This is a genomic window from Micromonospora sp. NPDC023966, from assembly GCF_040639095.1.
In the GTDB taxonomy this organism is placed as follows: domain Bacteria; phylum Actinomycetota; class Actinomycetes; order Mycobacteriales; family Micromonosporaceae; genus Micromonospora.
On the sequence record NZ_JBEZZJ010000014.1, the window covers coordinates 1 to 57671 of the forward strand.

A 57671-nucleotide genomic window follows, 5' to 3' on the forward strand; every position below is an offset into this window, starting at 1 on the left:
GAGATCGACACTTCGGAAAAGTCACTTCCCGGACCCGCCACACCCCAGCCTAGAACACCCCTCTTGATCATCACTTGACACAGAGGGGTGCCAGAAGCGGATGTGCCAGTGACAGAACCGGTCCGCCCCTACAAGGCTTCTTCGAGCCAGTCGTCCATGTTGCGGTGCCTGGCGAGCCCGACGGCCTCGAACTCTTCTACGTAGCCTTGCGCCGACACTCCGAGTCTTCGCAGCGTTGGGGAAATCGGGGACAGAGATGCCGACACCGGGGCAGCCGCGGCTGCAGCAACACCCCGGGGCTACCGGCTGGTGCGGTCGGTTGCGGCGCTGAGTCGCCTGGGATCTAGCACCACGATGGCCCCGGGTTCGACGCGGATGGCGCCTGTTTCGGCGAGGACGCGCAGGGCGCGGTTGACGGTGACCCGCGAGAGTCCGATCTCCTCGCCGAGTCCTTGCTGGGCTGCGGGGAGTCTGATCCGGCTACCGTGTTGCCGCCCGGCCTCGAGGATCCAGTCTGCGATCTGAACGACGGGCTGCGGCGTGGCGGTGCGGACCCGGGCCCGCCGGTCATGGTTTACCTGCGCTGACAGGTGGCGCAGTACGTGGTCGCGTAGCGTCGGCACCTCGTCGATGAGTCCGCGCAGGAGGCTTGCGGGCAGGAACCGGATCCGGCAGGGGGTCAACGCGGTCCAAGTGGCGGTGTGCGCCCCGCTGTCGAGCACTGCGGCTTTGTCGATCACGCAGGGCCTGGTCACTGTCGCGAAGCGGACCCTTGAGCCGTCCCTGGTGTCGTAGACGGCGGACAGGGTTCCGTGTTCGAGGACGACGAGGTGTTGGGCCGGGTCGCCGAAGTGGGCAACGACGGCGCCTGCGGGTAGTTCCTGCGGCGGGCACTGATCGGCGAGCCACCCGAGGCGGGCTTTGTCCAGCATTGAGAACAGCGGCACCGCTGCCAGTTGTTCGCTGCCCATGTCGCGTGAGTGTATCTCGCGATACAGCAGGGCGGCCGAGGAGTCGATACCGTCCGATCCCATGATCTGCGTTGAACTGTCTTTCACCGACGCCCCCGCTCGCCTGGCGGCGCGGCCCGCTCACCGGGACCGGTTGCGCGCGCTGCACGAGCAGGGCGAGCTGCTCCTGGCCGGCCCCTGGGAGGACGATTCGGGAGCATTGCTGATCTTCACCGTCGACCCCGCCAGGCTGGATCGGATCATGGTGGAGGACCCGTACTTCACCACTGCCGGCGTTACGGTTGTCTCCCTGCGCCAATGGTGTCCCATCCTGGGCCCAGGTGTGGCGGACGAGCGCTGAATTGGGGATTTCGGTAAATCTGCTGGGAGTGTCAGCAATTGCCCTGGCGGCGGCCTTCGCACAGGGGATCACCGGGTTCGGGTTCGCGCTGGTCGCTGCGCCCTTGCTCGCAGTGGTCGTGGGTCCCCAGGAGTCAGTCGTGGCTCTTTGCCTCATCGCCCTACCGATAACTGCCTGGTCGTCGCTACGTCATCGGCGTGCCGCCAGTCGTGCGGCCGCGATCCGGATGGTGGTGGCTGCCTCGACAACCGCGCCAGTCGGCATCTGGCTGCTGTCAGTGCTGAGCGACCGGGTACTACAGGGACTCGTCGGGGTCGTGGTCCTCAGCCTAACGGTGGCGGTGATCAAGGGGATCCGCGTTGGCCGTCGTGGGCGCCTTCTCGACCTGATCGGAGGTGCCTGTGCCGGAATCCTGTCGACCAGCACGGGGACGAACGGACCTCCGCTGGTGATTGCACTGCAGCTGCAAGACATCTCCGGGTACCGACTGCGAGCGACCCTCGCATGGGTGTTCTTCGCCAGCGGAATCGTCAGCCTCGTCCTGCTCGGTGCCGCCGGATCCGTAACCACGCATTCTTTGATCACCGCTGGCGCGGGCTGGCCTTTCGCCTTAGCCGGCCGTCATTTCGGCGAGCGAGCGGCCGGGCGACTGCCTGCTCGTTGCGCCCAAGGACTCGTGACCATCCTGCTGGTCGCCAGTGCCACAACCGCGATCGTCGCCGCAGCGAAGAGCTGAATGGGCACGCACATCCTCGTCTCGGCTAGTCGGTGCCAAGTGAACATGTGACCAGTTTGACACGTGACCAGATGGTCACCTAGACTGCCGTGGTGACCGACGACCTGGTGTTCAAGGCGCTCGCCGCCCCCACGCGGCGCCGCCTGCTGGACCGGCTTTTCGAGCGTGATGGCCGGACGCTCACCGAGCTGGAGTCGGAGCTGGAGATGACCCGGTTCGGGGTCATGAAGCACCTACAGGTCCTGGAAGAGGCCGGGCTGGTGATCACCCGCCGGTCGGGCAGGGAGAAGCTGCATTTCCTCAACCCGGTACCGATCCAGCTCATTCACGATCGCTGGGTCAGCAAATACACCCAACGCCAGGTGTCGGCACTCACCGAACTCAAACACGACCTTGAGGAGCAGCAATGACCGAGACAAGAAAGACAAGCACCCAGACGACCACGCAGGTCTATCGGGTGTACATCAAAGCCAGCCAACAAGCGGTGTGGGATGCGATCACCCGTCCAGAATGGACCCAGCGGTACGGCTACCGCGTATTGGCCGAGTACGACCTGCGCCCGGGCGGCGCCTACCGGGCGGTGACCAGCGAGGACATGCGCACTGCCGGGGCCGTTGGCGGATTCGAGGTGCCCGATGTGGGCGTCGATGGCGAGGTCATCGAGGCAGACCCGCCGCACAAATTGGTACAGACCTGGCGGATGCTCATGGACCCACAGATCGCGGCGGAGGGCTTCACTCGGCTGACGCACGAGATCGAGGTAACCGCCCCAGGGGTCACTCGGCTCACGGTCATCCACGAACTGGAGGGCGCACCGAAACTGGCCGAGCTTGTCGCCGGACAACACGAGGCCGAGGGCGCAGGCGGGGGCTGGAACTGGGTCCTCAGCGGCCTGAAGAGCCTCCTGGAAACCGATACCCCCCCTGCCGCACTGACCCCGGGAGTCCGCCGTGACCAGCCATGACCCAGCAAGTGCCACCTCGGCACGCCACCCACACCGTTTCGCGGTCCGCAGCCGCGCGCAGACCGTGGCCATATGGAGTCTGCGAGTGATCCTGGCCCTCGGGTTCGGTGCCACCGGACTGATGAAATTTGGCGGCGCGAGTGCCATGGTGACGATGTTCGACCAGATCGGAGTCGGACAGTCGTTGCGGTACTTGATCGGCAGCCTCGAACTCGCGGCGGCGATCGGCGTGCTGATCCCGGTCCTTTCCGGAATCGCCGCACTCGGCCTGACCGCACTCATGATCGGCGCGGCCGTCACCAACATCACGGTTCTCCACACTAACCCCCTCACCCCCTTGGTATTCCTGGTCATCAGCGTCCCGGTTGCCGTCAGCCAATGGCCCCAAACCAGGGCGGCCGCACGGATCATTCACCACCGAAACTGAACGCTCAATCAGGCCGACCGAGCAGGAGTGACCCACTTCGTTCCGTTGTGAATGCGGAGACTGGCGCGGAAATCCGTCGGCAGCACCACCGCCAGAGCGGCCTCCATCGCGTCGATTGCCCGAACCTCGGCCGGCGCGGGGATGCGGTCCCTGGTGGAGTTGTCGCTGGTGGGTGAGCACCGCCGGGGTCACGGCTCGCTGTACGCGGCGTTGAATCGCGGCCGGATAGACATCGAGCGGCTGCGGACAGCGGTGGCGGCGGTGCCCCTGCCGCGGGCCGCGGACGGGCGGATCGTCCTGGCGGTGGACGTGACCTGCTGGCTGCGGCCGGAGGCGCACAGGTACCGGACTCTCGGCACGAGCGGCCTGCGAGTCGCTGACATGATCCTTGGCGCGATGACCTTCGGTGAGCAGGGCGGAGTCGGCGCACCGCCGGCGGAGTGCCGACGGATGCTGGACCTGTACGCCGAGGCCGGCGGCAACGTCATCGACACCGCCATCAACTACCGCGGCGGGGCCAGCGAAGAGATCCTCGGCGAACTCCTGGAGGGCCGGCGCGACTCGTTCGTGCTCGGCACCAAATACACCGTCTCCCGGGACCGCGCCGACCCCAACGCCGGCGGCGGCCACCGCAAGAACCTGCGGGCGTCGCTGGAAACCAGCCTGCGGCGGCTGCGCACCGACTACCTGGACCTGTACTGGGTGCACATGTGGGACCGCAACACCCCCATCGAGGAGACCATGCGCGCACTGGACGACGCGGTCCAGGCCGGCAAGGTCCTGTACGTGGGGATCTCGGATGCCCCCGCCTGGATCGTTGCCCGCGCCAACACTCTCGCCCAGTGGCACGGCTGGAGTCCGTTCATCGGGCTTCAGGTCCCCTACAGCCTGCTGAACCGCGACATCGAACGCGAGCTGCTGCCGATGGCCGAAACCCTCGGGCTCGGCGTCACCGCGTGGAGCCCGTTGGCCGGTGGGGTGTTGTCCGGCAAGTACACCCGCCCCGGCGGGCCCGCCGCCAGTACCCGCCTGACCGCCGAGGCACTGTCGGCACGGGACCATGCCGTCGCCCGAGTCGTCCAGGAGGTCGCGGACGACCTCGGTGCCACCCCCTCGCAGGTCGCGATCGCCTGGAGGATGAACCGCTCCCGGGCCATCCGCCCCATCATCGGCGCGCGCAGCGTCGACCAGCTCCAGGACAATCTCGCCGCCATCGACCTCACCCTCCCGTCCGAAGCGGTCACTCGCCTGGAACAGGCCACCGACTTCACGCTCGGCTTCCCGGCTGACTTCATCGCCCAGACCTGCCCGTGGGTCTTCGGCTCCGCGCTCGTCGAGCCACGGGCCTGACGGCGCCGGTCCACCCTCGGTCGCGGCGGCCCTGACCCGTCAGTGGGCCGACCGGTGCGCCACCTCGGTTGGCGGGCCGGTCGGGCCGGCATCGGCCAGGCAGGCTTCCAGCTGCGCGGCCTCGGCGGCGGCGCCCAGGTCGGTGAAGATGGCCAGGGCCCGCCGCCAGTGCTCCCGGGCCTGCCCGGCGGTGGATGCCGAGCCATGCAGCACATGCCCGATGCCGGCGAGGGCCTCGGCCTCCTTGTGCCGCTCACCGATCTCGCCGGCCAGGACCAACGCCCGGCCGTACTGCTCGAGGGCCGCCGCGGGCTGACCGGCGAGGCGACAGGCCGTACCGATACCGATCAGCGAGGCGGTCTCGATGCCGCGGTTTCCGATCTCCCTGGCCAGGGTGCGGCTCTCCCGGTACCGGTCGACGGCCAGCCGGTGGTCGCCCAGGGCCTGCAGCACCGCGCCGAGGTTGATCAGGGCCGCGGCCTCCATGTTGCGGTGGCCGACCTCGCGCGCCAACTCGAGCGCCTGTTCGCCGTGCCGGCGCGCCTCGTCGTAGCGACCGAGCCCCTCGTAGGTCACCCCCAGGTTGCCCAGTAACGCCGCCTCACCGGCCCGGTCGTGGCGATCGCGGGCCAGCGCGAGCGCGCGGTGGTGCAGCTCGAGGGACCGCTCGCCGTGCCCGAGCTGGCCGTGCACGATGCCCAGGCTGTTCAGGGCACGGAATTCGCCGAAGTGGTGGCCGGCCGCACCGGCGGTCGCCAGGGCCCGGTCGAGATGGTCGATCGCCTCGTCGTAGCGCCCCTGCCGCTCGTACCCGACGGCGAGGTCGATGAGCGCGTCGGCGTAGGCGGCCCGGTCGCCGGCCTCTTCCGCGGCGCGCAGCGCATGGCCGTGCAGCGCCTCCGCGTCCGTGTAGTGCGCCCCCATGTTGAGGTAACGCCACAGGACGGTGGACAACCGGGTGGCGTAGGTGGGCCATCCGTCGTCGGCGGCGTAACCGGCGACGGCTACCAGGTTGCGCCGCTCGGCGTCCAGCCACGCCAGCGCCTCGGCCGCCGTGGTCAACGGGACCACCGGGTCGGTGGGCGCCGCGATCGTCGGCCGGCGGTACCGTTCGTGCGGCGCGACCAGGTCCATCGCCGCCGCGGCGGTGCGCAGGTAGTGCTCGAACACCCGGGTCAGGGCGGCCCGGCGGTCGCTGTCGCTCTCCTCGGTCTCCGCCCGCTCGGCGGCATACGCGCGCAGCAGATCGTGCATCTGGTACCGGCCGGTGCCGATCGGTTCGATGAGGAAACCGCCGAGCAGCGCGTCGAGCAGGCGTCCGGCTTCGGCCAGGCCAACCGCGGCGAGCTGGGCGGCGGCGTACCGGTCGAGGTCGTGGCCCGGGTGCAGCCCGAGCAGCCGCAGCAGCCGGGCGGCCGCGGGCGGCAGGGCATCGTGGGACCAGGACAGTACCGTGCGGACCGCTGCGTGCGGGTCGTCCGCCGGGGACAGCAGATTGAGCCGCTCCGTGCGTTCGGACAACTCCGCGATCAGGTCGGCCAGGGGGACGTCGGGGCGGCGCGCGGCGCGCTCGGCCACCACGCGCAGCGCCAGGGGCAGGCCGGCGCAGAGCCGTACCAGCTCGGCGATCGCCGTGGCGGCGTGGTCGGTTCGGGCCGGGCGGAGGATCTGGCGCAGCAGTTCGGCCGCCTCGGCGCCGGGCAGCCGAGGCAGGGCCAGCCGGTGCGCGCCGTCGCGGGCGACCAGGCCGGCGAGGTCGTTGCGGCTGGTCACCAGGACCAGGCAGCCGGACGTCCCGGGCACCAGCGGGCGGACCTGCTCGGCGGTGCGCGCGTTGTCCAGCACCACCAGCATGCGCCGGCCGGACACCGCCGACCGGTACGCGGCGGCCCGCTCGTCGAGCCTGGCCGGGACCTTCGACGGTTCGGTGCCCAGCGCCCGCAGGAACCCCTCCAGCGCGCTGGCCGCCGGCAGCGGCTCGCCGGGGTCGTAGCCACGGAGGTTGACGTACAGCTGTCCGTCCGGAAACCGGTCGAGCACCCGGTGCGACCAGTGCAGGGCGAGCGCCGTCTTGCCGACCCCGCCGGTGCCGGTGATCGCGGCGATGGTGACGACGGCCGGCCCGTCCGCCGTTTCCAGCAGGGCGTCCAGCTCCGCGAGCGAGTCGTACCGACCGGTGAAGCCGTGCACGGCGGGCGGCAGCTGCGCGGGCCTGCCGACGGCGCCCGGGACCGGCCGGCCGCCGGGACCGGGACCGCCGTCGGGACCGGCGCCGGCGGCGGGTGGGCCGCCCAGTCCCGGGTCCTGCCGCAGCACCGCCGCGTGCAGGGCCTGCAGCTCGGGACTCGGGTCGATGCCCAACGCGTCGGACAGCCCGGCCCGCAGCCGCTGGTAGGCGGCCAGCGCCTCGGACTGACGTCCGCCCCGGTAGAGGGCCAGGATCAGCTGGCCGGTGAACCGTTCCCGGAGCGGGTGCTCGGCGCACAGCGTGGCAAGTTCCGGAACCAGGTCGCCGCCGTGACCGGCGGCCAGGTCCGCGTCGAACAGCTCCTCGTACTCGGTCAACCGGCACTCGGTCAGCCGGGCGGCCTCCGCGACCAGGGTGGGCGTGTCGGGCAGGTCGGCCAGGGCCGCTCCCCGCCACAGCCCGAGGGCCTGGCGTAGCAGCGTCGCGCACGCGGTGAGCTGCCCGGCCTGCCGGGCGGTGCGCGCCTGCGCCACCATGTCGTCGAACCGGTGCAGGTCCAGTTCACCGGGACGGACCACAAGCTCGTAGCCGGACGGGCGGGTCAGCAGCCGGACCTGATCGACGGCTGCGGCGCCGGACGGGGTCAGCACCCGTCGCAAGCGGGACACGTAGCTGTGCACCATCGCCCGGGCGTCCGTGGCCGTGCCGTGCGGCCACAGCTCCGCGATGAGCTGGTCGACCGTCGCCCTGCCCCCGCGCAGCAGCAGCACCGCGAGCAGCGCCCGCATCTGCGGTGTGCCGACCGTGAGTGGCCGCCCATCGTGGCTGATCTCGAACGGCCCGAGCAGCCTGAACTCCACGACCTGGGGCCCTACGTGCCGTCGCCCAGGGACCGTTCAGGTTTCGTGCAGGGGTGGCCCGGAGGATGGATCCCGCTACCGGTCCCGGGTCGATGCCGGCGGATGTGATCGATCATCGCCACTCGCCAACGATAGCAATCCTCGTGTTAGGAGAAGTCGATGGGTGTGTGGCCCTTCCGGATCGCGCTGGTGGCCGGAGCGGCCCTGGCGTTGCTGGGGTCCGGTCTACCGGGTGCGGCCGCTGCCGCGTCGGCGGCGGACCCCGCGGCGAGCAACGCACCGGCCGGCATGCACCAGTTCGTGGTGTCGATCGGCGAGGTGCGGGCGAGCGTACGGACGAACTGGGTACGGCTGGCGACGTACACCTTCACCGACACCAACGAGGTCGTCGAGTCGCACTGGCATTGGAGCCAGCGGGATCGGGTGACCCGGAGTTCGACGGGGGTGACCGCGGCGAACTGCGCGGCACGCAACTGCGTGGTGAAGACGAGCAACGGTTTCCAGAACACGGCAGCGCCGAACACATTGCACGGGACGTACACGGTGGACGGTCCGCTGTTGCGCGTCACCTGGGACGGGACCACGGGTTGGGAGGAGTGGACCGTCAGCGAGCCCATCCCCGGCAAGTTGGCGAGGCTGGCCTACGTGGGCAACTCGTTCGGTGCCACCAACGGGTGGGGGTACGGCAGCAACGCGTCGCTCGGCACCCAGGCCGGCATCGCACAGATCGCGGCGGCGGACTGGAGCGCGATGCTGCACTACTACGACATCTGGCAGACCGACAGCAGTGGTACGCCCTACGTCACCGACGGCGGCGGTGATCCGTTCTGGAACCGGGACTGGAACCCCTGCTCGAGCGGCCGCTGTCTCGGCGGCACCACCACCAAGAACCAGTACTACCTGTCCCGGGCGAACACCACCAGTACCGATCGGCGGGACACCCTCTGGTACTGGCGGACCGCCAACGCCGACGCCCGGGGCGAGTACTGCTATACCGGCAACTCGCACGTCGTGCCGATGATGGAGATCATCGACAGCGACGAGGTGCTGCACGGTTGGGTCGGCGTGGAGGCGTCCATCAACCAGAGCGTGCCGGCCCAGGGCACCAGCGCCGACGACATCGGCTTGTTCCGGATCAGCGACGTCTGACGGCATGGCCCTGTGACACTGGCGACCGCGGCGCCGGCGGTGACCTTCCCGGCCGCGCGCATGGAATTCCGACTGCTGGGTCCGTTGGAGGCGGTGAGCGCCGGCCGGACGCTGCAACTGGGCGGCGCCCGGCTGCCAGCCCTGTTGGCCACGTTGCTGCTGAACGCCAACCAGGCGGTCAGCGGCGAGAACCTGGCCCGGGCGCTGTGGACGCAGCCGCCGCGCGCGGCCGAGTCCAACATCCGGACGTACGTGGCCCGGCTGCGCGGCCAGTTCGGCGCGCCGGGCGAGGGCGAGTCCCGGTTGATCAGTGGGCCCGGCGGGTATCGGCTGCGGGTTCGGTCGGACGAGCTTGACCTCACCCGGTTCACCGAGCTGGTGGCGGAGGGGCGACAGGCGGTCGACCGCGCCGATCGCGCGGTTGCGCTGGACCGGCTGCGCCGGGCGTTGGACCTGTGGCGCGGCGATCCGCTCGCCGGTGTGCATGGCGGACCCCAGCTCGGGGTGGAGGGGGCCCGCCTCGAGGAACGCCGGCTGGACGTCGTCGAGCAGTGGGCGGAGGTGGCACTGGCCGCCGGCCGGGCCGAGGAGGTGGCGACCGAGCTGGCCCGGATCGTGCCCCAGCATCCCCTGCGGGAGCAGCTCTGGGTGCTGCTGATGCTGGCGTACTACCGCAGCGGCCGGCAGGCTGCCGCGCTGGCCGCCTACCGGGACGTGTACCGGTTGCTGGACCAGGAGCTGGGCATCCGGCCGGGTCGGCCGCTGCAACGGCTGCAGCAGCGAATCCTGGCCGCCGACCGGGCCCTCGACCTGCCGCAGCGGCCCGCCCCGGCGGTTGCTGGGGCCGCGCCGCGCCCTCGTCAGCTCCCCGCCGACCTGGCCACCTTCGCCGGTCGCGGCGAGCAGGTGGCGACCCTCGACGCGCTGACCGGGGACCCGGCCGCCGACCGGCCGGCGACGGTGACCGTCGCGCTGATCACCGGTACGGCCGGGGTCGGCAAGACCGCCCTGGCGATGCACTGGGCGCACCGGGTGGTGCACCGGTTCCCGGACGGGCAGTTGTACGCGAACCTGCGCGGCTTCGATCCGACCGAGCCCCCGGTCGACCCGGCCGAGACGCTCCGCGGTTTCCTCGACGCGCTCGGCGTGCCGCCGGAGCGGATCCCGGTGGGCCTGGACGCGCGGGCGGCCCTGTATCGCAGCCTGGTCGCCGGGCGGCGGATGCTGATCGTGCTGGACAACGCCCGGGACGCCGGGCAGGTGCGGCCGCTGCTGCCCGGCAGCCCGGGGTGCCTGGCCGTGGCCACCGGTCGGGGGTGGCTGTCCGGGCTGATCGCCACGGCCGGCGCGTACCCGATGGAGCTGGATCTGCTCCCGGTGGGCGAGGCGCGGGACCTGCTGGTCGGCCGGCTCGGCGCCCGGCGGGTGGCCGGCGAGCCCGCGGCGGTCGACGAGATCATCAGCCGGTGTGCGCGGCTGCCGCTGGCGCTGGCCCTCGTGGCCGCCCGGGCCGCCACCCGCCCCGATCGTCCGCTCGGCGCGGTCGCCGCGGAACTCCGGCGGGGCGACGGGGGCCTCGAGGCGTTCCGCGACGGTGACCCGGTCCTGGATGTCCGGACCGTGCTCTCCTGGTCGTACCGGGCCCTGGATCCGGCCGCCCGCGGGTTGTTCCGGCTGCTCGGGACGCATCCGGACCCGGAGATCTCGGTGGCCGACGCCGTCGGACTCGCCGGCGCTCCGACGCCGGTGGTGCGCCGCTGGCTGGCCGACCTGGCGGAGGCGCGGCTGGTGACCGAGTGCCGGCCCGAGCGGTACGCCATGCACGCCCTGCTGCGCGCCTACGCCCTCGATCGGTGACACCCGGCGTCGCCGGACCACACGGCTGAGCCGTGGGATCCGGCGACGCCGGCGCTCACATGGCCCCGTAGACGTCCAAGCCGGCGGCACCGTACTGGGTGAACCGTCCCACCCGTTCGATCCCCCTGCCGACGTAGGTCCTTCCGTAGCCGCCCAGCCGCCGGATCGGGTTCACCAGCCACCGGGTCTCGTCGAGGGTCATCCGCCCGCGGAGCACCATCCTGGCACCCGACACCTCCGTCGCCTCACCGCCCATACCGAGGCCCATCGAGGCAACCCCGATGCCGCAACTGCTCCACTGCCGGTGGCTACAGGAATCGGCCGTGCTCGCCGTCGACATCGCCACGCCGACGAAGCCGATGAGCCCGCAGACCGGGCAGGCGAACAGCCCGACGACGCCGGCCGCCACGGCAGCCCACTGGAACCACTTGTTCTGGACCACCGAATGGATCTTGTCGGAGAGTCGCTTGTACCAGGGCTTGCCCTTGTCCCGATCCTGCTGCTTCTGCTGCTGGTCGGCGATGGCCTTGGCCATCATCATCACCGAGGCGGCGGACCGGGCGAGACTCAGCCCGATCTGGTTGAGCCGGTCCAGTTGGCCGGCGAGACTTCGCAGGTGCTTGGCGGTTCTGGAGTCATGGGTGCGGACGAACACCCGGATCAGCCTGGTTATCTTGACGATCCGCTTCACCACCTCCTTGATGTACCGGACGATCAGCTTGGTCACGTAGTAGCTGTAGACGTGCCAGGGCGCTGAGATCATCATCAGGAACCAGAAGACGATCACCGTGACCAGGACCTGGATTGCCTCTACGACCTTGCGGATCACGGTGTGATAAACGGTCTTCCAGGTGGTCACCGTGCGGGTGACGTAGGCGGTGCCGTCCGGGTCGGTGAAGGTGACCGGGCTGTTGTTCGCGTACGCGAACCCGTTCATCTGCTGCGGATCCTCATAGTCGATCTCCGGGTCCACCGAGATGAACCGGCCGGTCGTCGCGTCGTAGTCGCGGGCACCCAGGTGGGTCAGCCCGGTGGTGGCGTCGGTGACGCCACCGACGAAGCCGCGGTCCCCGGCCACCGGCGCCGTCTCGGTGCCGCGCGTATTGCCGTACGGGTCGTGGCGTTGCCGCTGGATCGCCTGGGTGTCCTCGGCGACGGCGATCTCGGCGGTCCCGTGCTGGTCGGAGACCAGCCAGGTCAGCCGGCCGTCGAGGCCGTTGCGCATGGCGATGGTCTGCCCGTTGTGCTGGTAGTAGCGGGTGCCCACCCGGCCACCGCCGGAGTCGACGTGCAGCTCGCTGTCGCCGAGGTAGAGGGTGGCCGCGCCGTCCGGGTCATCGCTGATCAGCCGGTTGCCGTCGGCGTCGTAGAGATAGCTGGTGGTCTTCCCGTTCTCGGTGACCGTGCTGACGTGCCCCTCGGCGTCCCACTCGAACGTCTGCCCGACACCGGCCCGGGTGCGGGTCGTCAGGTCGCCCGCCGGGTCGTAGTCGTAGCCGTTGCTGGTGGTGCCGCCGGGGCCGGTGGTGGTGACGCCGCGCAGGGCGTGCGGCTGGGCGCCGCCGGCCGCGTTGTAGGAGTAGGTGCTGGTGGTGGTGGACCCGCCCGGGCTGGTCCGGGTTTCCGTCTTGCGGTTGCCGGTCGCGTCGAAGGTCCAGGCGTGCCAATAGGGGGCGGCGCCGCCCAGCGCGGCGGCCGTGGGCGCGGTGCCGCAGTCGCCGTTGCCGGGCGTCCACGCCTGGGTGAGCCGGCGCAGGTAGTCGTAGTCGAAGCACTGCGTGTCGGTGCCGGAGCCGGTGGCCGGGTCGGGGGCGTCGCTGATCCGCCGGAGGTTGCCCGCGTCGTCGTACCGGTAGCTGACGTCGGAGACCAGCGCGGCGCCGTTCTCGCGCCGGGTGGTCGCCTCGGTCAGCCGCCGGCTGCCGGTCTCGTAACTGAAGTCCCGGTAGACCTTCTTGCCGCCGGCCGAGAGGGTGAGCTGGTTCTGCTCCCCGTACTCGGTGTAGCCGGTGCCGGTCACGTAGCTGGTGGCACCGGTCAACGTCGTCGCCATGCCCAGGGAGTTGACGCCGAATGTCAGGGTTTCCTCCGGTAGCCCGCCCAGCGCCGGCAGCTTGCTGGTGGCCACCTCGCCGTCGATCGCGTACGACCTGCCGAACGTGTAGGTGCCCGCCAGCTTCCCCTCCTTGTCGGGGATCGTGACGGTCTGCTCGGTGGGCCGGCCGACGGTGTCGTACTTGGTGACCGCCGTCGTGTACCGCTCGCCGTTGACGTACCGGGTCGTGGTGGCCGGCAGACCGGGCACCGCCGTGCCGTCCGGCAGCTTGTCGTACGTCCACTCGGCGAGCTTCGGTCCGGTCACCGAGTCCTGGTGCTCGACGGTCTTGCGGCCGAGGGCGTCGTACTCGAACGCCAGCGTCGTGCCGCGGGCGTCGGTCGTGGTCAGCAGCTCGTCGCTGTCCCCGAAGGTGGAGGTCGTGGTGCCCTGGTCGGGGTCCTCGACGCGGGACCTGTTCCCGCGGGCGTCGTAGGAGAACCGCCAGGTGTTGCCGGCCGGGTCGGTGATCGTGGACAGCTCCCCGCGCGGGGTGTAGGCGTAGCTGGTCGAGTCGTACGGCCCGGACGCGGTGTCACCCTTGTACTGGCGCAGCTCGGCCAGGCGACCCTGGGCGTCCACGAAGCGCGTCGTCGGGGTGTCGCCCTTGGGCGGAATCGTGTCCTGCCGGTCGAGATGGTGGACGTAGGTGGTACGCCACTTCTCCAGGCCGAGCGACGAGAAGATCTCGTTGGTGACCCGGCCGGCGTCGTCGTAGAGGGTCGTGGTCTGCGCCGGCAGCAGGTCCTCCTGCGGCAGCAGCAGGTCGGTGCCGGGCGGCGCGTCGTTGTGGTACGGCCCGTTCTCCTTCACCTTGCGGCCCTGCGAGTCGTACACGATGTCGGTGACCACCCGACCGCCGGCCGGCGACGGGTCCTGGGTCTGCCGCACCCGGAGCTTGCCGTCGAGCAACTGGTACTCGGTGCGGTACCCGCCGTCGGCCTCCAGGGTGGAGGTCGTGAGCACGTTCGGTCCGTCGCTGCGGAGCAGGTACTGGTACTTGTTCGTCGGACTCTGGCCGTGGTCCCGGCCGGGTGCCCAGGTCTTGACCACCCGGCCCAGCGGGTCGTACTCGACGTCGGTCCGGGCGCCGCTGACCGTGGTGGTCTCGGTCGCGGTCCCCCACGCCGGGTCGACGTCGGTGGTGGCCTGCTGACCGAGCTGGTTGAGCGTGGTCGTCCTGGTGGTCGGGCCGCTGGCCGGGGTGTACGTGAACGTCTGTGGCCGGTCGTACACGTCCCGGGCCTCGATGAGCCGGCCGTACCCGTCATACCGGGAGCGGAGGGCGGTCAGGAACGTCGGCGCCCCGTTCGACCAGCCCTTGAACTGGTCCCGACGGGTGACGTCGCCGAGAACCGGCGCCGCGCCCAGGGTGTCGCTGCCGTCGTAGTAGAGCCGCTCGTCGGAGATCACGTCCGGCGCGCCGGTGGGCTGCCGGGCGCAGTCCCCCACCGTGGTCCGCCGCTCGGCCGGCGCGTCCAGGATCCACGCCGAGGTGTTGCGGGCGTACGTGTACGTGGTGCAGGTGTCGTCCTTGGCGTCGGCGAGGTCCCCCTGGTCGTACTCCCGCAACAGGGTGCCGTCCGGGTCGTAGGTGTGCACGGTCGCGGTCTGCCGCCACTGACCGTTCTCCGTCTCGCCCTGGGTGATCTTCTGCTGCTGCACCTGGTAGGCGCTGGTGGTGCCCCACGACCGGACCCGGGTCGCCGTCGCCGTCGACAGCCACGGGTCGGTGATGGTGCGCGAGAGGATGGTGCCGTCGTTGCCGGTGTAGGTGGTCGTCTCCCGTGGCATGCCGGCGAGCTGGTCGGTGTCCGGCCAGGGGGTGTTCGTCGAGTCCACCACCTGCACATGCTTGGCCACCCCGGCGGTGGCGGTGGCGTCCCCGTCCATACCCCGGAAGTACCGCATCTCGGTCATCGACCGGGGCTGGTCGGCGCGGCCCTTGCGCACCCGCACCTGGGCGTAGCCGCGCCACTGGCTCCACGTCTTGCGGTCCTCCGGGACCAGGCCGTCCTCCTCGTCGTGCCGCCACGCCGCGGGTCCCACGTACTCCACGTCCGAGACCTCCGGCTCGAAGCCGGTCGTCCGGTCGGACTCGGTGACCTGGGTGACCACGTACTTGTTGAACCAGTCGGTCTGCTCGCTCAGCCCATCCGGTGTCCAGCGCAGCGGGTAGCAGCGCAAGCCGTTGGTGTCCGGCGCCGGCAGCTTGGTCAGGTAGTTGCACTCCTGCGGCGAGTAGGTCACCCGGATCTCGTCGCCGCTCTCGCCGCGGATCGCCTTCATCCGCCACCAGTTCATCGCGGGGATGTGGTCGGTCCCGTCCACCCGGTTGGGCAGCTGTTGGCCCTCGAAGGTCACCGGCGGCAGGGTCGCCGAACCGTTCACCAGACCGGTCTGCTGCACGGAGTTCAACCACAGCCGGGGCTTCGTCCCGTCACCCGGGTCGGGATACTGCGGGGTGAAGTTCCACTGGTTCACGTCCCGCGGCCCGCTACCGCCCCATACCTGGGTCTTCAGCCAGGACAGCCGCTTCTGCGTCCAGAACGTCGGCGAGTACTTGTCCTTGCAGCTCGTCGACGAGGTGCAGGACTGGTCCCAGGGCACGTCCGGCCAGTTGCCCGGGTGCGCCGTGTCGCAGGTGGTGCCGGGGATGCACCGGTCGGCCGCCTGGAACAGCACCCGGCCGACGAACGGCGTGGTGTAGACCTCCCGGTCGCGCTGCCCGTACTCGATGTGCTCCAGCCAGCCGCCGCGGACGTAGCTGGACACCTTGCTGGCGGTGAGGTTCCGGGCGTAGTTGTTCTTCTCCTGCTGGTAGAAGAAGCTCATCGTGTTCTTGTGCGGGTCGACCACGTAGTCGAGGTTCCACCGCCAGCCCTGCGGGCAGGACGAGGCGTCGAAGGTGGACCCGTGACACGGTTCGCCGGGGTGGTTGCCGAAGACCGGAACCGTCCAGACCGACTGGGTCTGCAGGTTCGGCGACGTCCAACCCGGCAGCTTGTTGAGCCCGAAGTAGTACTGCACGCCCTGCCGGTTGGTGATCCGCCAGTACTCGCCGTTTCGGGCCCCGTTCCCGAGACTCGCGTCGTACAGCTGCTCCACCTTGGACCCGTCGTCCACCCGCGGATGCCACGTCCCGGTGGCGTCGTCCCGGACCAGCTCCCCGCCGGCGCCGTTGAGCGAGAAGTACAGGTTGTCGTTGCCCCAGCACAGGTCGCCGGTCTTGGTGGTGTTGTTCGGCTTCTGGCCGTTGACGGTTTTCATGTCCGAGGCGCACGGGGTGTACCGGCGCTCCACGTACCCGCCGGGGGAAAGGTCCATCCCCTCGCCGACCCAGGACGGCTGGTTGTTCGTTCCCGAGGTGCGCCCGTCGACGTTGCCGGAGTTGTAGGTGAGGGCCAGTTCCGGGGTCGGTCCGCCGAGTGCCGGCGGGATGGCCATCGGGTAGTTCCAGGTGAAGTCGCCGGACGGACCGCCGGCCTGCCAGGTCGCGGACGGCGACATGGAGGAGGCGCCGAAGTCGCCGGCACCGCCGGAGGAGGACGCCAGCACCGCGAACAACCCCGACCCGGCGGCCGACCCGGCGCTGGTGCCCGACACACCCACCGACACGTCCCCGGTCAGCCGGCCCGAACCGTTGTTGGCGGTCGGTACCGAGACGCCGCGGCAGTCCGGCCGGTCCGGGGTGCTGGCCGCGCACTCGGGCAGCGACACCAGCCGCAGCCGGGTCGCCCAGTCGCCGCCGAAGGTGTCCCGGAACGCCGAGTAGTCGACCTCCAGCGACACCCGTCCGGCCCGGTTCCCGCCGTCGGCCCGGTTGACCCGCAGCAGGAGCCCGTCGCCCCGCCGTCCCAACAGGTCCACCCGGACCCGGGCCGGCGCGGCCGCGGCGTCCTCGACCGAGGACGCCTGGCCGGCCGCGGCCGCCGTGCCACCCGCCGCCGCGGGGCCCACCGACACCGGCAGCGAGCCGGCCTTCGCCCGGGCCGGCGCCGCCGACCGCGGCGCGGCGCCCGCCGCCGCGCCCGTCTCCGCCGCCGAGCGGGGTACGTCCACCGTGGCGCTGCCGGCGCCGGGCCACACCGTCGCGGACGGGGCCTGGTGGACCGCCTTTTGCTCGACCGGATCCGGCGCCACCGGGCGGGTGGCCGCGGGCACACCCGGCACGGACTTGTCGTGTGCCGGCGCCGGCCGGTGCACCCCCGGCGCCGCGGTGGCCGGCAGGACGACCACCAGCGAGTCGACGAGAACGAACCCCAACACGAACGCCAACACCCGGAACCATCCGGGCCGACGTAGATAGGGCACAAGCACCATCAGAGACACCTCCCCGCGCGCACAGCAACGGCCAGACTCGGTCGACGGCAGCATCGCAATCGGCGCGCACACGATCCGCACACGACCGGCACACCCCAGGCGGTCGGCCGGCCCGGAAGGCGCCGCGCCGACCGTAGGATGCTGCCCGTCCAACCCCGGATCGCAGGCGAATGAGGTGGCGAAGAGTGGCATCATCCACGGCGGCGGTGCTGTTGACGACGCTCCTGGTCGGAACGGCTCCAGCCCTCTCGACGCCGACGGCTCCGCCACCATCGGGCGCGCGAACGGCCGCCTCGGCCGCGAGCCCGACCGCCGAGGCCGCGGACGCGGCCGGCGCGGTCGCCCTGGCCCGGCGGACCGGCCGACGCGTCGAGATCACCGGCGAACGTACCGAGACCACGCAGGTGTTCGCCAATCCGTCGGGCACCCGGACCATGGAGCAGTACGTGCTGCCCGTGCGGACCCGCCGCGACGGCCGCTGGGTGCCGGTCGACACCCGACTGGCCCGCAACGCGGACGGCTCGGTGTCCCCCGGCGCCACCTCTACCGACCTGCGGCTGTCCGGCGGCGGCTCCGGTCCACTGGTGACCGCCTCCCGGGACGACGGCCAACTGTCGCTGTCCTGGCCGACCGCCCTGCCGGCGCCGATCCTCGACGGCGACACCGCCACCTATCCGGCGGTGCTGCCCGGGGTGGACCTGCGCGTCGCGGTGGATCCGGTCGGCTTCTCCGAGGTGCTGGTGGTGCACGACGTCACGGCCGCCCGCAATCCGGCGCTGCGCCGGATCCGGTTCGCCACCGCCACCCGCGGGCTGACCCTGCGGGCCGATCCGGACGGTGGGAGCAGCGCGGTGGACCCGCAGGGACGGGCGGTGTTCACCTCCGGCACGCCGATGATGTGGGACACGCCCCCCGCCGCCGGGACCCCCGGCGGTCCGGCCACCGCGCCGGACAACGGCGCCACCGCGTCCCGCCGGTCCGCCGCGCCGGATGCGGGTGCCGCACCGGACGATGGCGCGGCACCGGGCGTGCCGGCGCGGGAGCCGCGGCGCTGGGCGATGCGAACCGAGATGGACCGCGGCGAATTGGCGGTGCTACCCGAACCGGCGGCGCTGTCCGACCCGGACGTCCACTATCCGCTGTACCTAGACCCGTCCTACAGTGCCGCCCAGTACCGCTGGACGCTGGTCGACAAGGCTAGCCCGAGCACGTCCTACTGGACCGACGACTTCTACCGCAAGGACGTCCGGGTCGGCCCGGTGTACGGCAGCAGCGACGGGCCGTGGCGCAGCTTCTTCCAGATGAACGTCGCGCCGCTGGCCCGGGCCACGATCTCCCGGGCGTGGTTCTCCATCACGATGACGCACACCGGCAGTTGCTCGGCGACCAGCGTGGAGCTCTGGCACACCAAGACCATCGACCCGGCCACGGCGGTTACCTGGAACAACAGCGGGGTCAACTGGCTGGACGGCAAGGCGCTGGACACCCAGAGCGGCAAGGCCAACAAGACCGCCTGCGGCCAGCCGCCCCTGCTGATGGAGTTCGGCCTCGGCAACGGCAGCGTCAAGTCGGTGGTGCAGCAGGCGGTGGACGCGGCCGCCCCGCAGGAAGCCGTCGGCTTCGGACTGCGGATCCCGAGCGCGCACGAGAGCGACGACAACTACTGGAAGCGGTTCGACCAGGCGACCGCCCGGCTCGACGTGGAGTACAACACCGCGCCGCTGGCTCCCACCGGCGTGAGCACGGTGCCGCCGACCCCGTGCGGCACCGCCACCGCCCCAACGCCGCTGAACACCACCACCCCGGCCCTCACCGGTGTCGGTTACGACCCCAACGGCGACAACGTCTCCAACGACCTGGACATCCTGTCCGGTGAGACGGTCGTGACCACGATCAACTCTGGCACGGTCGCCTCCGGGACCGCCGTGCCGTGGCCGGCGGTCCCGCCCGGGGCGCTGCCCGGCGGCCAGCCGGACACGGTGTTCAGCTACCGGGCCCGCACTACGGACGGTGGCCTGGCCGGGCCGTACTCGGCCCGTTGCTACTTCACCGTGGACACCGCCCGGCCGGGCACGCCCACGATCGCCTCGACCGACTATCCGGCGGGGACCGCCGTCCGCTCCGTCGGGGAGACCGGCACGGTGACGTTCACCAAGGGCGCGGCCGACGCCGACGTCACGGGCTTCCAGTACGGCTTCAGCCCGGAGAGCACCACCATGTGGGTGGCCGCCGGCGCCGACGGCACGGCGACGGTGCCGGTTACGCTCTGGCCCTCGATCGCCGGCGACACCTCGGACGTCCGACGCACCCTGTACGCGCGGGCCATCGACCGCGCCGGCAACTCCAGCGGCCTGACCGCCGGCTGGAGCCTGGTCGCGCACGGCCGGACGGTCAGCACGCCCCCGGTGCCCGGCGACACCAACGGCGACCGGCACGCCGACCTCACCGCGGTGATCGACCAGGGGTACGGCCGGACCACCGTGTGGAGCGTGCTGACCAGCCCGCAGGGCAGCCTGTCCACCGGATACATCGGCTGGGACACCGACACCAACGGTGGCTTCCCGCTCGACCGGATCAGGAGCGCCAACGGGGACTTCAACGGCGATGGCCGGGCCGACGTGGCAGTCTTCCGCGAGGACCCCGACGGCTATCTCCGGCTGTTCCTGCTGCTGTCCGACGGCACCCGGTTCACCGCCGCCAGCCAGCCGGCGTGGTCGGGCACCGGCTTCCACGTCAGCCACCTGAAGGTGGTGGCCGGCGACTTCAACGGCGACGGCTACGCCGACCTCGCGCTGCTGCAGGGCCTGGCCGGCAACCAGGGCAGGCTGTGGGTGCAGCTGTCCGCGCAGGGTTCCTTCGGGAACCCGGTCCTGGCCTGGGACAGCGGCGCCGGCAATCTGGCCTTCGCCCAGGCCAACCTGGTGGCCGGCGACTTCAACGGCGACGGCAACGCCGACCTCGCCGATGTCTACGACGCCGGCGGTAGCCGCACCAAGGTCCAGCTGTACACCTCCGCCCAGGGCACCTTCGGCGCCCCGGCCCAGGTCTGGGACAGCGGCGCCGGCGCCTTCGCCGCCGGCCGCGCCCGGTTCGCGACCGGCGACGTCGACGGCACCGCCGGCGACGAGATCGTCGCGCTCTACGACGACGGCGCCGCCACGGCCCGGCTGTTCACCATCGGCAACCGGGGCGGCACCTGGTCCAGCGCGGCGTGGTGGAGCAGCGGGACCGGAGCGTTCGACGCCAGCCGCGCCACCCTGGCCGTGGGTGACTACACCGGTGACGGCCGCGCCGACGTCGGGACCCTGTACGACCTCGGCGGCGGCGTGCGGCGGATGTACACCTTCGCTTCGAGCGGTACCGCCTTCGCCGACAAGCAGACGCGGTGGGAGGGGTACGTCAGCAACGCCCAGCCCGGGGTGTACGTCGACGGTGGCCGCAAGTACCGCCTGCAGCCGGTGCACAGTGGTAAATGCGTCGACGTGCCGGGCGGCAGCACGGCCAACGGGACGGCCCTCGACCAGTACGACTGCGTCGCCACGGCAACCTGGGAACAGTTCCGCGTCACGCGGGTGGGCGCCTCGCCGTACTTCCGTCTCGGCACCGACGCCGGCAAGTGCGTCGACGACAAGAGCTGGAGCCTGCTCGACAACGCGGCGGCCGTCCAGTGGACCTGCGACAGCGACGGGCTGCCGCAACCGAACCAACAGTTCCGGCTGGACTACGTCTCGGGCCGCGACCTGGACACCGTGGTCACCATCCGCAACGTGCACAGCGACAAGTGCCTGACCGTCAGCGGCGCGAGCACGGCCAACAACGCCGCCGTCGTCCAGACCAGCTGCGCCGCCACGCCCCCCACCAACCAGCAGTTCTTCCTCCGGGTGGATCCCTGACGGGTGGATCCGCTCGGCCGAGGTACCTGGCCGTCGCCCACGTACCGGGGGGGTACGTGGGCGACGGCGACGTGTTCCCGGGCGCCCCGGCCCGCTGCGGCGGGTCAGCCGGCGATGACGGCCGCGGTGGTGCGGCCGCCGTCCACGTCGAGCACGATGCCGTGCACGAACTCGGACTCGTCGCTGGCCAAGTACACCGCGGCGTTCGCGATGGCGTCCGGGGTGCTGTGTCGTTCGGAAACTCATCGCTGCTGCTCGAAGTGGGTGTGGCGCGCCACGACGGCCTGCCGGAAGCTTGTCCAGGTGATCGTCTCACTGGTGTACCAGGTAGCACGCAAGCTGCTCACGGTCCCGGCGGTGTTACTGCGCCGGGACGCGGCCAAGGATGCCGAACTGCTCGTGCTGCGGCATGAGAACGCGGTGCTACGCAGACAGCTCACGGGACCGATGCGGTACAACCCGGCGGACCGACTGTGGTTCGCGACGCTGTCCTCGCTCATACCCCGACGCCGGTGGGCGCAGGTGTTCCCGGTGACGCCCGCGACCCTGCTCGCTTGGCACCGCAGACTCATCGCGAGCAAGTGGGACTACAGCATGCGCCGAGGCAAACCTGGCAGGCCGCCGACCGGGAGCGCGGTGAAGGCACTGGTGCTGCGGCTGGCTCGGGAGAACCCGCGCTGGGGCTGCCGTCGGATCCAGGGCGAACTTGTTCGCCTCGGGCGTCCCATCGGCACCACGACAGTTTGGGAGATCCTTACCACTGCCGGCATCGATCCGGCCCCGCGCCGCAGCGGCCCGACCTGGCGCGAGTTCCTGACTGCGCAGGCCGAGGGCGTCATCGCCTGCGACTTCGTACACATCGACCTGGTCGACCTGCACCGGGTGTACGCGCTGGTGTTCCTCGAACACGGCACGCGACGACTGCACGTCGCCGGGGTGACCGCGCATCCGACGGCATCCTGGACGGTACAGCAGGCAAGAAACCTCGCCGCCGAGTTGGGCGTACGGGTCAACTCGCTGCGCTTCCTGATCCGCGACCGGGACACGAAGTACACCAAGGCATTCGACGCGGTCTTCGCGGCCGACGGCATCGAGGCCGTGAGGACCGCTCCGCGGGCTCCTCGCATGAACGCCCACTGCGAACGGGTCATCGGAACCCTGCGGCGCGAAGCGCTCGACCACCTGCTGATCTGGAACGAGACCCACGCCCGGCACGTCCTCGACGCCTACGCCCGCCACTACAACCGCCACCGCCCGCACCAGGCTCGAGGACAGCTACCTCCCCTCGCTAAAGAGCACCCCGCGCCCGTGACCGACCTTACCGCTCACCGACTCCTTCGAACCCAAGTGCTCGGCGGCGTCATCAACGAATACAGATATGCAGCCTGACCAGCAGCGACGAGTTTCCGAACGGCACAGGATCGCTCAAACCCAGACCGAACGCGCCCGCGCCGAAGCAGAGCTTGACGCGAACGCGGGCAACAGCCCACGCCGGATGAGCCGAGCGGAAATCACAGCCCTGGTGACGACCCTCGGCGAAATCGCCGCGGCCCTTCGCGACGCCGACCCCGCGGACAAAGCCGAGGTCTACCGCCAACTCGGCCTTCGGCTCACCTACCAGCCGGAAACGCAAACGGTGCGCGCTTCAGTCGATCTAAGCGCGCACCGTGGGGTAATGGTTTGTGTCCGAGGGGGGACTTGAACCCCCACGCCCTATACGGGCACTAGCACCTCAAGCTAGCGCGTCTGCCATTCCGCCACCCGGACCTGCTCGTCCAGCCTACCCTGTCGGCCGAGGTGATCTTGTCACCGGTTCGGCCGCCCCGGTGGGCCGCACGGGGCATTACTGTACACGGCCCGGATGGATCATGCACATCGCCGTCACACTGTCGCCTTTCCGCAGGTCAGTGCGACACTACGGCGGCCGGCGCCGGCAGTCGATACCGGATCCTGGGGGCCGGGTAGCGAGGAACCGGCGATTCCGGGCAGCATTGCTCACGTGTCCCACCCCTCCCCCCTGACCGCCGCTCAGCACCAGGCCCTCGCGCTGCGCTCCGCGGGTGATCTGGCGACCGCCCGCCGCCTGCTCGCCGACGCGATCGCGGCGGCCCGACCGGCCTACGGGGAGGACCACCCCGACGTACTGGCCACCGGCCACCTGCTGGCCCGGCTGCACCGCGAGGCCGACGACCCGGCCGCCGCCCGGCGGGTCCTGGAAGAGGCGTACGCGGCCGGCGAGCGTCGCCGCGGCGACGGCGACCCCCTGATGCTCGCGCTCAGCTTCGACCTCGCCGGGGTGGCGGAGGAACTCGGCAATCGGCACGAGGCCCGTCGCAACTACGCCCGCGTGGCCACCGCCGGGCCCGCCGTGCTCGGTCCGGACCACCCCGCGGTACGCGCAGCCCGCCAGTACCTCGGCGGCTCCGCCGCCGCTCCCGTCCCGCCCGGTCCGCACCCCGGCGGCTCGGCCGCCGCTGCCGTTCCGCAGCCCGCTGGGGCACTGTCCGGGCCGACCATGTCGCTGCCCGCGATGCAGCAGCCGTTCCCGGCGCAGCCCGCCGCGCCCCGGCCCGGCGCCACGGAGGTGCCCGCCCCCGCGCCGCCGGTGCCCGGTGTCGAGTGGGCACCGCCTCCGGGGCCCGCTCGACCGGTCTCCTGGGCGCCGCCGGCCCCGGGTCCGGGGGCGCCCCTGCCGCCACCGCCGCCGATCCCGCCGGCGCCGACCAGCGCCAGTCCCGCCTCGACACCGCTGCCGCCGCCCCCCGTCGTCCCCGCGCCAAGGTCCGCTCCCCCGGCCCCGCCCTCCGGACCGGGTGCGCCTGTCGGCCCGCCGAGCGGCTGGGCGCCGCCGGCGGAAGCGACAACTCCCTTCCCCGCACCGCCCGCCGCCGGGCCGACCCCGGCCGTCCCGGCGCCACCACCGGTCACCGCCGTGCCGCCGGCGCCCGGGGTCACGCCAGTCGCCCCTCGGCCTCCGCTGATCCCGGCGCCGCCGCTGATCCCCGCCCCGCCGGGGCCCGTGCCGCCCGCCACGCACCCCGCACCGCCCACGCCCACCTCGGCGCCCGCCGCGCATCCCACGCCGCCCACATCCAGCTCGTCAAGGCCCGTCACGCACCCCGCGCCGCCCACGCCCAGCTCGGCGCCACCCGCCCCGCCGGTGTCGGCGCCGCCGGCGCAGACCCCACCCCCTCCGGCTGCGGCACCCGCGCCACACCCGGGACCACCACCCGGTTCGGCGCAGCCCGTCGCGCCGGCCCCGGTACCGCCCGCGCCGAAGCAGATGCCGCCGGTCGCGGCCGCACCGCCCGCCGCCGCGAGGCCCGGCCTGTTGCCGCCGGCGCCGATCATCCCGCCTCCGGGCCGCCCGGCCTCCGTGCCGCCCGCACCCGGCACGGCGGCGGCGCCGACCTCCGGCGCGGCGAAACCGTCGGTTCCGCCCGCCCCGGCGGCAGTGCCGCCGGCGCCGAGGATCCCGGCCCCGACCTCGGCCCCGCCCGCGTCCGGCGTGCTGCCTCCGGCTCCGTCCATCCCGGCCTCCGGCCCGCCGGCGACCGCTGCGCCGGCTCCGGCGCCCACCTCGGCCCCGCCGGCAGCCGCACCCGTGCCGGCCGTCCCACCACACCGGACTCCCGTCCAACCGGCCCCGGAAGCGGGCGGGTCCGGTGCGGGTGAGCGTGCCGACGCCCCCGCAACCCGTGGGCCGGGATGGGACAAGCCGACCATCCGGGTGCAGCAGATCGGCCCGCTGCTCCAGGAGGAGGCGGAGCGGCGCGCGGCCTCGTCGTCCGCTGGTGCCGGTGCGACCGCTCAGGTGAGTGGCCCGCCGGCCGGTGCACCCCCGGCGGGCACCTCGCCCGCGAGCGCACCCCCGGTGAGCGGTCCGCCGGCCGCTCCGGCCGGCGCCGGAGCCACCGTCGCCGAGCCACCCGTCGGGGCGCGGCCGGCGAGCGGGTCGCCGTCGGGCGGCGCCACGCGGGACGATCGGCCCTCGGTGGAAGGTCCCGCTGCCAGCGCGATCCACGACACCTCGGCCTCCGGTGGGGCCCTGCCGCCTCCCCAGGCCAGCACGCCGGGCTCGGAGTCGCCGATCGACGGTCGGCCGGATGGTGACCGTCGGGTGCCCACACCAGCGGTGAGCGGGCCGCCGGCCAGTGGCACGCCCGCCACGCCGCAGCCGGTCAGCCGCCCACCGAGCGGTGGTCCACCCTTCGCATCTCAGCCCGTCAGCGGCCCACCGGGCGGCGGCGCCCCCTTCCCACCGCAGCCGGTCAGCAGCCTGCCGGTCGGTGGTAGGCCCGCCGCCCCGCAATCGGTGAGCGGATCACCGATCAGCGGCGCGCCCTTCGCACCCCAGCCCGTCAGCGGACCGCCGACCAGCGGCGCCCCCCTGACGGGGCCGATCGGCGGTCCGCCTGTCAACGCCGGACCGGGCACGGGAACACCCTTCGCCGCCCCGCCGGGCGGCAACCCGCCGTTCAGCGCGCCGCCCGCGAGCGGACCGCCGCCAACCGCTCCCCCACCGCCCGGCCAGCCGGTCAGCGGCCCGCCCGGATATCCGGTCGGCGGGCCGCCCGGGTACCCCGCGAGCGGGCCGCCGGCCGCCGCTCCGGTCAGCGCGTCGCCCGTGCCGCCCTGGGGGATGACCGCACCGCCGTGGAGCAGCGCGGCCCCGCCGCAGCCGGTCGAGCGGCCCGGCGACCCGCACTCGGAGCCGGTCGTGGACGAGCCGGCCGCGGTGGACCCCGATCCGGCGCCGGAGAGCGGTGACGAGGCGGCCCGGCGGCTGCCGGTCTATGACGACCTGCTGACGTTTCCCGAGTCGAAGGAGTCGGCGCCGGAGCCGTACCCGAGCCAGGGGGCCTGGCCGGCGGTGCCGCCGGCGTTCCACCAGCCGGCCGCGTACCCGGCGGCGGAGGAGCCGGAGCCGCGCGGCCGCAACCGGACGGTGGTGGCCGTGGTGATCGGCACCGTGGTGGTCGCGGTGGCGGCCGCCGTCGGTGCGGGCGCCGTCCTGCTCAACCGGGACCCGGCGCCGCCGCCCGCGCCGGCGCCGAGCGCGGCGAAGCCGAAGGTGAGCGGTCCACCGCCGGGGGACCTGCGGTTGCAGGACGACACCACCACGATCACGGTCACCTGGAGCGACCCGACGGGCGGCGGGGTGCCGTTCGTGGTGGCCGGCGGCCGGGCCGGGCAGAAGTTGGGGGTGATGGCCACGGTGGACGCCGGGCAGACCCGCTACACGGTGAACGGGTTGAGTCCGAAGCTGGACTACTGCTTCACGGTGCTGGCCGTCTACTCGACGGACACCTACGCCACGTCGGGCCAGGTCTGCACGGACCGGGAGGGCGGCACGACGCCCGACTGACCGGCCGCCGCTACGACACGCTCGGTGTCCACAGGGGGACGGTGCGGGTTTCACCGGCACCGGCCGGCCCCTATGATGGCTCCCGGCTCTGGGGAGGGTCGACCACGCGCGCGCCCTCCCCCACCGACGCGGGGAGGCAGCCGCAAGTGACCACCATCGAGGACGTCACGAGCACCGGGCCGGAGACGGCCCGCCCCCGGTCCCGGATGCGGGGCGGGCTGGTGACCATCGGCACCGTGGCCGCGCTGCTGGCCGCGATGGGCCTGACCGTGCTCGGGCTGGGCGCCGCCGACAACGCGGTGGCGAACTACGACGCCTCCTCCTGGTTGTGGAGCACCAGCCGCAGCGAGCTGGCCCGGGTCAACGGGGTCACCGCCCGGGTGGACACCCGGATGGAGGTGCCCGGCGGGCGCCGGCACCAGATGCAGGTCGCCCAGACCGATCGGCTGCTGATCCTGCGCGACCTGAACACCGGCCAGGTCAGCTCGCTGGACCTGGCCACCCTCCAGATCACCGCGACCACGCCGACCGCCCCCGGCTTCGGGGTGAGCGTCGCGCTGCAGGAGGACGCGGCGTTCGTCGTCGACGCGGTGCAGGGCATCGTCCGGCAGCTCGACCCGCGGTCGCTGACCCCGATGGGTGAGCCGGTGCGCTACCCGCCGGGCATCACCGGCGGGGCGTTCGACGGCGCCGGGAAGCTGTGGATCGCGGTGCCGAGCGAGGGCACGGTCTCGGCGGTCACCGCCGCCGAGCTGCCCGCCACCCCGGGCGCCGCGCCGCCGGCCGGGCTCAGCCCGAAGCGGGTCGAGACGTACGAGGTGGCCGAGCCCGCCCACGAGCTGGTGGTGTCCACCCTGGACGACGGCGTCGCGGTGCTCGACCGCACCTCCGCCTCGCTCGTTACCGTGCGGGCCGGCCGGACCCAGCGGGCCAACCTGACGATGACCGCCCCGGGCAGCCTGCCGGCGCGCACCAGCGGCCCGCAGGTGCCGGTCACGGTGGCCGGCGAGCGGAAGGTGCACGTGGTCCGCGACGGCGCCGAGGTGGATCGGTTCACGGTGCCCGGCTCGGGTGAGCGGCTCAGCCCGGCGGTGGCCTGGGCGGGGCGCTTCTACTGCGCCGACGAGAACACCGGCACGGTCTATTCGTTCGACGCGAACGGGCAGCTCGTCGACACCATCAAGGGCTCCGGCCGGCCCGGCCCGATGGAGCTGGAGGTCCGCGAGAACCACCTCTTCATCAACCCGCCGAACTCGTCGACCGCCCGGGTCGTGGACGACCGGAACCAGGTCCGCGAGGTCAACAAGTACGCCAACGACGTGCTCGGCGGGGACCCGCCGCCGGTTGCCCCGCCGCCGCCCCCACCGAAGAAGCCGAAGGTGGGCAAGCCGGGCGCGCCGCGTGCGGTGACCGCCGCTGCGGGGAACGCGTCGGCGCGGGTGAGCTGGCAGGCGGCCTCGTCCAACGGCGCGGAGATCACCAAGTACGTGGTGGAGGGCGCCGGCCAGCGCCACGAGGTGGGCGCGAACCAGCGGGCCCTGGAGATCACCGGGCTGACCAACGGCGAGACGTACACGTTCTCGGTGCACGCGGTGAACGCCAAGGGCGATGGGCCGGCCCGCAGGAGCAACCCGGTGACCCCGACCGCCGCCGTGCCGGACCCGCCGGCCAGCGTGACCGCCGAGGCCCGGCCGGACGGCACCGTGCTGGTGAAGTGGCCGGCGGCCAACGGGCAGGGCAACACCGTCACGAAGTACGCGGTGACCGCCAGCTCGGCCGGCGCCAGCGCCCCGGCCGGCGAGTCGCCGAAGACCGAGCTGGTCATCCCCGCCGGCCAGCTGGAGTACGGCACCCAGTACGCCTTCACCGTGATCGCGGTGAGCGACAAGGGCGCCGGGTCCAAGGCCTCGCCGGTGAGCAACACGGTGGTGCCGTTCACCGCCCCGGCCGCGCCGACCGAGCTGCACGCGTCCACGGTGGCCGACCAGCCGGGCACCATCGCGGTGCAGTGGGCGCCGGCGGTGGAGAACGGCCGCCCGGTGACGAAGTACGTGGTGGAGGCCGCCGGGAAGACCACCGAGGTGACCGACGTGCGGACCACGATCGGCGGGCTCGGTGACGGGCAGAACGTCACGGTCAAGGTGAAGGCGGTCAACGAGGCCGGCCCCGGCGCGGTGGCCAGCACCACCGCCCGGACGGTGGCCGCGCCCCGGGTCACGGTGACCGGCTCGTCGGCCGACGCCACCTCGGTGACGGTGACGTTCACGGTGGACGCGGGCGGCGGCCGGGCGACCTGCACGGCCGCGACCGGCGGCAAGACGGCCAGCGGGAGTTGCTCCAGCCTGCGGGTGACCGGGCTTACGCCGGGCACCGCGTACACGGTGACGGTGACCGCCAGCAACGCGGCCGGCAAGGGCACCGACACGCAGGCGCAGAGCACCGACCCGCTGTACGGCATCGCCACCTGCAACAACGGACCGACCGGTGACCAGCGCACCTACTGCAATGCCGAGGTGGACGGCCGCAACGGCAACGAGATCTTCTCGGTGCCGCAGCAGCTCAACGCCAAGCAGGTCGGCTGGGCGAAGCCGGGCACCCGGCTGAAGGCGTACTGCAAGAAGCAGGGCGACAACGTCGACTCCTGGATCTACAACAACCAGAAGCAGAGCACCTGGTGGGTGCAGGTCGAGTACTCGGGACGCAACTACATCCCGTGGGCCTGGCTGAACCTGGAGGGTGGCGACAACATCAACCTCCTGCCCACCTGCTGACCGCGCCGCACCGAGGAGCACCCCCGCCCGTGAACACCCACGAACCGCTCACCCAGCCGGAGGTGCAGGGTTTCGCTGCCCTCGCCGCCCGGCTGGCCGAGAACGTCAACGCGGTCGTGCTGGGCAAGCCGCAGGTGGTCCGGCTGGCGCTGACCGCCCTCTTCGCCCAGGGGCACGTCCTGCTCGAGGACGTGCCCGGGGTGGGCAAGACGACCCTGGCCCGGGCCGTCGCGGCGACGGTCAAGGGGCAGTGGCGGCGCATCCAGTTCACCCCGGACCTGCTCCCCTCGGACGTGTCCGGCGTGACCATCTTCAACCAGGCCACCCGGGGCTTCGAGTTCCACCCGGGACCGGTGTTCGCCAACATCGTGATCGCCGACGAGATCAACCGGGCCTCGCCGAAAACCCAGTCGGCGCTGCTGGAGGTGATGGAGGAGCGCACGGTCACCGTGGACGGCGTACGCCACCCGGTGCCGCAGCCGTTCCTGGTGGTGGCCACCCAGAACCCGGTGGAGATGGACGGCACCTACCGGCTGCCCGAGGCTCAGCTCGACCGGTTCCTGGTGAAGCTCTCCGTCGGCTACCCGGACGAGGCGGTCGAGGTGGAGGTGCTGCGGGGCGCCACCCTCCGCTCCCCCGACTCGCTCACCGCGGTCACCGACACGGCCACCGTCGGGGAGATGGTGAAGATGGCCCGGCGGGTGCACATCGCCGAGCCGCTCTACGCGTACGCGGTGCGGCTGGCCGCGGCGACCCGCACCCACCCGCAGGTGCGGGTCGGGGTCAGCCCCCGGGGCGTGATCGCGCTGACCCGGGCGGCGTGCGCGTACGCGCTGATCGACGGGCGGGGCTGGATCATGCCGGAGGACCTGAAGACGCTGGTCGAGCCGGTCTTCGCGCATCGGCTGCTGCTCACCTCGGACGCGCAGGTGCGTGGGGTGACTTCCGCCGACGTGCTGCGCCAGGCGGTCGCCTCGGTGCCGGTGCCGCTGCCGTCGGGCCAGCCCGCCCCGGTCCACGGCTGACCGGTGGGGATCACCGCCCGCGGCGTCGGGCTGCTCGTCGCCGCCGTCGTGCTGCTCGGCGTCGGCTTCCGGTACGCGTACCCGGAGCTGACCGTGCTCGGCGCGGCGGCCGGAATCGCGGTCGGGTACGCCCTGGTGACCGCCGCCTGGCGCCCCCGGTTGACGGTCGAGCGGGTGGCCGACCCGGACCGGGTGGCCCGGGGTGAGCCGGCGGCCATGGTGCTGACGGTGCGCAACACCGGCCGGTTGCGGGCGGCGAACCTGGTCGCGGAGGACCGGTGCGGTGGCCGGCCGGTGCCGGTGCCGTTGCTGCGGCTGCGTCCCGGCCGGGACACCGAGGTGCGCTACCCGGTGCCGACCCGGCGCCGGGGCGTGGTGCCGGTCGGGCCGCTGCGGGTGACCCGCCGCGACCCGCTCGGCCTGGTGGCGCTGGCCCGCGCGTACGGGGACCCGGTGCCGGTGTGGGTGCACCCGCGCATCCACCCGCTCTCGGCGGTGCCGACCGGCGCCGGCCGCAGCCTGGACGGGCGCACCGACAGCGTGCCGCACGGCTCGATCACCTTCGACTCGCTCCGCGAGTACGTGGTCGGTGACGAGCTGCGCCGGGTGCACTGGCGGACCAGCGCCCGGGTGGGTGAGCTGATGGTGCGGGAGAACGTGGACACCAGCCTGCCCCGGCTCGTGGTGGTGCTGGACAACCGGGCGGCCGCCCACCCGGACCGGGACGCCGGGGTGGCCGAGTCGTTCGAGTCGGGGTGCGAGGCGGCGGCGTCGGTGGTCGCCGCCGCCACCCGCGAGGACCTGCCGGTGAGCCTGCTGCTGGTCGCGCCACCCGAGGAGGAGCCGGCCGGCAACGGCGACGGCTCCAGGTCGCCGCGCGACGCCAGACGCGCCGAGCCGCCGAGAGGCCCACTGGACCGGCTCGCCGCGGCCGAGCTGGCCGACGGCGGGGCGGACGTGCTGCGGGCCGCGCTGACCCGGCTGCGGCAGGAGCGGCTCGGTGACACGCTGGTCTTCCTCACCGGGCCGGGCGCCCGCGGCGACCTGGGGCACGTGGGCGCGCTACGCGGCGCGTACCCCTCGTTGGTGGTGGGGATGTTCGGCGCGGCGGAGCCGACGGCGGCCGGCGCGGCGGGCCTGGTCGTGGTGGACGCGGCCGACGGCGCCGAGTTCGCCGCCGAGTGGGACGGGATCCGCCGGTGGTGACCGTGCCCCCGCCGCGCCCGGGCGTCGACGCGCCGGCCGGCGAGGCGGGTAACGCCGCGGCGCCGGCCGGCGGCAGGCTGGCAACCCGGATGCTGCGGGCCGTGCCGGTGCCGCTGGCGCTGATCGTCATGATCGTCCTGGCTGGCGTGGTGCTGGGCCGGGTGTACGCGGACCCGCTGCTGACCCGCCTGACCGCCGGCGCGGCGATCGGCTCGGTGCTGGTCAGCGTGGCCGCCCGGCGGCTGCCGTCCTGGCTGGTGGCGCCGCTGTCGGTGGCCGCCCTGACCGGCTGGACGCTGCTGTCGCTGCGGCTGGCGACCAGCCACGCGGCGCTGCCCGGCGGCCTCGGCGAGGTGGCGGCGGACGCCGCCCGCAACGCGATCCCCCGGCTGCTCACCGCGATGATCCCGGTGGAACCGGCCCCGGACACCGTGCTGCTACCGGTGGTGGCCGCCTGGCTGGCCGGGCTGGCCGCCGCCGAGGTGGCGCTGCGGGCCGGCCGGGTGCTGCTCGGCTACCTACCCCCCGTGCTGCTCTACGCCGGCGCGCTCTACGTGGTCGGGCCGAACGCCGGCCCGGCGGTCGGGCCGACGGTGCTCTTCGCCGCGGTCGCCGCCGTCGGCCTGGCGGCGCCCGCCGGGCGGGCCGGCCCGGCCTCGGCCGATCCGGTCGCCGGCCTGGCCCCGGCGGTCCGGGCGGCGGTGCGGCTGCGGCTGCTCGCGGCGAGCGCGGCCGGGGTGGCGGTGCTGGTGGCCCTCGCGGCCCTGCTCGCCCCGGTGGTGGCCGGCCAGATCGACGACCGCCCGGTCGACCCGCGGCGCTACGTCGAGCCGCCGCAGGTGGAGTCGCTGGATGAGAACCCGCTGATCCGGATCTCGGGGTGGGCGCTCAACCCGGACCAGAAGCTGCTCGACGTGCGGACCGAGGCGGGCGCGGAACCGCCGCGAATCCGGCTGGCGGTGCTCAGCGACTACGACGGGGTGACCTGGCGGGTGGGCGCGACGTACCGCAACGCGGGGCGGGTCCTGCCGGCCGCCGAGCCGGCGCCGGGCGCCGCCACCGAGCCGGTGCGCCAGGAGATCACCGTGGCCGACCTGACCGGCCGGCTGCTGCCCGCCGTGCCGACCCCGCGCGAGGTGACCGGCGCGCGGGTGGCGTACGACCCGGCGACCGGGACGCTGATCCGGCCGGAGGGGCTGACGCCGGGGCTGCGGTACACGGTCGCCTCGGTGCGGGAACGCCCGGACACGAACCTGCTCAGCACGGCCAACGTGCCGGCCGGCGACGCGGTGGCCCGGGTGCTGCGGGTCGCCGACGGGGCGCCGGAGCAGCTGCGCCGGCTCGCCACCCAGCTCGCCGAGGAGAACGGCGCCCCGTACGCCCGGGCCTCCGCGATCGCGGACTTCCTGGCCGAGCACTACCGGGTGACCGCGGACGCGCCGAGCGGGCACGCGTACCCGAACCTGGCGTTCTTCCTCTTCGGACCGCGCAACGGTGGCGGGCAGCGGGGCACCTCCGAGCAGTTCGCGGCGGCGTTCGCGGTGCTGGGCCGGCTGGCCGGCCTGCCCACCCGGGTGGTGGTCGGCTTCGAGCCGAAGGCGGACGGCCCGGTCCGGGCGGCGGACGCGTACGCCTGGCCGGAGGTGCTGTTCGAGGGCGTCGGCTGGGTGCCGTTCGACCCGATGCCGCGCCCGGACGAACAGCCGCGCCCGGTGGAGGAGGACTTCCGGCCGAAGCCGGAGGACCCGCCCCCGTCCGAGGTGCCCGCCCCGACGGTGGAACCCACCGCCACGCCGCCGGCGGCGGCCGGCCCCGACCGGTCCGGCGGGCCGGGTGGACCCGGCACGCCGGTGCTGGTCGGCGGCGGCGTCGGTGGCCTGGTGCTGCTGGCCGGGGCGCTGCTGCTGACCCTGGCCGCGCTGCGCCGCAACCTGACCCGGGCCCGGCTGGCGCAGGGTGACCCGGGCCGCCGGATCGCCGGCGCCTGGCGGGAGCTCACCGACGCGCTGCGGCTGGCCGGCCACCCGGTCGGCGCGGACCTGTCCGCCGCGGAGGTCGCCGACCGGGCCCACCGCGCCCTCGTCGAGGCGCAGGCCGCGCAGGCCCCGCCGCCGCCGGTCCCGGCCCCGGGCCCGGTGCGCAGCCCCGGCGCGGCGCCGGTCGCCGACCTGCCGGGCGGCCCGGTGGACGAGCTGGCCGACCTGCTGAACCAGGTCGCCTTCGCCCCCGGCACGGCCACCCCGGCGCAGTCCGAGCGGGCGGCAACGCTCACCACCGGCTACGTGGCGGCGCTGCGCGCCGCCCGTCCCGCGTGGCGCCGCCTCCTGTGGACCGTCCACCCCGGCCCGCTGCGCTGGCGCCGCTGACCCCACGCCCGATCTGGCGACCTTTCGCCTGGGACGAACGACAACTCAGGCCAGGAATTCAACGGAAGCGGTGCGGGCGGCGTGTGGCGCGGGGCGCCTAGCGTGAGGACATGGCCGTCGTGATGTGGGTGGTGCCGGCGGTGGTGGGCGTCGGGGTGGCGGTCACCGCCGGCTGGCGGTGGCGGGCACGGACCCGTCGCGAGCCGACCCGGGCGGATCAGTTGGCGGCGGCCCGGAAGGCCGCACGAGAGCTGCGCCGGGCGGGTCCCCGGCGGCACCGGGACACCTTCGAGCGGGGCGCCGCCCCCGGCGACCGCCACTCGGCGGCGATCCTGGAGAACAGCGCCTACGGCGACGCCGCCGGCCACCACGACAGCGGAAGCGGCGGCGGGGACGGCGCCTCCTACTGATCCGCGGCGCGCAGCTTGCGGACGAGTTTGCGCAGGCCGGCCTGCCAGCCGTCGGGGTCCTCGGCGCGGCGGCGGGCGTAGCCGGCGACCTCCGGGTGCGGGAGGATGAGGAACCGCTCCTCGGCCAGCCCGGCGATGGTGGCGTCGGCGACCTGGTCGGGGGTGAGCACCGCGCCGGAGGCGGCGATCACCCGGGCGCCCAGGTGCCCGGCGGCCAGGCCGCCGGCGAGCATCGGGGTGTCCACGCCTTGCGGGCAGAGCGCGCTGACCCGGACGCCGGCGTCCCGGTAGGTGATGGCGAGCCACTCGGCGAGGCCGACCGCCGCGTGCTTCGTCGCGGTGTACGGGGCGTCGCCCACCGCGGTCAGCACGCCCGCCGCCGAGCACGTGAACAGCAGGTAGCCCTGGCCGCGGCGGAGCATCGCCGGCAGCGCGGCCCGGGCGCTGTGGACGTGCCCCATCACGTTGACCCGCCAGGCGCGTTCCCAGTCGGCGTCGGGCGCCTCCACTCCCCCACCGGTGGCCACCCCGGCGTTGGCGCAGAACAGGTCGATCCGGCCGTAGCGGCGCTCGGTCTCGTCGGCCAGCGCCCGCACCTGCGCCTCGTCGGTGACGTCGAGCCCGACGCCGTGCGCCACCGGGCCGATGCCCTCGGCCACCGCACGCGCCGCGTCGGCGTCCAGGTCGGCCAGGACGACGGCGGCGGCGCCCTCGGCGGCGAACCGGCGGCCGAGCGCGGCCCCGATGCCGCCCGCCCCGCCGGTGATCACGGCCACCCGGTCGGTCAGGTTCATCTCAGCCCGCCTCCCCGCCGGTCACGCCGAGCCGCGGGATCAGTCCCGCCCAGGCCGCGGCGCCGCCGGCGGTCAGCTCCGGGGTGGGCAGCAGCGCCAGCACGGGCACGTCCACGCCGTTGTCGGCGTACCGGCGGGCCTTCGCGACACAGTCCTCGGGCGAGCCGTGCAGGATCAGCGCGTCGACCACCTCGTCCGGCACCGCCGCCGAGGCGCCCCGCCGGTCGCCGGCGGCCCACGCCTCCCACATCGGACCGAGGCTGTCCTGCCGGCCCAGCCACCGGTGGAAGGCCGCGTACGCCGGCACGGTGAGGTAGCCGGTGATCAACCGGCGGCCCAGCGCCCGGGCGTACGTGGCGTCCTCGGTCGGGCAGACGAAGATCCGGGCGGCGACTTCGAACCCGGGGCGGCGCTCGCCCAGCTCGGCCAGGGCGGTGGGCACGTCGTCGGCGGCCAGCCAGTTGAGGATCACCCCGTCGGCCTCGGCGGCGGCCAGCCGCAGCATGCCGGGGCGCAGCGCGGCCAGCAGCACCGGCGGCGGCACGGCCGGCGGGCGTTCCAGGGTGAACCGGCGGACGGTGAAGGTGTCGTACACCTCGTCGATGGTCTCGCCGCGCAGCGCGGCCCGCAGGAAGCGCAGCACGTCCCGGGTCCGCTTGAACGGCTCGTCGAAGCGCACCGCGTTCCAGTCCCGGACGAGGACCGGCGAGGAGGCCCCGATGCCGAGCGCGAAGCGGCCCGGCGCGGCCTCGGCGAGGGCGGCGGCGCTCATCGCGAGCAGCCCGGGCCCCCGGGTGAAGACCGGGGCGATCGCGGTGCCCAGGCGCAGCCGCGGCGGCCACGCGGCGGCGAGCGCCAACGGGGTGAACGCGTCGGTCCCGGCGACCTCGGACGACCAGACGTCGGTGAAGCCGGCCCGGTCGAGGGCCGCGTAGGCCGTGGCGTGGTCGGCGAGTGTGATGCCGCCCAGTGGCACCGTCATGCCCCATCGATTCGTCACCGGTCGATCGTGCCCGGTCGTCGTCGTCCGGAGCAAGATCCTGCTCAACCAGCCAGGTGCTCCAGCTCGGCCCGGCGCCGCACGCGCCGGCTGAAGTTGTCGCAGCGGCGATGCGCGCGATAATCACCGCTTCGCCCGGAAGGAGTGCTACGACTGCCAGGTGGAGCGGACCGGGAGGCGGCGGTGAGGACTCCTGAGCCGGCCGCCCTGGTCGGGCCGGAGGGCGGTCCCAACCGCGCCACGTTCCTGGAGCTCTTCTTCGACCTGGTGTTCGTCTTCGCGCTGACCCGGGTGTCCGCCCGCGCCTTCGAGGACCTGGCGCTGGAAGGGGGGAAGACCAGTTGGACGTTCCTGACCGGGGGCGGCAAGACGCTGCTGCTGCTCCTCGCGCTCTGGGCGGTCTGGCAGGGCACCGCCTGGACCACCAGCCGCTACGACCCGTACCACATCGGGCTCCAGACAATCGTGATCATCGCGCTGGTGGGCAGCGTGGTGATGGGGGTGGCCATCCCCCGCGCCTTCAGCTCCACCGGGTTGGCGTTCGCCGTCGCATACGTGGTGGTGCAGGTCAGCCGGCCGGCGATCCTGCTGCTGACCCTGCGCCGGCTCCAGCACCGCCGGCTGAAGCTGCGCATGCTGATCACCTTCAGCGTCACCGGGGTGCTCTGGCTGGCCGGCGCGCTGCTGCCCACCGGCCCGCGGGTGACGCTGTGGACGCTCGCGCTCCTGCTGGAATACCTGGCGTCTCGGTTCGGCTGGCCCGTGCCCGGGCTGGGCCGGTCGACCGTCTCCCGCTGGGACATCCACGGGGAGCACCTGGCCGAGCGCTACCAGCAGTTCTTCCTGGTCGCGCTCGGGGAGACGATCCTGATCGCCGGGCTGGCGTACAGCCGGGCCCCGGGCAGCGCCACCCGCACCGCCGCCTTTGCCGCGGCGCTGCTCACCACGGTGCTGTTCTGGCGGATCTATGTGCAGCGGGCCGGGCGGATCCTGGGCGAGGCGGTGACCCGGGCCGCGCACCCGGCCACCATCGGCCGATCCGCCGCCGACACGCACCTCGTCATGGTGATCGGCGTGGTGGCCACCGCGATCGGCTACGAGCTTGTCAACGAGCATCCGACCGGGCACAACGAGGTCGGCTGGCTCGCCATGATCCTCGGCGGTCCGGCGCTCTTCCTGCTCGGCCGTGCCCGCTTCGAGTACGAGGTGTTCGGCCGGGTGTCCCCGTCGCGCTGGATCGCTGCGCTCCTCCTGGTGCTGCTCATGCCACTGCTCAAGCCGGTGGTGCCGCTGGCCGCGGCGATCGCCGCGGCACTCGTGCTGCTCGGCGTGGCGGTGGCCGACGCCCGCCGTGCCTGGGGCCGCCCGCCGGAGGCGGCCGCCCCGCCGTTCTGACCGCGACCGGTCGGGGGCGCCCGAGGCGCCCGCCTCGGCGCTAACATCCGCGGGTGACCTTCTCGATCGTCGCCCGCTCCGCCGACGGCCTCGTGCACGGCATCGCCGTGGCCAGCAAGTTCCTCGCCGCCGGGGCGCTGGTCCCGGCCGCCGAGGCGGAGGTCGGCGCGCTCGCCAGCCAGGCGCACGCCAACCTGGCGTACCGGTCGCAGGGGCTGGCGATGCTGCGCACCGGCGTGCCCGCGGCGGGCGTGGTGGCCGCCCTGATCGCCGCCGACCCGGGCCGCGACGACCGGCAGCTCGGCGTGGTCGGGGCCACCGGCGAGGGCGCCACCTGGACCGGCCCTCGCTGCCACCCCTGGGCAGGCGGCCAGTCCGGCGACGGCTGGGCCGCGCAGGGCAACATCCTGGCCGGCCCCGAGGTCATCGACGCCCTCCGGGACGCCTGGCTCGGCGGCGCCGAGCTGCCCTTCCCGCAGCGGCTGCTGGCCGCGCTGGCCGCCGGGGACCGGGCCGGCGGCGACCGGCGGGGCCGGCAGAGCGCCGCCCTGTTCGTCGTGCGGCGCCACGGCGGCTACGCCGGCACCGGTGACGAGCTGGTCGACCTGCGGGTCGACGACCACCGTGACCCGGTCGCCGAGCTGGGCCGCCTGCTCGACATCCACACCCTGCTCTTCGGCAAGCCCGACCCGGCCACCCTGCTCGACCTCACCGGCCCGGTCGCCGACGAGGTGGCCGCGCTGCTGGCCGCCGCCGGCCACCCGGTCGGCGCCGCCGGGCTGGAGGAGGCGCTCGACGCCTGGGCCGGCGTCGAGAACCTCGAGGAGCGCATCGTCCCCGGCCGGATCGACCCGGTCGTCCTGGACCACCTGCGGCGCACCGCCGCGCCGGCCACGGACGCCTGACCGCCGGCGGTCAGCCGCTGAAGGAGAGCCAGCGGAAGCCGGTCCGGTCCAGCACCGCCCGCTCCGCGTCGGTCACCGGCACCCGGCCGGTGGCCTTGCGCACCAGGGTCAGCGCGTCCCAGCCGAGGCCCTCGGGCACCGGCCGGCCGGCGGCGAGCAGGTCGGCGACCACCGCCGCCGCGGTCGGGGTCAGCCAGGGCCGCCGGTCCAGCGCGTCGGCCAGGTCCAGGCCGTGCACCGCGACCTCCACCACCCGGGTACGCAGGAACTCGGTCAGTGCCATCGCGTCGCCGTGCCGGGTGCGGACCAGCCGCCCCGGCGGCTCGGCGGCCACCGCCGCGTCGGCGGCCCGCCAGGCCCGCGCGAAGCCCTCCGCCACCTCGGGTACGCCGGGCACCGCCCGCGCCTCCCGCCGGGCGCCGTCGATCCGGTCCCGGTCGACGTCGGGCGCGAACTTGGCCGCCCCGAAGTAGCCGGCCGCGTCCACCTCGGCGCGCTCGGGGGCCGGCGCGGCGAGCATGCCGACCAGCCGCCCGGCGCCGGTGCGCACGTGGGCCAGCAGGTCCCGCACCGTCCAGGGCGGGCACGGCGTGGGCCGGTCCAGGTCCGCCTCGTCGAGGTCGCGCAGCACCCCTTCCAGCCGTGCGCACTCGTCGCGGAACGCCGTCCGTACCGTGTCCATCCGCCCGTCCTGCTTCCGCTTTCGAACTCATGGGTGTGCGGTCGGATTATTCGCTGGCCGCCCGGGCCGGCCGGGGCTGGGGTCGGCCGCTGGCAGCCACGTCACGACGGGACCTACCCGCGAGGGGTGACGCGGGAGCTGCGGTTTTCCACACCTGGGCTTACTGGGGTTGGCCGTCCGGAGTCGGCGGTCGACCTCATGGTGGGGCCGCGGGTGGGTTCCTAGGGTCGTTGGCATGATCCTTTTGGGGCACGCCTCGACGCATGCTGGTCCGTGGGCCGAGAAGTTCGATCCGCCGCCGGCCGGCCTGGTCGGGTTGGTGACCGACCTGGTGGAGCGACTCGGTGCGCCGGGCGCCGGCCTGGCGGTCGCGTTGGAGAATCTGTTCCCGCCGATCCCGAGTGAGGTGATCCTGCCGCTGGCCGGCTTCACCGCCGGTCAGGGCAGGATGAATCTGTTCGCCGCGATCGTCTGGACCACGATCGGCTCGGTGGTCGGCGCCATGGCGCTGTACGCCGTCGGCGTCGCGCTCGGTCGGGACCGGATTCGCGCGATCGCGGCGCGGCTGCCGCTGATCAAGCTGAGTGACGTCGACAGGACGGAGGCGTGGTTCGCCCGGCACGGGGGGAAGGCGGTCTTCTTCGGGCGGATGATCCCGATCTTCCGCAGCCTGATCTCCATCCCGGCCGGTGTGGAGCGGATGCCGTTCGCCACGTTCCTGCTGTACACGACGTTGGGCAGCCTGATCTGGAACACCGCGTTCGTGATGGCCGGTTACGCGCTCGGGGAGAACTGGCGTTCCGTCGAGCCGTACGTGGGGACGTTCCAGAACGCCGTCATCGCGGTCTGCGCGCTCGCCGTGGGGTTCTTCGTGGTGTCGCGCCTGGCCGGGAGGCGCCGGAGTCGATCGGCCCGGGACGCCGAGCCGGTACCGAGCACGCCCGGACCGTACGGGCCGGGGGCGCGCGTCGAGCCATCCGGGCTCCCCGGGGCCGATCGCCCGGCCCACGCCGTACGCGGCAGACTGTACGGCACCGTTGCTGATTCCATCGTCAGGTCTCAGCAGTCCACGCGTTTCCGCGCGGAAGGTCCGTAACGGTGTCACCGAAGCGTGGGGGCTTCGGTGTCCTGATGGCGGTCTCGCGTTTCTTCCTGCCGTTGGTGCGGCAGGGTTGCGCCACCTGCCCGCTGCGCCCCGGCCTTACGGCTGGGGCGGGTAGCGCGGGTCTTCTGGTCGGCTCCACGCGGTTTCGACGCTTGCGCGTCCTGGTCTCCGGCCACTCCGGTACCAGTTGTTACGGCTGCCGCGAGGGCAGCGAGGTTGCGGGCGGCGTTGGCATCCCGGTCGAGGATGAGGTCGCACTCGTCGCAGATGAAGGTTCTGACGTGCAGCGGCAGCTTGGCTTTCACTGCCCTACAGCCCGAACAGGTCTTTGAGGAGGGGTACCAGCGGTCAGCCACGATGCTCACACCGCCGGCCCAGCCGGTCTTGTAGGTGATCTGTCGCCGGATTTCGCCGAACCCGGCGTCGGCGACCTTGCGGGCCAGCCGGCGGTTACGCAGCATCCCGGCGACGTTGAGGTCTTCCACCACCACCGTGCCGTACTCAAGGGTGATGGTGGTGGTGAGTTTGTGCAGGCCGTCTTGCCGCAGGTTCGCCACCCGGTGGTGCACGCGGTTACGTTCGGCGTTCGCGATCAGCCACCGTTTCGACGGTGTCTGGCCGGTGCGCCGATCCGGCCCGTTGCGGCGGGAGACCCTGCGAGACATCCGCTTGAGTACCTTCAGCGCCCGGTCGTAGTGCGCCGGGTTCGGCACGTACCGCACCTCACCCGCCGAGTCAGCCACCACGGCGAGACACTTGACGCCGAGGTCTACCCCGACCACCGCATCCGGACGGGCCGGGGTGCGCTCGTTCTTGCTGACTTCGACCTGAAACGAGCAGAACCACCGACCCCGCTCGAACCGCACGGTGGCCGACAGGATGCGGGCGGTACCGTTCGTCACCCGGCGCTCAAGCTTGCGCGTGGACTCGTGAGTGCGGATCACCCCGAGCCGGGGCAGGGTCACATGGCGGCGGTCAGGCTCGACACGGATGGTTCCGGTGGTGAAACGGCACGACAGGCGCGCCCGATGCTTCGACTTGCGGCGAGGAACGCCCATCCGCGGGCCTTTACGCTGCCCGCGCTTGGACTTGACATAGTTGTCGAACGCGGCGGCGGCGTTGGCCAGGCCTGTGTTGTAGGCCTCTTTGGAGTTCTCCTCCCACCAGTCGGCAAACCGTGGGTCGGTGCGCTTGACCTGATTGAACTTCTTACGCAGCGTGGACAGTGACCACGACCGCCACTCGGTCAACTCCTCCTCCGGCACGCCGTAGGACTCCTCTGCCCGCCGCTGCCACCAGGACGCCGAGACCCACGACACCGCCCAGTTGTAGGCGGCGCGGGCCGCCCCGCAATGCGAACGCAGCGCCTGCTCCTGCGTCACGTTCGGGTCGAGCGCAAATCGGTAGGCCTGCACGACAAAGCCCGGCTGGGGTTGGAATTTCTTCACCCGGCGCCCTCGCCGGTCGCCACGGCCACGGCACGGGCCGCGCGGTTCTTCGCCGCACGTTGCCCGTACAGCCGGGCGCACATCGAGGTCAGCACCTCGGTTATGTCCCGAACCAGGTCGCTGGTGGTCTCCTGCGGGTTCAGGACAACCAAACGCCGGCCGGTCGCCGACAGCGCAGATTCCAGGTGTTCCACGCCGAAGCGGGCGAGCCGATCCCGGTGCTCGACCACGATCACCGCAACGGTCGGGTCAGCCAGGACCCGGTGCAGCTTGCGCCGCTTGCCGTTAAGTCCGGAGCCGACCTCCTTGAGGACCTCGCTGATGGCGAGACCCTGCGCATTGGCTCCGTCCACGACCCGCATTGCCTGACGGTCCAGGTCATCTCTTTGGTCGACGGAGGAGACACGGCAGTAAGCGACTACGCGGCCTTCGACACTCGCGGGCTCGGTCACGATCCACGTTCCGGAGGGCGCCTGGCGGACGGGGACGGGCATCTTCCCGTCCTTCACCCACCGCCAGGCGGTCTGATAGCTCACGCCCTGCTGGCGCGCCCACTCCGAAAGCTTCACGAAACCAGAATACGCGACGATGCATGACCACATCTGCCCATAGAATGGCGAACAGTTGTTAGCCCCGCGCCGGTCGGAGGCAGGTCGTCACGGCCCCCGTTGACGGGCAGCGGGAGGGTCGGCGGGCGGCCTGGCACACGTTGCCGGTGACCGGCCGCCATCGATCGGACGACGGGGATCCGAGATGCCACGAGTTGGGGAGGGACGGCCTGGTGGCAGAGCGCGCGGTGCACGGTCGGCGGTCCTGGGCCGGCGCCGTGGGGTGGAGCCGACCCGTGGCGGACGTGGCGCTCGGCGTCCTCACCGCCGCGGCCGAGGCGCTGTTCCTGCTACTCGCCGGGCTCGCCGTGGTCGCGGCAGCACCGGTCCCGCCGGCCCGACGCCGCCTCGGCACCGTCACCCTCCGGTACGCCCGACGCATCACCGAGTGGGAGCGGCACCGCCTCGCCGTCGTCGCCTCGGCACCACCGCCGCCACCGGTCCGGGTGAGCGGACCGCGCGTACTCGGCTATCTCACCGCCCGTCTCCTGCCGGCGGCGCTCGGCCTGCTCACCGCCGGACTGCTCGTGGTCGGTGTCGTACTCGCCGCCATCGTGGTGCGCTCCTTCGTCGCGGGCACCATGACCGCAGCCGACCTCCTCCTCCAGGGGGTCATCGGGGCGGCCCTGCTGCTGCTGAACCTGCAGGCGATGGTCAGCGTGGCGACGCTGGACCGGTGGCTGGCCCGCAGACTGCTCGAATCCACCACCCGCGAGGCACTGCAGCTGCGGATCAGCGAACTGACCGTCAGCCGAGCCGGCGTGCTGGCCGCGGTCGACGCCGAACGTCAGCGCATCGAACGGGACCTCCACGACGGGCTGCAGCAACACCTCGTCGCCCTCGGCATGCTGCTCGGGCGGGCGCGCCGCAGCCGCGACCCCGACCGGGCGCGCGAACTCCTCGTGCAGGCCCACGAGGACACCCAACGCGCCATCGACGAGCTGCGGGACGTGGCCTGGCGGGTCTATCCCTCGGCACTCGAGCACACCACCCTGGACGAGGTGCTCACCATGGTGGCGCAACGATCGGCGATCCCCGTCAGGATCAGCTACGACGTGCCCGTCCGGCCGGCCCGGCCGATCGAAACCGTGCTCTACTTCGTCGCCTGCGAAGCGATCACCAACAGCACCAAACACGCGGGAGCTACCCTGATCACCATCGAGATCGAGACGCGGGACGCAGGAATCGAGATGCGCGTGCGCGACGACGGCAGCGGCGGCGCCGACCCGCACGGCAGCGGCCTGCAGGGGCTCGCCCGCCGGGTCACCGCGCTGGACGGACGATTCGACCTGCACAGCCCACCCGGCGGCCCGACGACGATCCGGGCCGAGTTGCCATGCGCATAGTGCTCGCCGAAGACTCCACCCTGCTCCGGGAAGGGCTGGCCCGCCTCCTCGCCGACGAGGGACACCAGGTGGTTGCCGCCGCCGCCGACGCCGACCAGCTCGTCACCGCCGTCGAGCAGCACCGCCCCGACGTCGTCGTCACCGACGTCCGCATGCCGCCCACCAACACCGACGACGGGCTCCGGGCGGCGCTGGAGATCCGCCGCCGCTGGCCCGACATCGCCGTGCTGGTCCTCTCCCAGTACGTCGAGCGGCGCTACGCCGCGAAGCTCCTCGCCGACCGGTCCGAAGGTGTCGGCTACGTCCTGAAGGACCGCGTCGCCCAGGTCGAGGACTTCCTCGACGCGCTCGACCGCGTCGCCGCCGGCTCCACCGCGCTCGACCCTGAGGTCGTCCGGCAGCTCATCTCCGCGACGAGCCACGCCAACCCGCTCAGCCGCCTCACCCCGCGGGAGCGCGACGTGCTGCACCACATGGCTCAGGGGCACACCAACGCCGCCGTCGCCGAGCGCCTGCACGTCTCACAGAGCGCGATCGAGAAGCACGTCAACACCATCTTCGACAAGCTCGACCTCACCCACACCACCGGCTACAGCCGCCGGATCCTCGCGATCCTGCGATACCTCGGCTCCTAGCCGGCCGGCGGGCCTGCGCAGCCATCGAAGGGAGGACGGGTACCCCCGCCCGCGGGGCGCGGTGGCCCTGACGACACATGACCACGCCATGGGACCCCGCAGCGACCGGCGTACTCCGGCTGCCCTCCGGTCGACTCGTCCGCGGCCGGGCACTCCGCCGCCCGCTCCCGCCCGGCCCGCCGCCCACCTTCGCCCTCTACCTGCTCGGCCGCCGGCCACCAGCGGTGCCGTGGGAGCATCGATGGCTGCGCTGGCCCGACTTCCGGCTGCCGTCCGACCGCGCCGCGACCGCCGACGCGTTGCAGGAGGCGTGGGCTCGCGCCGGGGACGAACGCGTCGAGATCGCCTGTGGCGGTGGAAAGGGGCGCACCGGCACCGCCCTCGCCTGCCTCGCGGTGCTCGACGGCGTGCCCAACGACCAGGCGGTCGCCTACGTCCGGCAGCACTACGCCCGGCAAGCCGTCGAGACTCCCTGGCAACGCCGTTTCGTACTCCGGTTCCGATAGCCCCCCGAAGACCGGCCCGCGCACCCCCTGCCGCCGTCGTTTCGTCGCCCACCGGCCGGGTACGCGCCGGTCGACGAGGAGAGGGGGCGCCGAATGGCCGGCATCATGCTGCGCAGCACCGCGTTCAACGACCACGACCTGCTGCCGGGGCGGTTCGCCAAGGACGGCGAGAACCTGTCACCGCCGTTGCAGTGGTCGGACGTGCCGGACTCCACCGAGGAGCTGGTCCTGCTCGTCGAGGACCCGGACGCGGGCAAGGAACCGTTTTTGCACTGGCTGGTCACCGGGATCTCCCCGGAGCCCGGCGAGGTGCCCGAGGGCGGGCTGCCGCCGGGCGGCCAGGAGTGGCCGAACAGCTTCGGCGAGACCGGCTGGAGCGGGCCGCTGCCGCCACGCGGCGACGAGGCCCACCGCTACTTCTTCCGCCTCTACGCGCTGAACCGTCCGCTGGAGCTGTCCGGCGCGCCGCAGGCCACCGACGTGCACCGCGCGCTCAAGGGCCGGGAGATCGCCAGCGGCACCACCGTCGGCACCTACTACCGCTGACCCGCTCCGGGGACCGGCCGGCGACCCCGGCCGGTCAGCCCTTCCAGCGGGGCACCAGGCGGTGCACCATCGCCAGGACCAGCGCGGCCACCACGGCGACCGTGCCGGCGATGCCGGCCGCGCTGCCCGCGTACCCGATGAAGAGGGCACGGCGGGTGAGTTCCTCGACGGGCGTGGTGGAGCGATCGACCAGCCAGGACAGCGCGAGCGCGGCGAGCACCAGGGCGAGGGCCCCGGCGAGGCCGAGCACCGCGGCGGCGACCCGGTGCGCGTCGGCCGGGGAGACCACGGCCTGCTCCCGCTGAAAGAAGAGGAGCACCAGGCCGGCGACCGCGGCCCAGGCGCCGACCACGAGGAACGCGGCGACCGCGTCGCTGGGTCGGTGCCAGCCGGCGGAGAGGGTGGCCACCCCGGCGGCGGCCGCATAGCCCGCGCCGAGGAACGCGCCGGCCACCCGCAGCTTCGGCGGCAGCACCAGGATCAGCGCGACCGCCACCGACGCGGCCACGGCGGTGTGCCCGCTGGGCAGGCTGTTGCCGGCCGCGGCCCGTTCCGGGTCGATGCCGAAGTCGGGCCGACCCAGGTAGTGCTTGAGCAGTTGGGTGCTGACGTTGGCGCCGGCGATGAGCAGGGTGGCGGTGACGGCGAGCGCCTTGCGGCCGCGGATCAGCGCGATGAAGCCGATCATGGCGGTGGCGACCAGCAGCGACACCACCGACATGGCGTTGAGGATGCGGTCCACCGGGCCGTCGATGCGGTCCTGGCCGATCCGGTTGCCGGTCAGCGCGACGGTGTCCAGCCACTGGCCGAGCTGGGTGTGCACGGCGAAGCGCCACACCACCAGGAACGCCGCCGTCTGGGCCAGCGCCAGCACGACCAACCAGACCGCCGTCCAACCCCTCGCCGTCTCGCGCACCCGCACACCGTAACGGCCGCGCGGCTTCCGCGCTCTGCGAGCCGCCGGCCGGGGGCGGGGTGTCACGGCCCGGCCGCCGTCTGCGGTGCCGGCGGCCGTACGGGGCTCGGCGTGATCCTCAGATACGCGACGGCGACGGCGACGCCGACGAGCGCGAAGACGCTCCACGGCGCCCAGGCAGGCCAGCGGTCACCGAGGTCGAGGAGCCGGCCGCCGAGGGCGTTGCCGACCGCCGCGCCCAGCGCGAGGCCGAGCCCGTTGGCGCCGAAGTAGGAGGCCAGCGCCCCCGGTGCGGCGAGGTGGGAGACGGTGGTGTTCACGGTGGGCAGGAAGAGCACCTGGCCGAGGGTGAACACCACCACCCCGGCGAGCAGGCCGGCCAGCCCGGGGAGCACCCCGAGCAGGAACAGCCCGAGGCCCAGCAACGCGGTGGCGCAGGCCAGCGTGGGGCCGGTGCGCAGGTGCCGGGCCGCGAGGCGGGTCAGCGGCACGGTGCTGACCACCAGCACCACGGCGGCGGTGCTGTAGATCAGTCCGAGCGCGGCAGGCCCGTCGAGCACCTGCCCGACCCGGACCGGTACAGCCAGGTAGAGCTGGCTGAACAGCGCCCACGCCCCGGCGGTGACCAGCGCGAACCGGCGGAACCGGCGGTCCCGCCACACCGTGCGCAGGAGAGCGCCGGCCGGCCGGGCGTCCGCGCGGCGCGCCCCGTCCGGGGGCAGCCCGAGCCAGGTCAGCAGGCCGGCCAGGAGGAACAACCCAGCCGCGGCGAAGCAGAGGGCCGGGAAGTCGCCGGCGGCGAGCAGCCCGCCGAGCGCCGGACCGAGGACGAACCCCGTGTTGCTGGCCGTCTCGCGTACCGCGTACGCGCGGACCCGGTGCGACGGTGGGGTCAGTTCGGCGTACCGGGCGTAGCTCGCCGGGTGGAAGAGCGAACCGCCGACGCCGGCCAGGACGGCGGCGACGGCCAGACCCGGCACCGAGGAGGCCAGCCCGAAGGCGGTGAAGCCGGCGGCCCGCAGCAGCACGCCGAGGCAGATGGCCCGGCGGTGACCGAGGCGGTCGGCGAGCAGTCCGGACCCGAGCATCATGCCCTCCTGGCTGACCGACCGGAGCCCTGCGAGCAGGCCGGTGACCGCGACGCTCAGCGCCAGGTCGTGCACCAGGTGGTACGCCAGCAGCGGCACCAGCGCGTAGAAGCCGAGCGCCATCAGGAAGGTGTCGGCGACCATGACGCGCAGGCCGACGGACCAGAGCCGGGCGTGGCCCGCCGGCGGTGCACCGCCGGCGGGCCGTCCCGTGCTCAGCGGCGCACCCGGGCGCCGGCGCCGGCCACCAGGGCCTCCACCTCGGCCAGGCCGGCCATCGAGGTGTCACCGGGAGTGGTCATGGCGAGCGCGCCGTGCGCCGCGCCGTACTCGACGCCGAGGCCGAGGCCGCCCTTGACCATCAGCCCGTAGATCAGGCCGGAGGCGAAGCTGTCGCCGCCGCCCACCCGGTCCAGGATCTCCAGGCCGGGGCGGTGGCGGACGGTGACGAAGCCGGTCTCCCGCGACCAGGCGACGGCGCCCCAGTCGTTGATGGTGGCGGTGCGTACGGTCCGCAGCGTGGTGGCGACCACCGCGAAGTTCGGGTACGCCTCGGCGACCTGCCCGATCATCCGGCGGAAGTTGTCCGCGTCCAGCACGGACAGGTCCGCGGCGGTGCCCGGCACGGTGAAGCCGAGGCAGGCGGTGAAGTCCTCCTCGTTGCCGATCATCACGTCCACCATGGCGGCGAGCCGCCGGTTCACCTCCCGGGCCCGCTCCGGCCCGCCGAAGCCGCGCCACAGGCTGGGCCGGTAGTTCAGGTCGTAGGAGACGACGGTGCCGTGGCGGCGGGCGGCGGTCATCGCGGCGGCGGCGGTCTCCGCGGCCACCTCGGACAGCGCCGCGTAGATCCCGCCGGTGTGCAGCCAGCGCACACCCAGGGCGCCGAAGAGGTGGTCCCAGTCGACGTCGTCGGGGCGGAGCTGGCTGGCGGCGGTGTGCCCCCGGTCAGAGGTGCCGACCGCGCCGCGCAGGCCGAACCCGCGTTCGGTGAAGTTCAGGCCGTTGCGGGTGGCCCGGCCGATGCCGTCGTACGGCATCCAGCGCACCAGCGACGTGTCCACCCCGCCCTGGAGCATCAGGTCCTCGATGAGCCGGCCCACCTCGTTGTCGGCCAGCGCGGTCAGCACCGCCGTCCGCTGGCCGAAGCAGCGGCGCAGGCCACGCGCCACGTTGTACTCGCCGCCGCCCTCCCAGGCGCGGAAGGTCCGGGCGGTGCGCACCCGCCCCTCCCCCGGGTCGAGGCGGAGCATCACCTCGCCGAGGGAGACCAGGTCGTAACGGCACTCCCCGGCCGGTCGCAGGGTCAGGGTCACCGGTCCTCCCCGCAGGGCGCGGCCGGGTCGTACGCGTCCCGGTAGGTGCCGACGGCGTCGCCGCCGGTGTTGTCGGCCATCCGGTTGCCGCAGACGCGGCCCTGCGGGGTGCGCTGGAACTTGATCCCGCCGGCGGCGTTGCCGGTGATCAGGTTGCCGTACGCGTCGTTGTCGATCCCGTCGGTGGCGGTGTCACCGCCGAATCGGATGCCGGCGCCCCGGTTGCCGACGGCGGCGTTCCAGCGGAACGTGTTGCCGGAGCCGCGGGCGTCGAAGCCGGCCGATTCGGGGTCGCGCTGCCCGGTGCACCGGTTGAACTCGACCACGTTCGCGGTGGAGTTCTCCTTGACGTCCACGCACTCGTTGCCCCGGGTGTCGATCCGGTTGTGGTGGATCCGGTTGTCCCGGCTGACGTCCGGCCGGGCGTCCGGCGCCCCGTTCTTGCCCTGCTGCTCGGGGGCGGTGCCCAGGTAGATCGCCTCGCCGTTCTTGCCGCCCCCGGCGAAGACGAAGTCGTCCACGCCGCACGGCCCGATCTCGTTGAACGCCACGTCGGCGTGGGTGATCAGGTAGCGCAGCCGGACGCACTCGCCGCCGGCGTTTGCCAGCCGCATGTGGAACACCCGCAGCCCGTCGACGCCGTCGCCGGGCGTCGTGCTCATCACGTACAGCAGCTTGTCCCGATAGCCGTCGCGTTGGTCGGCCGCGCCGAACAGGCCGTCCACGGTGAAGCCGGACAGGGTGGTGTCGTCGTGCTGCACCTGGAGGATCCGGGCCCCGCCGCCACCGCTGACCACCGCGGCGCGCGGGCCGGTGACGGTGACCCCCGGCCGGCGGGTCACCGCGTCCTGCCGGTACGTGCCGGCGGCCAGGTGCACGGTCGCGCCTGTGGGCGCCACGTCCAGGGCGTGCTGGATGGTGGCGAACGGGGCGTCCGGCGTGCCCGTCGCGGCGTCGTCGCCGGCCGGGTCGACGTAGTAGTGCGACACGGGTGGGGCCGCGAGGGCCGGAGCCGCCGGGGCGGCCGCGGCGATGGCCAGGGCCAGCGCGGTGGCGCCGAGTCGTCGTGGGGTCATCTCGTCCTCGTCTCTGTACGCATGGAGATGGGCAGGGTGGACCGGGGCCGCGTCGGTACGCGGTCCGGACGGGTGGGTGTTTCGGGATGTGGCGGGCCGCGCGGGGGCGCGGACCTGGTGGTCGGGTCAGGCGGTCGGGGCGGGCGCGGCGCCGGTCGCCGGCCTGTCGAGCGCGGGCGCGAGGCGGGCGGCCATCCGCAGACCGAGCAGCAGCGGCAGGGTGGGGCCGAGCAGCAGCGGCCCGAGCGCCGACGGCGAGGTCAGCAGCGGTACGGCGAGGGCCGCGCCGAGCAGCGCCAGCCCTCGGCGGGGCGAGCCGAAGGCGAGGAACAGCGCCGCCCGCGCCCAGCGGCGGGCGTCACCGCCCGGGTCCCGGCCGGCCGTCGCCGCCAGCGCCAGGTGGTACGGCACCAGCGCCAGCACCAGCCCTAGCTGGAGGGCGAGCAGGGCGAGCGCCGGCGGGCCGGACCGGCCGGCGAGGAAGACCAGGTTGCCGGCGAGCACCGCACCGACCACCGTGGACGCCGCCGCGTGCCGCCACAGCGCCCGCCAGTAGCCGCCGAAGGCGCGCAGCGTGTCGAGGAACGGCCGGGCGTGGTCGCCGTCGCGCCACCGCTCTAGGGCGTACCCGGCGGCGGCGAGGGCGGGCAGCCAGGTCACCACGCCGACGCAGAGCAGCAGCAGCGCGCAGCCGGCCAGTGCCGGGTACGCGACGAACTCCAGCACCCGCAGCACCGTGCTCTCCCAGCCGCTGCCCCGCGGTTGGCCGGCCGGCGGGCGACGGCGGAGGGCGGCGCGGGCACCCGCGTTCAGGCTGGCCACGGCAGCACCCCCGTCATCGGCTCGGTGTCGTCGACGAGGGTACGGCCGGCGACTTCGACCCGGGTAGCCCCGACCAACCCGAGCCGGCCGGGGCGGCCGTCGGCGGCGGGGACCAGGATCACCGCGGCCGCGTCGGCGCGTACCCCGGCGCCGTCGAGGTGCCGGTCCAGCGGGGCGAGCAGCACGGTCTCGCCGGTGCCGAACCGCACTCCCACGCCGGACCGGCAGTCCACGGCCTCGGCGGTGGCCGGGGCGGGATCCAGCGCGGAGGTGGGTTCGATCGCGGTGAGCAGCCGGGCGGTCCGGGTCGCCCCGACCGTGACCCGGGCGGTGTGCAGCTCACGGACGATCCGCAGGCTCGGGGTGCTGGCGGTGGGGTTGGCCTCGATGGTGGTGGTGCCGGTCGCCACCCGGGTGTCGTCCGGCGCGAGCCGGCGTACCCAGGCCTGGCCGGGCCCGGAGCGCAGCACGAGATCGTCGTCGACCGCCTCGGCGGGCCAGTCCGAGTGCAGCAGGAACGTCCACTCGCGGGGCTGGTCCGCGGCCAGCTCGTCGAGGAGCACGAGCCGCCCGGACGGGGCGAACACCAGCGTCCGGTCGACCCGTCGTACGCCGAGCGCCGGATCGAACATCGCCGCCGACTCGCTGGTGGCGTGGACCATCCCGGCGGTGGCGAGGACGTCGCGCAGCCGCGGCTGCCGCTCGTACGGCAGGTCCTTGTAGACGTGGTAGCGGTCCTCGCCGGCCCAGCCCTGCCCGTCGACCAGCACCAGGTTGTGGTGTGCGGCGCGCTTGCGGTTGCAGTAGCCGTCGTCCACGGCGAGGAACGCGCCGTGCGAGCCGAACACGAACGAGCCGGCGTCCGGGTGGTGATGTCCGGCGTTGAGGGTGTCCCAGCCCTTCTCCCGGCGCAACGAGTGGGAGGTCTCCCAGGCCTGGTGCCCGCCGCCGGGCGCCGACTTGAAGCTGACGAAGCTCGCCGCGTCGCCCCAACCGGTGCGGGCGGTCACCTGCCCGAGGTCGGGGAAGTACGCGGTGGTCGGCACCGTCTCCGCCGGATCCTGAGGGGTCACCTGCGGGTCGTACCAGAGCAGCTCGTAGCCGGCCTCGGGCATGACGCCCGGCTTGACGCCGGAGGCGTACGCCTCGCGCCAGAAGTGCTTCCGGGCGACCCGGTCGGCCAGCCAGGCTGCCCGGCCGTCGCGGTAGACGGCGGCGAGCTTGTGGTAGAGCGCGACGCTGTGCCCGGAGCGGCGGTCGTGGCAGTCACCGTGGTCGACGTTCTCCTCGAAGCCGGGGGCGCACTGGTGCAGCCGCCACTCGACGGTCCGGGGCAGGAAGTCGCCCCGCCGCCACCAGTCCAGCCCCTCGGCGTGCTGAAGCAGGTCGAGGTGCACGGCGAGCCAGGGCACGCCGTACCGCCAGTAGACGACGCCCTCGGAGTCGGAGCCGTCGGCGGGCATCAGGTCGAGCACCGTGCCGAGGTTGTCCCGGGCCCGGTCGCTCCAGGCCGGCTGGTCGAGCACGTACCCGGCGGCGGCCAGCCCGGCGTAGCAGATCCAGTTGTGGTTCTGCCAGTAGCTCGACGACCACCAGCTCCCCTCGGTCTCCACCGCGAAGGTGTACATCCGCTCGCCCTGCAGGTGCAGCTTGGCGCGAAGCGCGTCGGCCTCGCCGGCGGGCAGGTCGTCGCGGAGCCAGGAGTACGCCAGGGAGAGACCGTGCAGCAGCCAGCCGGCGTCCAGGTCGTGGTCGGGCAGCTTCGCCTTCCCCCAGTGCGGGTACGACACGGCGGCCCCGATCCACCGCCGCGCCTCGGCGAGGTAGCCGGGCTGCCCGGTCAGCCGGTGCGCCAGGGCGAGGTTCAGCGCGGCCGGCCCGAGCCAGGTGATGCTCGCCAGCGGGTGCTCGGCCGGCGGGCTCTGCCCCCGGTACCAGTCGCACTGCTCGTGGAGCCGGCGCCACTGGGCGGCGTGGGTGGTGGTGAGCGCCGCGCGCAACCGGTCGAGCCGGTCGCCGATGAGCAGCGGTTGCATCATGCCCCCAGTCGGTAGACGGAACGGAAGGTCACGGCGGTGGCGTCCGCGGCGGTCCAGTCGACCCAGGTCCGGGTCCGCTGCGGGTCGTCGGCGGGGCCCGGGCCGGGCCGGGCGACCAGGTCGGCGTCGGCCGAGGCGTGATGCTCCCCGTGCAGCACCTGGCGGCCGCGCCAGACGGTGCCGAAGCCGCCACCGGGGCCGGGCCGGACGGCCAGCTCGACGTCCGGCCGGAGCCCGAGGGTGATCCGGCGGGGCCGGTCGGCGGTCACGGTCAACTCGTCCACCAGCGCGCCGTCGCGCAGGCGCAACTCCCGCCGCGCCGACACCCCCGGATACGCGGTGTCGCAGCCGACCGCCAGCGACCGCTGGTCGTGCCCGATCAGCCGACCGGCGCACTCGGCCTGGTCGAGACCGTCGACGGTGAACGTGGGGTGGGCGGCGGTGGAGCGGTAGTGCCGCCGCCAGCCCTGGTGCGCGTAGGGCACCTGACCGGGGTCGGGCTGCCAGGGGGTGTCCGTGCCGTAGAGGTAGAGGGCGAGCTTGTCGAGGTGCCCGTGCGAGCCGCCGTGCGGGCCGAAGTCGGCCAGGGCGTGCAGCCCGTCGGCGCGGAGCACCGCGTAGCCGGCGTCCGGGTACAGCACGACGGGGTCGGCCGGCACCGGCACGGCACCCAGCAGCGGACGCAGTTCGGCCAGCTCGGCCAGCTCGTACTCCGCCGGCGGCCGCCGGTACGGCCCGTCGTGCAGCATCGGCAGCAGGCCGCCGAAGGTGGTGATCGTGTCCAGCACGGCGGCCATCGCGACGAGCCGCTCGCGCACCGGCTCCGGCGTCGGCACCTGCGGCTGCGCGTCCAGCGCCACCAGGTAGGCCCGCAGCACGAAGTGGTGGTAGTACGTGGCCGCCTCCCACTCCCACCCGTCCGGCCGCACCGCGGCCAGCACGTGCGCGTGCAACCCGTACGGCCCGGTCAGCCACTCGGGACGGCCGGAGCAGACCGCGCCGGCGGCGATCAGCCAGGCGGTGTAGTTGGAGTCGAAGCGCCCGTCGGCGACCAGCGACCCGCGGGCCTGGGCGGCGGCACCGGCCAGCCCGTCGAGCAGTCCGGTCACCTCCGCCGGCAGCGGGTCGCCGGCGGCCCGCAGCGCCCGGGCGGCCTGCCCGACGGTGACCGCCCAGATCGCCTCGGTCAGCGCCTGGTGGAACAGCCGGCCGCGCAGCATCCACTCGGCCGCGCCGGCGTGCGCGGCGCCGCCGAGGGCCGCGTACCGCTCGGCGTAACCGCCGAGCAGCCGGGCGGCGGCGGCCCGGTCGGCGGGGCGAGGCGAGCGGGCCAGGGTCCGGATCCGCCGGGCGCAGGCCTGGTGGGCGAGCACGGTCCAGGCGCCCCGCACCGCCGGGTCGTCCACCCGGCAGCCGTGCCGGCAGCGGGCGCCGCCGGCCGGGAACGTCCCGGTCAGCAGGCCGTCGTGCTCCAGTTCGACGCCGTGGGCCGGGCAGACGTACGCGTGCCACCAGCCGCCCCGATCGGGCGGCGGCACGGGCAGGTCCACTGGTGCCGGCGCGGTCAGCGGAACCACGCGCCACCGTCGATGTCGATCGTCGCCCCGGTGATGTACGCGGCGGCGTCGGAGGCGAGCCAGACCACCGCCCCGGCAACGTCGTCCGGGGTGCCGGCCCGGCCCAGGGGCACCCCGGCGACGATGTTCCGCTGCACCTCCGGTGGGGTGAAGGTGTCGTGGAAGGCGGTCCCGCCGATGAAGCCGGGGGCCACCGCGTTGACGGTCGCCCCGCCGGCAGCGAGTTCCTTGGCCAGCCCCTTGGTGAAGCCCCGGACCGCCGCCTTGGCCGCCGCGTACACGGCGGAGCCGGCGCCGCCACCGTTCTCGGCCGCCAGCGACGACATGGTGATCACCCGCCCCCGGACGCCCGCCTCGCGCAGGTGCGGGATGGCCGCCCGGGCGGTCCGGAACGTGCTGCCCAGGTTGAGGTCGACCACTCGCTGGTAGTGGTCGTCGGTCATCTCCGCCACCGGGCTGCGTCCCACCATCCCGCCGGCGTTGCAGACCAGCACGTCGAGACCGCCGAGGAAGCCGGCGACGTCGTCAAGGAGGCCGTCGGCCTCCTCGGTGCGGGTGAGATCGGCCTGCCGTACCACGGTCTTGCGGCCGAGGGCCTCGATCGCGGCACCCACCTCGGCGGCCGGGCCGGCCGAGTGTCCGTGGTGGACGGCGACGTCGGCCCCGGCGCGGGCCAGGGCCACGGCGATCGCCGCGCCGATGCCGTGGCCGGCGCCGGTGACCAGGGCCCGGCGTCCGGTCAGGTCGAAGGTCATCAGGGTGCTCCTTTGCGTGGTGCCGGCGGTCACTTGATGCCGGCGGTGGCGAAGCCCTGCACGAAGTACCTCTGCGCGAGGAGGAACAGGACGATCATCGGGACGGTGGCGAGGGTGGAGCCGGCCATCAGGTAGGCCCACTCCGTCTTCTCGGCCTGCTGGAACACGGCCAGGCCGACCTGGATCACCCGCAGGTCGTCGCGGGTGGTGACCAGCAGTGGCCAGAGGAAGTTGTTCCAGCTGTTCTCGAAGGTGATCAGGGCGACGGTCGCGACGGCGGGCTTCACCAGCGGGGTCATCACCCGGGCGAAGATGCCGAACTCCCCCATCCCGTCGATCCGGGCGGCCTCCTCCAACTCGACGGGGAGCGAGAGGTAGAACTGCCGGAACAGGAAGATGGCGAACGGGGTGAGCGCGCCGGGCACGATCAGCACCCACCAGGAGTCGAGCCAGCCGTTGCCGCCGCGCCCCAGGTAGTCGTTGCCGCCGAAGAACGGCATGCCCTTGGCGATCAGGTACTGCGGGACGATCTTCGTGTAGGTCGGGATCATCATCATGGTGAGGACGCCCATGAAGAGCACCGACCGGCCGCGGAACGGCACCCGGGCCAGGGCGTAGCCGGCCATCGACGCCAGGATCACGTTGATCACCGTGTGCCCGAGCGCGATCAGCAGGCTGTTGCGGAAGTACGTCCCGAACGGGGCGTACGCCAGGGCCTCCCGGTAGTTGCTCCACACCCACTCGGTGGGCAGCAGCTTCGGCGGGTAGCTGGCGATGTCGGCGTGGCTCTTCAGCGACGACAGCACCATCCAGACGAACGGCACCACCATCGCCAGCGCCCCGACGGCGAGCAACAGGTGCAGCAGCACCCGGGAGGGCAGACTACGCATCGTCGTCCCTCCCGGTGAGCCGCCGGCTGATCAGGGTCATCACCAGCAGGAAGGCGAAGAGCACCAGGCTCTGCGCGCAGGCGGTGGAGATGCGGAACTCGCTGAACGCGGTCCGGTAGATCTCGTACGTCATCACCGTGGTCGAGTTCGCCGGGCCGCCGTCCGGGGTGAGCACGTAGACCTGGTCGAAGACCTGGAACGCGTCGATCATCGAGACCACGAAGACGAAGAACGTGGCGGGGCGCAGCAGCGGCACGGTGATGGCGAAGAACCGCCGCGGCCCGGAGGCGCCGTCGATGTCGGCCGCCTCGTACAGCTCGGACGGGATGTTCTGCAGGGCGGCCAGGTAGATCAGCATCTTCAGGCCGATGCCCTTCCAGACGCTGACCAGGATGACCGCCGGCATCGCCCAGGTGGTGTCGGCGAGCCAGGCCGGGCCGTTGACCCCGACCTCGCCGAGGAGCAGGTTGAACAGTCCCAGGTTGGGCTCGAACATCCACATCCAGACCAGCGCGATGGCGACTGTCGCGGTGATGTGCGGCATGAAGAACGCGGCGCGGTACCAGGCCCGGCCCCGCAGCCGCTGGTTGAGCAGCACCGCGATGACCACCGCGATCGCCATCGCCACCGGCACCGTGAAGAAGGTGTAGACCACGGTGTGCCAGATGGACAGGTTCCAGGTCTCGTCGGCGAAGATCTCCCGGAAGTTCGCCAGCCCGACCCACCGCACGGTCCCGGCGACCACGTCGTAGTCGGTGAACGCCAGCGCGAAGGTGGCGAGCACCGGCAGCCCGATCCACCACACCAGGTGGATCACGGACGGCGCCAGCATGAGGTACGCGGCACGGCGCCGCTCCGCGCCGAGCCGTCGGCGACGCGGCGGGCGTGGCGCCCGGGTCACGGGCGCCACGTCGACACGATCGATGGTGGTGGTCATGTCAGCCCTTGGCGATCGCGCTCTGCGCCGTGGCGGCCAGCTCGTCGAGCGCCTGCTTCGGGGTCTTCTTCCCGAGCAGCGCCGACTCGATGGTCGCCTTAAAGTCGCCGCGGATCTCCAGCCAGGCCGGCACCCCGCCCTCGGAGTACGCCGAGCCCATGTTCTCCATGGCGAACTGGACCGCCTTGTTGCCGGTGACGTACTCCGACGTGGCCAGGCTCTTCAGCGCCGGCACGTTGCCCCGCTGCTCGTTGGCGGCGAGCGAGGTCTTCTCGCTGGCCAGGAACGTCACCAGGGCCTTGGCGGCGGCCGGGTGGGCGGACTTGGCGCTCACGGTGCCGATGGTTCCGCCCTGGAACAGCGCGGGGCGCTCGTTGGCGATCATGAAGAACCCGATCTTGTCCTGCTTGATCAGGTCGGGTGCGGTCTCCTGGATCGCCTGCCAGACGTTGTTGTGGCCGATCATCATGGCGGCCCGGCCCTGCGCCAGCGGCGGCCCGCCGGCCACACCGGGCTGGGTGAAGCCGAAGTCCTCCGAGCGGTCGGTGCGGACCACGTCGGTCATGAACTGGAGGGCGCCGACGCCGGCCTCGCTGTTGAACGCCGGCTTGCCGTCCGCGGTGAACAGGTCACCGCCGTTGGCCCAGAGCAGCGGCAAGAAGGTCTGGCGCAGGTCGTTGGAGAGGATGTCCAGACCGGCCCGGGTGAGCTTGCCGCCGGCGTCCCGCTTGGTCAACTTGCGGCCGTACTCGCGCAGTTCGGCGAAGTTGCGCGGCGGCCCGCTGAGCCCCGCCTCGGCGAAGAGGTCCTTGCGGTACAGGCCGAACCGGGTGTCCAGCATGATCGGCAGGCCGTAGACCTTGCCGTCGTAGACCCCGGGGTCGACCGCCCGCTCGTAGAAGCGCTGGCTGAGTTCGCCCTTCTGCTCGTCCAGCGGAGTGAGCGCCCCCTTGGCGGCGAACGGCGGGATCCAGCCGACGCCCATC

43 protein-coding genes, 1 tRNA gene and 2 pseudogenes (1 of these 46 running past the window's edge) are annotated in these 57671 nt (G+C 73.3%); 24 read left to right on the plus strand and 22 right to left on the minus strand.

Going from position 1 to position 57671, the window contains the following annotated elements; genetic code table 11:
• Positions 1-299 precede the first annotated feature (299 nt).
• Entirely contained in the window at positions 300-971 is a 672-nt protein-coding gene (locus AB0F68_RS19180; protein WP_357339872.1) for a Crp/Fnr family transcriptional regulator, read from the minus strand.
• Positions 972-1032: 61 nt separating this feature from the next.
• On the opposite strand from AB0F68_RS19180, the gene AB0F68_RS19185 reads away from it, so the two are divergent.
• From AB0F68_RS19185 to AB0F68_RS19210, 6 genes are all read left to right on the plus strand, one after another.
• Positions 1033-1311 carry a YciI family protein gene (locus AB0F68_RS19185; RefSeq protein ID WP_262286302.1) on the plus strand — a complete coding sequence of 93 codons (279 nt, stop codon included), beginning with the start codon at positions 1033-1035 and terminating at the stop codon, positions 1309-1311.
• On the plus strand, positions 1292-2047 hold the full coding sequence (locus AB0F68_RS19190) for a sulfite exporter TauE/SafE family protein (protein ID WP_357339875.1): 756 nt from the start codon (positions 1292-1294) through the stop codon (positions 2045-2047). Before AB0F68_RS19185 ends, AB0F68_RS19190 begins: the two co-directional genes overlap by 20 nt.
• 92 nt (positions 2048-2139) lie before the next feature.
• Positions 2140-2457 (plus strand): helix-turn-helix domain-containing protein, encoded by a 318-nt coding sequence (locus AB0F68_RS19195; RefSeq protein WP_357339877.1) that lies wholly within the window; start codon positions 2140-2142, stop codon positions 2455-2457.
• On the plus strand, positions 2454-3011 hold the full coding sequence (locus tag AB0F68_RS19200; RefSeq protein WP_357339879.1) for an SRPBCC domain-containing protein: 558 nt from the start codon (positions 2454-2456) through the stop codon (positions 3009-3011). Before AB0F68_RS19195 ends, AB0F68_RS19200 begins: the two co-directional genes overlap by 4 nt.
• A gap of 85 nt (positions 3012-3096) precedes the next feature.
• Entirely contained in the window at positions 3097-3438 is a 342-nt protein-coding gene (locus tag AB0F68_RS19205) for a DoxX family protein (protein ID WP_357339881.1), read from the plus strand.
• A 51-nt stretch (positions 3439-3489) separates the two neighbouring features.
• A complete protein-coding gene (locus AB0F68_RS19210; protein ID WP_357339883.1) occupies positions 3490-4788 on the plus strand; it encodes an aldo/keto reductase in 1299 nt (432 codons plus the stop codon).
• A 39-nt stretch (positions 4789-4827) separates the two neighbouring features.
• Here AB0F68_RS19210 and AB0F68_RS19215 read toward each other — a convergent pair whose 3' ends face one another.
• Positions 4828-7836, minus strand: coding sequence for a BTAD domain-containing putative transcriptional regulator (locus AB0F68_RS19215; protein ID WP_357339885.1), 3009 nt, complete (start codon positions 7834-7836; stop codon positions 4828-4830).
• Between the two features lie 159 nt (positions 7837-7995).
• On the opposite strand from AB0F68_RS19215, the gene AB0F68_RS19220 reads away from it, so the two are divergent.
• Positions 7996-8985 carry a hypothetical protein gene (locus AB0F68_RS19220; RefSeq protein WP_357339887.1) on the plus strand — a complete coding sequence of 330 codons (990 nt, stop codon included), beginning with the start codon at positions 7996-7998 and terminating at the stop codon, positions 8983-8985.
• Positions 8986-8997: 12 nt separating this feature from the next.
• Positions 8998-10842, plus strand: coding sequence for a BTAD domain-containing putative transcriptional regulator (locus AB0F68_RS19225; RefSeq protein ID WP_357339892.1), 1845 nt, complete (start codon positions 8998-9000; stop codon positions 10840-10842).
• Between the two features lie 55 nt (positions 10843-10897).
• Here AB0F68_RS19225 and AB0F68_RS19230 read toward each other — a convergent pair whose 3' ends face one another.
• Complete coding sequence (locus AB0F68_RS19230) at positions 10898-17260, minus strand: RHS repeat-associated core domain-containing protein (protein ID WP_357339895.1); 6363 nt, start codon at positions 17258-17260, stop codon at positions 10898-10900.
• Positions 17261-17445: 185 nt separating this feature from the next.
• Between AB0F68_RS19230 and AB0F68_RS19235 the strand changes: the two genes are divergently transcribed.
• Positions 17446-21153, plus strand: a complete 3708-nt coding sequence (locus AB0F68_RS19235) for an RICIN domain-containing protein (RefSeq protein ID WP_357339897.1) — start codon at positions 17446-17448, stop codon at positions 21151-21153.
• A 104-nt stretch (positions 21154-21257) separates the two neighbouring features.
• On the opposite strand, the pseudogene AB0F68_RS19240 reads toward AB0F68_RS19235, so the two are convergent.
• Positions 21258-21377 (minus strand): annotated as a pseudogene (locus AB0F68_RS19240) (SDR family oxidoreductase); the annotation flags it as partial.
• 79 nt (positions 21378-21456) lie between these two features.
• Between AB0F68_RS19240 and AB0F68_RS19245 the strand changes: the two are divergent.
• The gene (locus AB0F68_RS19245) at positions 21457-22542 is read left to right on the plus strand and encodes an integrase core domain-containing protein (RefSeq protein ID WP_357339899.1); all 1086 of its coding nucleotides are present in this window, start codon (positions 21457-21459) and stop codon (positions 22540-22542) included.
• On the opposite strand, the gene AB0F68_RS19250 is transcribed toward AB0F68_RS19245, so the two are convergent.
• The gene (locus AB0F68_RS19250; protein WP_357339901.1) at positions 22517-22786 is read right to left on the minus strand and encodes a hypothetical protein; all 270 of its coding nucleotides are present in this window, start codon (positions 22784-22786) and stop codon (positions 22517-22519) included. The two genes, AB0F68_RS19245 and AB0F68_RS19250, sit on opposite strands and share 26 nt — an antisense overlap.
• Positions 22787-22836: 50 nt before the next feature.
• Positions 22837-22920 (minus strand) — tRNA-Leu (locus AB0F68_RS19255).
• Between the two features lie 232 nt (positions 22921-23152).
• Here AB0F68_RS19255 and AB0F68_RS19260 point away from each other — a divergent pair.
• From AB0F68_RS19260 to AB0F68_RS19290, 7 genes and pseudogenes are all read left to right on the plus strand, one after another.
• Positions 23153-23569, plus strand: a pseudogene (locus AB0F68_RS19260) (tetratricopeptide repeat protein); the annotation flags it as partial.
• Between the two features lie 2226 nt (positions 23570-25795).
• Positions 25796-26521 carry a fibronectin type III domain-containing protein gene (locus AB0F68_RS19265; RefSeq protein ID WP_357340243.1) on the plus strand — a complete coding sequence of 242 codons (726 nt, stop codon included), beginning with the start codon at positions 25796-25798 and terminating at the stop codon, positions 26519-26521.
• Between the two features lie 206 nt (positions 26522-26727).
• Positions 26728-29292 (plus strand): fibronectin type III domain-containing protein, encoded by a 2565-nt coding sequence (locus AB0F68_RS19270; RefSeq protein WP_357340245.1) that lies wholly within the window; start codon positions 26728-26730, stop codon positions 29290-29292.
• A 29-nt stretch (positions 29293-29321) separates the two neighbouring features.
• Positions 29322-30317, plus strand: coding sequence for a MoxR family ATPase (locus AB0F68_RS19275; RefSeq protein WP_357339903.1), 996 nt, complete (start codon positions 29322-29324; stop codon positions 30315-30317).
• Between the two features lie 3 nt (positions 30318-30320).
• Positions 30321-31523, plus strand: a complete 1203-nt coding sequence (locus AB0F68_RS19280; RefSeq protein ID WP_357339913.1) for a DUF58 domain-containing protein — start codon at positions 30321-30323, stop codon at positions 31521-31523.
• Between the two features lie 89 nt (positions 31524-31612).
• Positions 31613-33889, plus strand: a complete 2277-nt coding sequence (locus tag AB0F68_RS19285) for a transglutaminaseTgpA domain-containing protein (protein WP_357340247.1) — start codon at positions 31613-31615, stop codon at positions 33887-33889.
• Positions 33890-33999: 110 nt separating this feature from the next.
• Positions 34000-34299 (plus strand): hypothetical protein, encoded by a 300-nt coding sequence (locus tag AB0F68_RS19290; RefSeq protein WP_357339915.1) that lies wholly within the window; start codon positions 34000-34002, stop codon positions 34297-34299.
• Here AB0F68_RS19290 and AB0F68_RS19295 read toward each other — a convergent pair.
• Positions 34293-35093 (minus strand): SDR family oxidoreductase, encoded by an 801-nt coding sequence (locus AB0F68_RS19295; protein ID WP_357339928.1) that lies wholly within the window; start codon positions 35091-35093, stop codon positions 34293-34295. The genes AB0F68_RS19290 and AB0F68_RS19295 overlap by 7 nt on opposite strands.
• Position 35094: 1 nt before the next feature.
• A complete protein-coding gene (locus AB0F68_RS19300) occupies positions 35095-36075 on the minus strand; it encodes an LLM class F420-dependent oxidoreductase (RefSeq protein ID WP_357340249.1) in 981 nt (326 codons plus the stop codon).
• A 201-nt stretch (positions 36076-36276) separates the two neighbouring features.
• Between AB0F68_RS19300 and AB0F68_RS19305 the strand changes: the two genes are divergently transcribed.
• On the plus strand, positions 36277-37488 hold the full coding sequence (locus AB0F68_RS19305; RefSeq protein ID WP_357339930.1) for a low temperature requirement protein A: 1212 nt from the start codon (positions 36277-36279) through the stop codon (positions 37486-37488).
• A 53-nt stretch (positions 37489-37541) separates the two neighbouring features.
• The gene (locus AB0F68_RS19310; protein ID WP_357339932.1) at positions 37542-38393 is read left to right on the plus strand and encodes a DUF1028 domain-containing protein; all 852 of its coding nucleotides are present in this window, start codon (positions 37542-37544) and stop codon (positions 38391-38393) included.
• A 10-nt stretch (positions 38394-38403) separates the two neighbouring features.
• On the opposite strand, the gene AB0F68_RS19315 is transcribed toward AB0F68_RS19310, so the two are convergent.
• Positions 38404-39075 (minus strand): maleylpyruvate isomerase N-terminal domain-containing protein, encoded by a 672-nt coding sequence (locus tag AB0F68_RS19315; protein WP_357339934.1) that lies wholly within the window; start codon positions 39073-39075, stop codon positions 38404-38406.
• A 235-nt stretch (positions 39076-39310) separates the two neighbouring features.
• Here AB0F68_RS19315 and AB0F68_RS19320 point away from each other — a divergent pair, with 235 nt between their 5' ends.
• Entirely contained in the window at positions 39311-40171 is an 861-nt protein-coding gene (locus tag AB0F68_RS19320; protein ID WP_357339943.1) for a DedA family protein, read from the plus strand.
• A gap of 5 nt (positions 40172-40176) precedes the next feature.
• On the opposite strand, the gene tnpB is transcribed toward AB0F68_RS19320, so the two are convergent.
• On the minus strand, positions 40177-41628 hold the full coding sequence (tnpB, locus tag AB0F68_RS19325) for an IS607 family element RNA-guided endonuclease TnpB (protein WP_357339945.1): 1452 nt from the start codon (positions 41626-41628) through the stop codon (positions 40177-40179).
• Positions 41625-42197 (minus strand): IS607 family transposase, encoded by a 573-nt coding sequence (locus AB0F68_RS19330; protein ID WP_357339947.1) that lies wholly within the window; start codon positions 42195-42197, stop codon positions 41625-41627. The genes tnpB and AB0F68_RS19330 overlap by 4 nt, the downstream gene beginning before the upstream one ends.
• A 212-nt stretch (positions 42198-42409) precedes the next feature.
• Here AB0F68_RS19330 and AB0F68_RS19335 point away from each other — a divergent pair, with 212 nt between their 5' ends.
• The 4 genes from AB0F68_RS19335 to AB0F68_RS19350 all read left to right on the plus strand — a co-directional run bounded on the left by AB0F68_RS19335 (position 42410) and on the right by AB0F68_RS19350 (position 45269).
• A complete protein-coding gene (locus tag AB0F68_RS19335; protein ID WP_357339949.1) occupies positions 42410-43582 on the plus strand; it encodes a histidine kinase in 1173 nt (390 codons plus the stop codon).
• Positions 43573-44217: a response regulator transcription factor gene (locus tag AB0F68_RS19340; RefSeq protein WP_357339951.1), complete on the plus strand. Its 645-nt coding sequence runs from the start codon at positions 43573-43575 to the stop codon at positions 44215-44217. The genes AB0F68_RS19335 and AB0F68_RS19340 overlap by 10 nt, the downstream gene beginning before the upstream one ends.
• 77 nt (positions 44218-44294) lie before the next feature.
• Positions 44295-44723: a protein-tyrosine phosphatase family protein gene (locus AB0F68_RS19345; RefSeq protein ID WP_357339953.1), complete on the plus strand. Its 429-nt coding sequence runs from the start codon at positions 44295-44297 to the stop codon at positions 44721-44723.
• Between the two features lie 93 nt (positions 44724-44816).
• The gene (locus tag AB0F68_RS19350; RefSeq protein ID WP_357339955.1) at positions 44817-45269 is read left to right on the plus strand and encodes a YbhB/YbcL family Raf kinase inhibitor-like protein; all 453 of its coding nucleotides are present in this window, start codon (positions 44817-44819) and stop codon (positions 45267-45269) included.
• 34 nt (positions 45270-45303) lie between these two features.
• Here the strand turns inward: AB0F68_RS19350 and AB0F68_RS19355 are convergent, their stop codons facing one another.
• From AB0F68_RS19355 to AB0F68_RS19405, 11 genes are all read right to left on the minus strand, one after another.
• Entirely contained in the window at positions 45304-46191 is an 888-nt protein-coding gene (locus AB0F68_RS19355) for a phosphatase PAP2 family protein (protein WP_357339957.1), read from the minus strand.
• A 56-nt stretch (positions 46192-46247) separates the two neighbouring features.
• Positions 46248-47417, minus strand: a complete 1170-nt coding sequence (locus AB0F68_RS19360) for an MFS transporter (protein ID WP_357339963.1) — start codon at positions 47415-47417, stop codon at positions 46248-46250.
• A 71-nt stretch (positions 47418-47488) separates the two neighbouring features.
• Positions 47489-48589, minus strand: a complete 1101-nt coding sequence (locus AB0F68_RS19365; protein ID WP_357339966.1) for a sugar kinase — start codon at positions 48587-48589, stop codon at positions 47489-47491.
• On the minus strand, positions 48586-49665 hold the full coding sequence (locus AB0F68_RS19370) for a DUF1565 domain-containing protein (RefSeq protein ID WP_357339968.1): 1080 nt from the start codon (positions 49663-49665) through the stop codon (positions 48586-48588). Before AB0F68_RS19370 ends, AB0F68_RS19365 begins: the two co-directional genes overlap by 4 nt.
• A gap of 126 nt (positions 49666-49791) precedes the next feature.
• Positions 49792-50487: a hypothetical protein gene (locus tag AB0F68_RS19375; RefSeq protein WP_357339970.1), complete on the minus strand. Its 696-nt coding sequence runs from the start codon at positions 50485-50487 to the stop codon at positions 49792-49794.
• Positions 50475-52526 carry a heparinase II/III family protein gene (locus AB0F68_RS19380; RefSeq protein WP_357339972.1) on the minus strand — a complete coding sequence of 684 codons (2052 nt, stop codon included), beginning with the start codon at positions 52524-52526 and terminating at the stop codon, positions 50475-50477. Before AB0F68_RS19380 ends, AB0F68_RS19375 begins: the two co-directional genes overlap by 13 nt.
• Positions 52523-54103: a heparinase II/III-family protein gene (locus AB0F68_RS19385; RefSeq protein WP_357339974.1), complete on the minus strand. Its 1581-nt coding sequence runs from the start codon at positions 54101-54103 to the stop codon at positions 52523-52525. Before AB0F68_RS19385 ends, AB0F68_RS19380 begins: the two co-directional genes overlap by 4 nt.
• Entirely contained in the window at positions 54091-54858 is a 768-nt protein-coding gene (locus tag AB0F68_RS19390; protein ID WP_357339976.1) for an SDR family oxidoreductase, read from the minus strand. Before AB0F68_RS19390 ends, AB0F68_RS19385 begins: the two co-directional genes overlap by 13 nt.
• A gap of 29 nt (positions 54859-54887) precedes the next feature.
• The gene (locus AB0F68_RS19395) at positions 54888-55748 is read right to left on the minus strand and encodes a carbohydrate ABC transporter permease (protein WP_357339978.1); all 861 of its coding nucleotides are present in this window, start codon (positions 55746-55748) and stop codon (positions 54888-54890) included.
• Positions 55741-56685 (minus strand): sugar ABC transporter permease, encoded by a 945-nt coding sequence (locus AB0F68_RS19400; protein WP_357339980.1) that lies wholly within the window; start codon positions 56683-56685, stop codon positions 55741-55743. The genes AB0F68_RS19395 and AB0F68_RS19400 overlap by 8 nt, the downstream gene beginning before the upstream one ends.
• A gap of 1 nt (position 56686) precedes the next feature.
• On the minus strand, positions 56687-57671 hold the 3' portion of the coding sequence (locus AB0F68_RS19405; RefSeq protein ID WP_357339981.1) for an ABC transporter substrate-binding protein. It continues 293 nt past the right edge of the window; the window shows 985 of its 1278 coding nt (coding positions 294-1278); its start codon lies off the right edge, out of view; it ends in the stop codon at positions 56687-56689.

What these genes read in the sequence shown, in the direction of transcription:
- AB0F68_RS19180 (WP_357339872.1), bottom strand. Translation starts at nt 971, where the DNA reads ATGGGCAGCGAACAACTGGCAGCGGTGCCGCTGTTCTCAATGCTGGAC.
- AB0F68_RS19185 (WP_262286302.1), top strand. Translation starts at nt 1,033, where the DNA reads ATGATCTGCGTTGAACTGTCTTTCACCGACGCCCCCGCTCGCCTGGCG.
- AB0F68_RS19200 (WP_357339879.1), top strand. Translation starts at nt 2,454, where the DNA reads ATGACCGAGACAAGAAAGACAAGCACCCAGACGACCACGCAGGTCTAT.
- AB0F68_RS19210 (WP_357339883.1), top strand. Translation starts at nt 3,490, where the DNA reads ATGCGGAGACTGGCGCGGAAATCCGTCGGCAGCACCACCGCCAGAGCG.
- AB0F68_RS19220 (WP_357339887.1), top strand. Translation starts at nt 7,996, where the DNA reads ATGGGTGTGTGGCCCTTCCGGATCGCGCTGGTGGCCGGAGCGGCCCTG.
- AB0F68_RS19230 (WP_357339895.1), bottom strand. Translation starts at nt 17,260, where the DNA reads ATGGTGCTTGTGCCCTATCTACGTCGGCCCGGATGGTTCCGGGTGTTG.
- AB0F68_RS19265 (WP_357340243.1), top strand. Translation starts at nt 25,796, where the DNA reads ATGACCGCACCGCCGTGGAGCAGCGCGGCCCCGCCGCAGCCGGTCGAG.
- AB0F68_RS19270 (WP_357340245.1), top strand. Translation starts at nt 26,728, where the DNA reads ATGCGGGGCGGGCTGGTGACCATCGGCACCGTGGCCGCGCTGCTGGCC.
- AB0F68_RS19285 (WP_357340247.1), top strand. Translation starts at nt 31,613, where the DNA reads ATGCTGCGGGCCGTGCCGGTGCCGCTGGCGCTGATCGTCATGATCGTC.
- AB0F68_RS19290 (WP_357339915.1), top strand. Translation starts at nt 34,000, where the DNA reads ATGGCCGTCGTGATGTGGGTGGTGCCGGCGGTGGTGGGCGTCGGGGTG.
- AB0F68_RS19295 (WP_357339928.1), bottom strand. Translation starts at nt 35,093, where the DNA reads ATGAACCTGACCGACCGGGTGGCCGTGATCACCGGCGGGGCGGGCGGC.
- AB0F68_RS19300 (WP_357340249.1), bottom strand. Translation starts at nt 36,075, where the DNA reads ATGACGGTGCCACTGGGCGGCATCACACTCGCCGACCACGCCACGGCC.
- AB0F68_RS19315 (WP_357339934.1), bottom strand. Translation starts at nt 39,075, where the DNA reads ATGGACACGGTACGGACGGCGTTCCGCGACGAGTGCGCACGGCTGGAA.
- AB0F68_RS19320 (WP_357339943.1), top strand. Translation starts at nt 39,311, where the DNA reads ATGATCCTTTTGGGGCACGCCTCGACGCATGCTGGTCCGTGGGCCGAG.
- AB0F68_RS19340 (WP_357339951.1), top strand. Translation starts at nt 43,573, where the DNA reads ATGCGCATAGTGCTCGCCGAAGACTCCACCCTGCTCCGGGAAGGGCTG.
- AB0F68_RS19345 (WP_357339953.1), top strand. Translation starts at nt 44,295, where the DNA reads ATGACCACGCCATGGGACCCCGCAGCGACCGGCGTACTCCGGCTGCCC.
- AB0F68_RS19350 (WP_357339955.1), top strand. Translation starts at nt 44,817, where the DNA reads ATGGCCGGCATCATGCTGCGCAGCACCGCGTTCAACGACCACGACCTG.
- AB0F68_RS19360 (WP_357339963.1), bottom strand. Translation starts at nt 47,417, where the DNA reads ATGGTCGCCGACACCTTCCTGATGGCGCTCGGCTTCTACGCGCTGGTG.
- AB0F68_RS19370 (WP_357339968.1), bottom strand. Translation starts at nt 49,665, where the DNA reads ATGACCCCACGACGACTCGGCGCCACCGCGCTGGCCCTGGCCATCGCC.
- AB0F68_RS19380 (WP_357339972.1), bottom strand. Translation starts at nt 52,526, where the DNA reads ATGATGCAACCGCTGCTCATCGGCGACCGGCTCGACCGGTTGCGCGCG.
- AB0F68_RS19390 (WP_357339976.1), bottom strand. Translation starts at nt 54,858, where the DNA reads ATGACCTTCGACCTGACCGGACGCCGGGCCCTGGTCACCGGCGCCGGC.
- AB0F68_RS19395 (WP_357339978.1), bottom strand. Translation starts at nt 55,748, where the DNA reads ATGCGTAGTCTGCCCTCCCGGGTGCTGCTGCACCTGTTGCTCGCCGTC.
- AB0F68_RS19400 (WP_357339980.1), bottom strand. Translation starts at nt 56,685, where the DNA reads ATGACCACCACCATCGATCGTGTCGACGTGGCGCCCGTGACCCGGGCG.